This window comes from Micromonospora parva, assembly GCF_000718515.1.
Lineage (GTDB): Bacteria > Actinomycetota > Actinomycetes > Mycobacteriales > Micromonosporaceae > Micromonospora > Micromonospora parva.
Map to the genome: position 1 here is coordinate 1 of NZ_JNZS01000005.1, position 57,032 is coordinate 57,032.

General features: G+C 72.1%; 51 protein-coding genes and 1 pseudogene (1 of these 52 running past the window's edge). 32 read left to right on the top strand and 20 right to left on the bottom strand.

Annotated elements, in window-relative coordinates:
- Window positions 1-129 precede the first annotated feature (129 nt).
- Together IF22_RS0106980 and IF22_RS0106985 are read right to left on the bottom strand one after the other, a co-directional pair.
- On the bottom strand, window positions 130-918 hold the full coding sequence (locus tag IF22_RS0106980) for a hypothetical protein (RefSeq protein WP_030329684.1): 789 nt from the start codon (window positions 916-918) through the stop codon (window positions 130-132).
- 185 nt (window positions 919-1,103) lie between these two features.
- Window positions 1,104-1,871 (bottom strand): SDR family oxidoreductase, encoded by a 768-nt coding sequence (locus tag IF22_RS0106985; protein WP_030329685.1) that lies wholly within the window; start codon window positions 1,869-1,871, stop codon window positions 1,104-1,106.
- Between the two features lie 206 nt (window positions 1,872-2,077).
- Between IF22_RS0106985 and mshA the strand changes: the two genes are divergently transcribed.
- On the top strand, window positions 2,078-3,442 hold the full coding sequence (mshA, locus tag IF22_RS0106990; protein ID WP_030329686.1) for a D-inositol-3-phosphate glycosyltransferase: 1,365 nt from the start codon (window positions 2,078-2,080) through the stop codon (window positions 3,440-3,442).
- 57 nt (window positions 3,443-3,499) lie between these two features.
- Window positions 3,500-4,015, top strand: a complete 516-nt coding sequence (locus IF22_RS0106995; RefSeq protein ID WP_030329687.1) for a type III secretion system chaperone family protein — start codon at window positions 3,500-3,502, stop codon at window positions 4,013-4,015.
- 280 nt (window positions 4,016-4,295) lie between these two features.
- Here the strand turns inward: IF22_RS0106995 and IF22_RS36405 are convergent, their stop codons facing one another.
- Window positions 4,296-5,174 carry a hypothetical protein gene (locus IF22_RS36405; protein ID WP_245233556.1) on the bottom strand — a complete coding sequence of 293 codons (879 nt, stop codon included), beginning with the start codon at window positions 5,172-5,174 and terminating at the stop codon, window positions 4,296-4,298.
- On the opposite strand from IF22_RS36405, the pseudogene IF22_RS36410 reads away from it, so the two are divergent.
- A pseudogene (locus tag IF22_RS36410) lies at window positions 5,086-5,481 on the top strand (hypothetical protein); the annotation flags it as partial. The gene IF22_RS36405 and the pseudogene IF22_RS36410 overlap by 89 nt on opposite strands.
- 364 nt (window positions 5,482-5,845) lie before the next feature.
- Here the strand turns inward: IF22_RS36410 and IF22_RS0107005 are convergent.
- Together IF22_RS0107005 and IF22_RS0107010 are read right to left on the bottom strand one after the other, a co-directional pair.
- The gene (locus tag IF22_RS0107005; RefSeq protein WP_030329689.1) at window positions 5,846-7,141 is read right to left on the bottom strand and encodes an MFS transporter; all 1,296 of its coding nucleotides are present in this window, start codon (window positions 7,139-7,141) and stop codon (window positions 5,846-5,848) included.
- A 74-nt stretch (window positions 7,142-7,215) separates the two neighbouring features.
- On the bottom strand, window positions 7,216-8,490 hold the full coding sequence (locus tag IF22_RS0107010) for an MDR family MFS transporter (RefSeq protein WP_030329690.1): 1,275 nt from the start codon (window positions 8,488-8,490) through the stop codon (window positions 7,216-7,218).
- 152 nt (window positions 8,491-8,642) lie between these two features.
- On the opposite strand from IF22_RS0107010, the gene IF22_RS0107015 reads away from it, so the two are divergent.
- Window positions 8,643-9,410: a phosphoglyceromutase gene (locus IF22_RS0107015; RefSeq protein ID WP_030329691.1), complete on the top strand. Its 768-nt coding sequence runs from the start codon at window positions 8,643-8,645 to the stop codon at window positions 9,408-9,410.
- A 63-nt stretch (window positions 9,411-9,473) separates the two neighbouring features.
- Here IF22_RS0107015 and phoU read toward each other — a convergent pair whose 3' ends face one another.
- Window positions 9,474-10,127 (bottom strand): phosphate signaling complex protein PhoU, encoded by a 654-nt coding sequence (gene phoU / locus IF22_RS0107020; protein WP_030329692.1) that lies wholly within the window; start codon window positions 10,125-10,127, stop codon window positions 9,474-9,476.
- 204 nt (window positions 10,128-10,331) lie between these two features.
- On the opposite strand from phoU, the gene IF22_RS0107025 reads away from it, so the two are divergent.
- Window positions 10,332-11,615, top strand: coding sequence for a sensor histidine kinase (locus IF22_RS0107025; protein ID WP_030329694.1), 1,284 nt, complete (start codon window positions 10,332-10,334; stop codon window positions 11,613-11,615).
- Window positions 11,616-11,639: 24 nt separating this feature from the next.
- Complete coding sequence (locus IF22_RS0107030) at window positions 11,640-12,323, top strand: response regulator transcription factor (protein ID WP_030329696.1); 684 nt, start codon at window positions 11,640-11,642, stop codon at window positions 12,321-12,323.
- Between the two features lie 433 nt (window positions 12,324-12,756).
- On the opposite strand, the gene IF22_RS0107035 is transcribed toward IF22_RS0107030, so the two are convergent.
- On the bottom strand, window positions 12,757-13,554 hold the full coding sequence (locus tag IF22_RS0107035) for a DUF3109 family protein (RefSeq protein WP_030329698.1): 798 nt from the start codon (window positions 13,552-13,554) through the stop codon (window positions 12,757-12,759).
- An 80-nt stretch (window positions 13,555-13,634) separates the two neighbouring features.
- Here IF22_RS0107035 and IF22_RS0107040 point away from each other — a divergent pair, with 80 nt between their 5' ends.
- Window positions 13,635-14,579, top strand: a complete 945-nt coding sequence (locus IF22_RS0107040; protein ID WP_030329700.1) for a Ppx/GppA phosphatase family protein — start codon at window positions 13,635-13,637, stop codon at window positions 14,577-14,579.
- Between the two features lie 75 nt (window positions 14,580-14,654).
- On the top strand, window positions 14,655-15,461 hold the full coding sequence (locus IF22_RS0107045; RefSeq protein ID WP_081883736.1) for a sugar phosphate isomerase/epimerase family protein: 807 nt from the start codon (window positions 14,655-14,657) through the stop codon (window positions 15,459-15,461).
- A 33-nt stretch (window positions 15,462-15,494) separates the two neighbouring features.
- Here the strand turns inward: IF22_RS0107045 and IF22_RS0107050 are convergent, their stop codons facing one another.
- The 3 genes from IF22_RS0107050 to IF22_RS0107060 are packed head-to-tail and all read right to left on the bottom strand — an operon-like array spanning window position 15,495 to window position 17,541.
- Window positions 15,495-16,082, bottom strand: a complete 588-nt coding sequence (locus tag IF22_RS0107050) for a CGNR zinc finger domain-containing protein (protein WP_030329704.1) — start codon at window positions 16,080-16,082, stop codon at window positions 15,495-15,497.
- A gap of 18 nt (window positions 16,083-16,100) precedes the next feature.
- Window positions 16,101-17,267 (bottom strand): glutathionylspermidine synthase family protein, encoded by a 1,167-nt coding sequence (locus tag IF22_RS0107055; RefSeq protein WP_030329705.1) that lies wholly within the window; start codon window positions 17,265-17,267, stop codon window positions 16,101-16,103.
- A 1-nt stretch (window position 17,268) separates the two neighbouring features.
- The gene (locus IF22_RS0107060) at window positions 17,269-17,541 is read right to left on the bottom strand and encodes a hypothetical protein (RefSeq protein WP_245233557.1); all 273 of its coding nucleotides are present in this window, start codon (window positions 17,539-17,541) and stop codon (window positions 17,269-17,271) included.
- A gap of 105 nt (window positions 17,542-17,646) precedes the next feature.
- Between IF22_RS0107060 and IF22_RS0107065 the strand changes: the two genes are divergently transcribed.
- The 11 genes from IF22_RS0107065 (at window position 17,647) to IF22_RS0107115 (ending at window position 28,030) form a co-directional block, all read left to right on the top strand.
- The gene (locus IF22_RS0107065) at window positions 17,647-18,567 is read left to right on the top strand and encodes a proline dehydrogenase family protein (protein ID WP_030329709.1); all 921 of its coding nucleotides are present in this window, start codon (window positions 17,647-17,649) and stop codon (window positions 18,565-18,567) included.
- A 105-nt stretch (window positions 18,568-18,672) separates the two neighbouring features.
- Entirely contained in the window at window positions 18,673-19,473 is an 801-nt protein-coding gene (locus tag IF22_RS0107070; RefSeq protein WP_030329711.1) for an alpha/beta fold hydrolase, read from the top strand.
- On the top strand, window positions 19,466-20,041 hold the full coding sequence (locus IF22_RS0107075; RefSeq protein ID WP_030329713.1) for a TetR/AcrR family transcriptional regulator: 576 nt from the start codon (window positions 19,466-19,468) through the stop codon (window positions 20,039-20,041). Before IF22_RS0107070 ends, IF22_RS0107075 begins: the two co-directional genes overlap by 8 nt.
- A 55-nt stretch (window positions 20,042-20,096) precedes the next feature.
- A complete protein-coding gene (locus IF22_RS0107080) occupies window positions 20,097-21,386 on the top strand; it encodes a hypothetical protein (RefSeq protein ID WP_030329715.1) in 1,290 nt (429 codons plus the stop codon).
- Between the two features lie 44 nt (window positions 21,387-21,430).
- Complete coding sequence (locus tag IF22_RS0107085; RefSeq protein WP_209444509.1) at window positions 21,431-22,813, top strand: efflux RND transporter periplasmic adaptor subunit; 1,383 nt, start codon at window positions 21,431-21,433, stop codon at window positions 22,811-22,813.
- A complete protein-coding gene (locus tag IF22_RS0107090; protein ID WP_051708241.1) occupies window positions 22,810-23,805 on the top strand; it encodes an ABC transporter ATP-binding protein in 996 nt (331 codons plus the stop codon). The genes IF22_RS0107085 and IF22_RS0107090 overlap by 4 nt, the downstream gene beginning before the upstream one ends.
- Window positions 23,802-24,986, top strand: a complete 1,185-nt coding sequence (locus tag IF22_RS0107095; RefSeq protein ID WP_030329721.1) for an ABC transporter permease — start codon at window positions 23,802-23,804, stop codon at window positions 24,984-24,986. Before IF22_RS0107090 ends, IF22_RS0107095 begins: the two co-directional genes overlap by 4 nt.
- 212 nt (window positions 24,987-25,198) lie before the next feature.
- On the top strand, window positions 25,199-25,408 hold the full coding sequence (locus IF22_RS0107100; RefSeq protein ID WP_007465625.1) for a helix-turn-helix domain-containing protein: 210 nt from the start codon (window positions 25,199-25,201) through the stop codon (window positions 25,406-25,408).
- A 272-nt stretch (window positions 25,409-25,680) separates the two neighbouring features.
- On the top strand, window positions 25,681-25,782 hold the full coding sequence (locus tag IF22_RS34235; protein ID WP_007465623.1) for a 30S ribosomal protein bS22: 102 nt from the start codon (window positions 25,681-25,683) through the stop codon (window positions 25,780-25,782).
- A 119-nt stretch (window positions 25,783-25,901) separates the two neighbouring features.
- Window positions 25,902-26,978 (top strand): NAD-dependent epimerase/dehydratase family protein, encoded by a 1,077-nt coding sequence (locus IF22_RS0107110; RefSeq protein WP_030329729.1) that lies wholly within the window; start codon window positions 25,902-25,904, stop codon window positions 26,976-26,978.
- The gene (locus IF22_RS0107115) at window positions 26,975-28,030 is read left to right on the top strand and encodes a lysophospholipid acyltransferase family protein (protein ID WP_245233558.1); all 1,056 of its coding nucleotides are present in this window, start codon (window positions 26,975-26,977) and stop codon (window positions 28,028-28,030) included. The genes IF22_RS0107110 and IF22_RS0107115 overlap by 4 nt, the downstream gene beginning before the upstream one ends.
- Window positions 28,031-28,040: 10 nt before the next feature.
- On the opposite strand, the gene IF22_RS0107120 is transcribed toward IF22_RS0107115, so the two are convergent.
- The 3 genes from IF22_RS0107120 to IF22_RS0107130 form a co-directional block, all read right to left on the bottom strand.
- Window positions 28,041-28,910, bottom strand: a complete 870-nt coding sequence (locus IF22_RS0107120; protein WP_030329732.1) for an HAD family hydrolase — start codon at window positions 28,908-28,910, stop codon at window positions 28,041-28,043.
- 126 nt (window positions 28,911-29,036) lie between these two features.
- Window positions 29,037-29,927: a DUF5667 domain-containing protein gene (locus IF22_RS0107125; RefSeq protein ID WP_030329734.1), complete on the bottom strand. Its 891-nt coding sequence runs from the start codon at window positions 29,925-29,927 to the stop codon at window positions 29,037-29,039.
- 289 nt (window positions 29,928-30,216) lie between these two features.
- The gene (locus tag IF22_RS0107130; protein ID WP_030329736.1) at window positions 30,217-31,173 is read right to left on the bottom strand and encodes an ECF subfamily RNA polymerase sigma factor, BldN family; all 957 of its coding nucleotides are present in this window, start codon (window positions 31,171-31,173) and stop codon (window positions 30,217-30,219) included.
- Window positions 31,174-31,671: 498 nt separating this feature from the next.
- Here IF22_RS0107130 and IF22_RS0107135 point away from each other — a divergent pair, with 498 nt between their 5' ends.
- The 3 genes from IF22_RS0107135 to IF22_RS0107145 are packed head-to-tail and all read left to right on the top strand — an operon-like array spanning window position 31,672 to window position 34,293.
- Window positions 31,672-33,366, top strand: a complete 1,695-nt coding sequence (locus tag IF22_RS0107135) for an AMP-binding protein (protein ID WP_051708242.1) — start codon at window positions 31,672-31,674, stop codon at window positions 33,364-33,366.
- A complete protein-coding gene (locus tag IF22_RS0107140) occupies window positions 33,356-33,610 on the top strand; it encodes a glutaredoxin family protein (RefSeq protein ID WP_030329740.1) in 255 nt (84 codons plus the stop codon). The genes IF22_RS0107135 and IF22_RS0107140 overlap by 11 nt, the downstream gene beginning before the upstream one ends.
- 20 nt (window positions 33,611-33,630) lie before the next feature.
- Window positions 33,631-34,293, top strand: a complete 663-nt coding sequence (locus IF22_RS0107145) for an HAD family hydrolase (protein WP_030329742.1) — start codon at window positions 33,631-33,633, stop codon at window positions 34,291-34,293.
- On the opposite strand, the gene IF22_RS0107150 is transcribed toward IF22_RS0107145, so the two are convergent.
- Window positions 34,274-34,927 carry a response regulator transcription factor gene (locus tag IF22_RS0107150; RefSeq protein WP_030329744.1) on the bottom strand — a complete coding sequence of 218 codons (654 nt, stop codon included), beginning with the start codon at window positions 34,925-34,927 and terminating at the stop codon, window positions 34,274-34,276. The two genes, IF22_RS0107145 and IF22_RS0107150, sit on opposite strands and share 20 nt — an antisense overlap.
- A gap of 58 nt (window positions 34,928-34,985) precedes the next feature.
- Window positions 34,986-36,290, bottom strand: coding sequence for a sensor histidine kinase (locus tag IF22_RS0107155; protein WP_030329746.1), 1,305 nt, complete (start codon window positions 36,288-36,290; stop codon window positions 34,986-34,988).
- Between the two features lie 371 nt (window positions 36,291-36,661).
- On the opposite strand from IF22_RS0107155, the gene IF22_RS0107160 reads away from it, so the two are divergent.
- From IF22_RS0107160 to IF22_RS32910, 6 genes are all read left to right on the top strand, one after another.
- Window positions 36,662-37,432: a redox-sensing transcriptional repressor Rex gene (locus IF22_RS0107160; protein WP_030329747.1), complete on the top strand. Its 771-nt coding sequence runs from the start codon at window positions 36,662-36,664 to the stop codon at window positions 37,430-37,432.
- Window positions 37,429-38,826, top strand: a complete 1,398-nt coding sequence (locus IF22_RS0107165; RefSeq protein ID WP_030329748.1) for a glutamyl-tRNA reductase — start codon at window positions 37,429-37,431, stop codon at window positions 38,824-38,826. Before IF22_RS0107160 ends, IF22_RS0107165 begins: the two co-directional genes overlap by 4 nt.
- Entirely contained in the window at window positions 38,823-39,791 is a 969-nt protein-coding gene (gene hemC, locus IF22_RS0107170; protein ID WP_030329749.1) for a hydroxymethylbilane synthase, read from the top strand. The genes IF22_RS0107165 and hemC overlap by 4 nt, the downstream gene beginning before the upstream one ends.
- Window positions 39,788-41,368, top strand: a complete 1,581-nt coding sequence (locus IF22_RS0107175; RefSeq protein WP_030329750.1) for a bifunctional uroporphyrinogen-III C-methyltransferase/uroporphyrinogen-III synthase — start codon at window positions 39,788-39,790, stop codon at window positions 41,366-41,368. The genes hemC and IF22_RS0107175 overlap by 4 nt, the downstream gene beginning before the upstream one ends.
- 20 nt (window positions 41,369-41,388) lie before the next feature.
- On the top strand, window positions 41,389-42,372 hold the full coding sequence (gene hemB / locus IF22_RS0107180; RefSeq protein WP_030329752.1) for a porphobilinogen synthase: 984 nt from the start codon (window positions 41,389-41,391) through the stop codon (window positions 42,370-42,372).
- A gap of 538 nt (window positions 42,373-42,910) precedes the next feature.
- The gene (locus tag IF22_RS32910; RefSeq protein ID WP_081883737.1) at window positions 42,911-43,426 is read left to right on the top strand and encodes a helix-turn-helix transcriptional regulator; all 516 of its coding nucleotides are present in this window, start codon (window positions 42,911-42,913) and stop codon (window positions 43,424-43,426) included.
- A gap of 64 nt (window positions 43,427-43,490) precedes the next feature.
- On the opposite strand, the gene IF22_RS0107190 is transcribed toward IF22_RS32910, so the two are convergent.
- From IF22_RS0107190 to IF22_RS0107200, 3 genes are all read right to left on the bottom strand, one after another.
- Complete coding sequence (locus IF22_RS0107190; RefSeq protein WP_030329755.1) at window positions 43,491-46,769, bottom strand: lamin tail domain-containing protein; 3,279 nt, start codon at window positions 46,767-46,769, stop codon at window positions 43,491-43,493.
- A gap of 91 nt (window positions 46,770-46,860) precedes the next feature.
- Window positions 46,861-47,877, bottom strand: coding sequence for a GNAT family N-acetyltransferase (locus tag IF22_RS0107195; protein ID WP_030329756.1), 1,017 nt, complete (start codon window positions 47,875-47,877; stop codon window positions 46,861-46,863).
- 72 nt (window positions 47,878-47,949) lie between these two features.
- A complete protein-coding gene (locus IF22_RS0107200) occupies window positions 47,950-49,464 on the bottom strand; it encodes a lytic transglycosylase domain-containing protein (protein ID WP_156057374.1) in 1,515 nt (504 codons plus the stop codon).
- Window positions 49,465-49,501: 37 nt separating this feature from the next.
- Between IF22_RS0107200 and IF22_RS0107205 the strand changes: the two genes are divergently transcribed.
- Window positions 49,502-49,717 (top strand): FmdB family zinc ribbon protein, encoded by a 216-nt coding sequence (locus IF22_RS0107205; protein ID WP_030329758.1) that lies wholly within the window; start codon window positions 49,502-49,504, stop codon window positions 49,715-49,717.
- Between the two features lie 152 nt (window positions 49,718-49,869).
- Window positions 49,870-52,710: an ATP-binding protein gene (locus tag IF22_RS32915; RefSeq protein WP_036410998.1), complete on the top strand. Its 2,841-nt coding sequence runs from the start codon at window positions 49,870-49,872 to the stop codon at window positions 52,708-52,710.
- 114 nt (window positions 52,711-52,824) lie between these two features.
- Here the strand turns inward: IF22_RS32915 and IF22_RS0107220 are convergent, their stop codons facing one another.
- The gene (locus IF22_RS0107220) at window positions 52,825-53,358 is read right to left on the bottom strand and encodes a phospholipase (RefSeq protein ID WP_030329759.1); all 534 of its coding nucleotides are present in this window, start codon (window positions 53,356-53,358) and stop codon (window positions 52,825-52,827) included.
- A gap of 179 nt (window positions 53,359-53,537) precedes the next feature.
- Window positions 53,538-55,199 carry a glycoside hydrolase family 10-like protein gene (locus tag IF22_RS0107225; protein WP_030329760.1) on the bottom strand — a complete coding sequence of 554 codons (1,662 nt, stop codon included), beginning with the start codon at window positions 55,197-55,199 and terminating at the stop codon, window positions 53,538-53,540.
- Between the two features lie 202 nt (window positions 55,200-55,401).
- On the opposite strand from IF22_RS0107225, the gene IF22_RS0107230 reads away from it, so the two are divergent.
- Window positions 55,402-56,904, top strand: a complete 1,503-nt coding sequence (locus tag IF22_RS0107230; protein WP_036410999.1) for an amino acid permease — start codon at window positions 55,402-55,404, stop codon at window positions 56,902-56,904.
- A gap of 119 nt (window positions 56,905-57,023) precedes the next feature.
- Window positions 57,024-57,032: the 5' end (the start) of a LacI family DNA-binding transcriptional regulator gene (locus tag IF22_RS0107235; protein WP_030329762.1), read on the top strand. Its footprint extends 1,017 nt past the window's final position; the window shows 9 of its 1,026 coding nt (coding positions 1-9); it begins with the start codon at window positions 57,024-57,026; its stop codon lies off the right edge, out of view.

Below are 57,032 nucleotides of genomic sequence, written 5' to 3' on the forward strand. Positions count from 1 at the left end.
CCGCCCCCACCCCACCCCACCCCACCCCCCGATCTTGCAGTTTCTGCGGCGACATTAAGGATGCCGAAGGGCAAATCGCCAACCAAAAGTGCAAGATCGGCGGGTGGCGGGGTGGGGCGGGGGTGAGGGCTAGGGGAGGGGCCAGGGGAGGGTCAGCTCGCCCTGACGCCAGCGGGTGCTGTTGTCGAGGACGGGCCAGCCCGTTTCCCGCAGGCGGGTCACCGCTCGCAGCCAGCGTTGGCGGGGGCCGAAGGTGGCGTACGGAGCGGCGGCCTGCCAGGCGTCGTCCAGGGCACGGATCAGCGCGTGCACCGGCTCACCGGGCACGTTGCGGTGGATCAACGCCTTGGGCAGCCGCTCGGCCAGCTCGGCGGGGCTGCCCAGCGTGGTGAGCTTCGCGGCCAGGGTCAGCGACCGTGGGCCGTCGGCGTCGATCAGCAGCCAGCTGGCGAGCCGCCCCAACTCGTCACACGTGCCCTCGACGAGCACTCCACCGGGGGCGAGCGCGGCGGTCATCGTCCGCCAGGCTTCGGCCACCTCGCTCTCGTCGTACTGTCGCAGCACGTTGAACGCGCGGACCAGCACCGGCCGGAGCCCGGCCAGCTCGAAACCGCCCCGGGCGAACGTCAGCCCGGGTGGATCGGCGGCCGGTGCCGCGGCTGCCACCCGGGCCGCGTCGATCTCCAACCCGACCAGCCGGACGTCCGGGCGCACCCCGGCCGCCAGCCGAGCGCGCAGCTCCACGGCGGTCACCGGGGTGGCGCCGTAACCGAGGTCGACCACCAGCGGGTCGTCCGCCGCCAGCAGCCGGTCGGCGCAGGTGGCGACGATCCAGTTGTCCACCCGGCGGAGCCGGTTCGGGTTCGTCGTGCCGCGCGTGACCACCCCGACCGGTCGCCGCCGCGCTGTAGGGCTCATGTCGACCTCAGGGCCAATCTCCGTTCGCGGCTGCGGGGCTCGCAAACCCGGCTCACTCCTCGCGCTTCACTGCGTGGTCTCCGTTCGCGGCTGCGGGCTCGCAAACCCGGCTCACTCCTCGCGCTTCACTGCGTGGTCTCCGTTCGCGGCTGCGGGGCTCGCAAACCCGGCTCACTCCTCGCGCTTCACTGGCCCACTCGGTGCACCTTGTGCTGGGCGGCCTGCGCCCGTGGCCGGACCACCAGCCGGTCGACGTTGACGTGCTCGGGGCGGGTGGCGCACCAGGCGATGCAGTCGGCGACGTCCTCGGCGACCAGTGGCCCCGGCACCCCGGCGTAGACGGCGGCTGCCCGTTCCGCGTCGCCCTCGAAGCGGACCAGCCCGAACTCGTCGGTCTTCACCATGCCCGGGTCGATCTCGATGACCCGCAGCGGCCGGCCACACAGCTCCAGGCGGAGCGTGCCGGCGATCGCGGTCTGCGCGTGCTTCGCGGCGGTGTAGCCGCCCCCGCCCTCGTACACGGTCAGGCCGGCGGTGGACGAGACCACCACGATGGTGCCGGAACCGGAGGCTTCCAGCGCCGGCAGCAGCGCCTGGGTGACCCGCAGGGTGCCGAGCACGTTCACGTCGTACATCCACTGCCAGTCGGCGACCGAGCCGGACTCCACCGGGTCCAGCCCGCGCGCCCCGCCAGCGTTGTTGACCAGGAGGGTGACCGGCCCGGGTGCCTGCGCGGCGGCCTCGGCCAGCCGGGCCACCGACTCGTCCGAGGTGATGTCGCAGGTCACCGCGGTGGCCTGCCCGCCGGCGGCGGTGATCTCGGCGACCAGGTCGGTGAGCCGTTCGGCGCGGCGGGCGGCGGCGAGCACGTGGAATCCCTCGGCGGCGAGCCGGCGGGCGGTGGCCGCGCCGATCCCGCTGGACGCTCCCGTGACGATGGCGACTGAGGTCATCCCGACATTGTCACAGTGGGCGTGCCACCGGCCCCGACCGGGCGTGCGGCAGGCATCGGCGGGCGTCCGGGTGATGAGGTCCGTCACCCCGGGGGGCCGCGCCCGGGAATTTCCGGAGGCCGATGGGGAAGATGGCACCGGGCGTACAGGTTGACCGAGAAGCGCCGGTCGTGCGAGACGGCATCAACCGTGACGAAGGAGCGGATGTGGCGGAAATGCACACCGGTGTCGGACGTCAGCGAGGTGCCCAGCCGTGGCCCCGGCCTCGCCGCATCGCCACCCTGTCGGTACACACCTCGCCCCTGCACCAACCCGGCACGGGTGACGCCGGCGGCATGAACGTCTACATCCTCGAAGTCGCCCGGCGTCTCGCCGAGGCCAACGTGGAGGTGGAGATCTTCACCCGGGCCACCTCCGGTGACCTTCCCCCGGTGGTCGAGATGGCACCCGGGGTGCAGGTCCGGCACATCACCTCCGGCCCCCTGGAAGGGCTCACCAAGGAGGAGTTGCCCGGTCAGCTCTGCGCCTTCACCGCCGGTGTGCTGCGCGCGGAGGCATCCCGCCCGCCCGGCCACTACGACCTGATCCACTCGCACTACTGGCTCTCCGGCCAGGTCGGCTGGCTGGCCAAGGAGCGTTGGGGTGTGCCGCTGGTGCACACCGCGCACACCCTCGCCAAGGTCAAGAACGCCCAGCTCGCGGCCGGTGACCGCCCAGAGCCCAAGGCCCGGGTCATCGGCGAGGAGCAGGTGGTCGCCGAGGCCGACCGGCTGGTCGCCAACACCCGGGTCGAGGCCAGCGACCTGCTCGACCGCTACGACGCCGACCCGACCCGGGTTGCCGTCGTGCAACCGGGCGTCGACCTGCACAGGTTCCGGCCCGCGTCGGGCGATCGGTCCGCGGCCGCCCGCAAGGCCCGTCGTCGGCTGGGGCTCCCGGTCGACGGGTACGTGGTCGCCTTCGTCGGCCGGATCCAGCCGCTCAAGGCCCCCGACGTGTTGATCCGCGCGGTGGCTGCCCTGCGGGAGCGCGATCCGGCAGTGGCCGACCAGGTGACAGTGGTGATCTGTGGTGGGCCCAGCGGCAGTGGGCTGGACCGGCCGACCGCCCTGATCGAGTTGGCAGCCAAGCTGGGGGTCACCGACGGGGTGCGGTTCCTGCCACCGCTCACCGGCGACGACCTTCCCGCCCTGTACCGGGCGGCGGATCTGGTCGCGGTCCCGTCGCACAACGAATCGTTCGGGCTGGTCGCCCTGGAGGCGCAGGCCTGCGGTACGCCGGTGCTGGCCGCCGCCGTCGGCGGGCTGGTCACCGCCGTACGGGACCAGGTCAGCGGGGTGCTGATCGACGGGCACGACCCCGTCGACTGGGCGCGTGCGCTGGGCAGCCTGCTGCCGAACCGGGCCCTCCGATCGGTGCTGGCCCGAGGTGCCGAGCAGCACGCCCGGCATTTCTCCTGGGACCGTACGGTCGCGGGTCTGCTCGGGGTCTACGGCGAGGCGATCGCCGCGCACCGTGCCCGGCTCGCCGCCGACCTGGCATGCGACCCGGCGCTCTCCTGCTCCTGGTGACCGGGGGCGTCGGTCGCCACCCGGTGCGCGGGCCGGGTCGGTCGTAGAGTGGGTCCGGTGAGCCCGAAGAGCGATCTTGCGACCCTGATCGAGTCGGTCTGTGCCGAGCGTGACCTGGCCTGGGAGTCGACCGGCCCCAACTCGTACGCGGTGACGCTGCCGGGCACCCACAAGCTCAAGACGGTCTGCAACCTGATCGTCGGCGAGCACGCGCTGCGGATCGAGGCGTTCGTGATGCGTCAGCCGGACGAGCGCCGCGAGGAGTTGTGGGCCTGGCTGTTGCAGCGCAACGCCCGGATGTACGGCGTCTCCTTTTCCACCGACGCGGTCGGCGACGTGTACCTGACCGGTCGGGTCAACCCGGCCGGCGTGGACGCCGACGAGTTGGATCGGCTGCTCGGCGCTGTCCTCACGTACGCCGACGAGTCGTTCGACACGATGCTGGAGATCGGCTTCGGCAGTTCGATCCGGCGCGAGTACGAGTGGCGGGTCAAGCGGGGCGAGTCGACAGCCAACCTGGCCGCCTTCGCGCACCTCTTCGAGCCCTCCGGCGCCGGCCCCGACCCAACCTGACCCGGGCGCCCGCGTGCCCCGGCGCGCCCGGCGCGCCCCACGCCCGGCGCGCCCCACGCCGCCGGCGCTGCGCCCGGCGGGCTCCCCTGCAAGATCGTGCTGGAACCAGGAAGTAGTGGTGTCGTTGACGCCGCGATGCCACTCGATCCTGGATCGAGCACGATCATGGCGAACTGTCGGTGGTTCGGAGTGCTCCTGACGGGTATGCCGCACCGCGCGGTGCGGCAAGGGACCCCCGCGCGCCGATGACGGAGTGCCAAGGAGCGGAGCGTCCCATGGCTCAGCGGAACAGCTCAGGTCGCGGCGCGACTGCGACCAGGACAAAGCGACAGGCCGGCAACCAGACGCCGGGTACGCCAGGAGTCTCCGAGTCGGAGATCTCCCGGATGCGGGTGGACGACATCCGCGGGCAGCTGCGCAAACGCGGGGTCTCCGGGATCTCCGCACTGCGCAAGCCCGACCTGGTGAAACAGCTGGTGCGCTCGATGCGCGCCGGCGCGGGTCGGAGCAGCACCGGCCCGTCGGGCCGGGCCACCGGCACCCGGGCGTCTGCCGGTCGCGCCGCCACCACCAAGAAGTCGGCGGCCAGGCCGGCATCGAGCCGGGCGAAGGCCGCGCCGGCGAACAAGAGCGCGCCCGCGAAGCGGGCCGCCGCAACGAAGGCGACCGCCGCGCGGAAGTCGACGGCGGCCGCGAAGAGGGCACCGGCGAAGAAGGCGACCGCGAGGAAGACGACGACGGCGGCGACGTCGACGGCCGCGCGTAAGACCGCGAGCAGGACGACCGCCGCCCGTAAGACCGCGGCGGCCCGCAAGACCGCGGCAGCGCGGAAGACCACGGCGGCCCGTAAGACAGCGACGGCGCGTACGGCGCCCGCGCGGAAGGCGCCGGCGAAAAAGGCACCGGCGCGGCCGGCGGCGAAGCGTGCGGCGCCGGCCAAGAGCGCGGCGGCGAAGCGTGCGGCGCCGGCCAAGAGCGCGACCAAGCGCACGGCAGCGGCCAAGAGCACGGCGGCCAAGCGCACGGCGCCGGCCAGGAGCACGGCGGCCAAGCGCACGTTCACGCAGTCGACCGGTGGCGGCACGGCGGCCGGCGGGATTCGGACCGGACGGGGTACGGGTCGGTCGGTCCGCAGTTCGCAGGTGATCTCGTCGACCATGGACCGGCCGGAGCGGCCGGGGCGGAGTCTGATCACGGCGAACCACGAGGTGATCAAGCGCTGGGCCCGGGATCGCGGGGCGAAGCCGGCGACCATCGCCGGCACGGAGCGGGATGGTCGGGCGGGGGTGTTGACCTTCAACATTCCCGGATACCGGGAAAGCAGCCGGATCCGCGAGATCACCTGGGATGAGTGGTTCTACACCTTTGACCTGCGGCGGCTGAACCTGATTTATCAGGAACAGTTGCGAGACGGCCGGCAGAGCAACTTCTTCCGGACCGAGTCACCCGATCGGGAAGACGGTTGAGGTGTTTGCGGGAATGGCCGGCGGGTAACCGGCTGTTGCCAACGGACGAGGCCGGAGCAGCGGATACTCGCCAGTTGTGACCGGCGAGACAGCCGTTCTGGGTTGAATCCAGAATCCGGGCGAACTAGCTTTATTGCACCGCGCCACGTTTGGAAACGTTCGGGGGAGCGGCGGATCGATCAGATCCGCGCACCAGACGAGGCGCGAGGGGACGGGTGGAATAACCGTTGGGGGACGGTTCCCACCTGTTTGGACCGGCGGCGTGAGCGGGCGATGCTTACGGGGGTGAGTGTTGCCCGCCGCCGCCGGCCCCGCCGGCGGGCGCCCACCACGACCTCAGGGACGTGGTGGGCGCTTTGCGTCGTTATCCGGTCGGTACGCGGTCTGCGGCGTTCTTCGGTTCCGGGTCGGTGACCCGGCGCAGGGCGGCCACGTGCCGTTCCCGGGGTGGTCCGGCGAGCAGGTGCCCGAGCGCTGCCAGCAGGCCCAGTCCACCCACGATCAGCCAGTGCCGGTCGCCGAGGTGCTGAAGGCTCACCCCGCCGAGGGTGGGCGCGACGAACGCCGCGGCCGGGAAGGTCAGGTAGAAGACCGACTGGTAGCGCGCCCGTAGCTGTGGTGGTGCCAGGTCGGCGTTGATCTGCGCGTTGGGCGGGGCGGCGAGCATCGAACCGACCGTCCAGATCACCGCGGCACCGAGGTAAATGGCCAGTTCGTCGGCGATGGCGAGCGCCCCGAAGCCGAGCGCGAGCAGCGCGGTGGAGGCGGCCAGCACGACGTCCTTGCGGTGCCGGTCGATCAGTCGGGGCACGAACAGCTGCCCGACCACGATCAGCGCGCCGCCGAGCGCCACCACCAGCCCGTACGCCGATGGCCCCAGGCCGTCCGCGCGCATCGCCAGCGGCATGATCGTCGACGTCTGCATGGTGAGTACGGCCAGCACGAAGGTGAGCCCGACGAAGACCAGGAAGGTGCGGTCGGTGAGCGCGGTGTGCAGTCCCGGTCGACGGACCCGGACGGACCTCGGTGCCGCGCGGGTGGCGGGCGGAAGGCCGGCCACCGGCTGGGCCAGTCGCAGGGTTTCCGGCACCTTCCAGGCGATCACGGCGGCGGCGGTGAGGGTGGCACCCGCGTCGACCAGGAACAGCGCCGTGAAGCTCGCCTCGGCCAGGATGCCGGCGAGCAGCGAGGCGACCGCCATGCCCAGGTTGAACGCCCAGAACTGGAGGTTGAACGCGCGCGAGCGGCGCTCGGCGGGCACCACGTCGACGATCGCGGCGACGAACGCGGGGCTGGGCATCGAGTGGACCACGCCGATCAGCGCGGAGAGCACAGCGATCAGCAGCAGTGGCCGGGTGAAGGCGAGCGCCACCATCAGACCGACAGTGGCCAGGTGCGCGGCGAGCAGGGTTGCCCGGCGTCCCCAGCGGTCGGCGAGCACCCCGCCGAACAGGACGCCGGCCGCCCCACCGGCCCCGTACGCGCCGACCACGGTGCCGGCCAGACCTTCGCTCGCGCCGCGTACGTCGGTGAGGTAGAGCGAGAGGAACAGCATGGCGAACGCGCCGGCCCGGTTGATCAGCAGGCCGGCCCAGAGGTACCAGAAGGTGGCGGGGAGCCCGCCTGCGGTGTCGTCCCACCAGCGCCGCAGGGCGTGCACCAGACCTCCCGACAGTTCAGACTGTTAACTGTTTCCACTGCACAGTAGGAAGTCCGGCCCCGACGCGCCAGCCGTTAAGCCTCGGCGGGCTGCGGCGCCCGGGTCGCGGTGGCTGGCGCCAGTGCCTCGCCGGAACGGCGCAGCGCGGTTGCCCGCCGCTCCCGGGCCGGGCCCGACACCAGGTGGGCGACAGCGGTCAGGAGGCCGAGCGCGGCGCAGCCGTACCAGAGCGTGTCGTTGCCGGCATGCTCGCGGACCAGGCCACCGAGGATCGGCGCGCTGGCCCCGGCGATCTGCCACGAGAGGGAGAACACGCCCTGGTAGCGCCCGCGTAGCTCGGCCGGGGAGAGTTCGGCGATCAGCGTGGAGTTGGAGGGCGAGTTCAGCATCTCGCCGACCGTCCAGATCAGCACTGTCAGCCCGTAGAACCAGGGGGTGCCGGCGAAGGCGGTCAGCCCGAACCCCACACCCATCACCACCGAGGCCAGCGCGAGCACGTGCGAGCGGCTCCGACCCCGGATCAGTCGGGGTACGAAGAGTTGGCCGACCACGATGAGGATGCCGTTGAGCGCGATCACCGAGCCGTAGGTGGCCGGGCTCAGACCGTCGTCGCCCATCGCGATCGGCAGCATCGAGATGTGCTGGAGGAACACCAGCGCGGCGAACAGGTTGAGCGCCACGAAGCCGAGGTAGACCCGGTCGGTGAGAATCGTGCGCAGGGCACCGCGCGGGGCGGCCCTCGTGGCGGTGGCGGGGCCGACCTGGCGGGTCTCCGGCACCTTGCTGAAGATGATCAGCGCGGTGATCAGCATGGTGGCCGCGTCGACCACGAACAGCAACAGGTAGTTGGCCTGCGCGGCGAGACCGGCGAGGACGGCGGCGCAGGCGAAGCCCAGGTTGATCGCCCAGTAGTTGAGCGAGAAGGCGCGCAGTCGGTCCTTCGCCGGCACCACGTCGATCATCATCGCCCCGAACGCGGGCCGGGCCGCCTCGGCGAACATGCCGAGCAGCAGCGCGCCCAGCGCCACCGCCCAGAGGTCCCGGGCCAGTCCGAGCGCGAGCATCATGGCCGCCGCGCCCACGTGCGCGGTGAGCAGCGTCGGTCGGCGGCCCCACCGGTCCGCGAGGGTGCCGCCGGCGGTGGTGCCGAACGCCCCACCGACGCCCCAGAGGCCGATCACCAGCCCGGCCTGGGAGGCCGAGAAGCCACGTTCCTGGGTCAGGTAGATCGCGAGGAAGACGAGGACGAACGAGCCGAGCCGGTTGATCAGGGTGCCCGACCACAGGTACCAGAAGGTGGTCGGTAGGCCGCCGGTGGTGTCCCGGAACCAACTCCGCATCGTCCGCATATGGCGCCCCGCTTGCAAGTAATGACCGATGTGACTGTTGCGCCTTACAACCCTAGTGGCGGGCGGATCTGCTGGTCACCCGCTTTTTCACGTGGTGGTCGTCACGACGGCTGCCCGCGTGTCCCCGCAGCGGTTGAGGCAGGATGATCCGCATGACTGCGAGCGAAGGGCCCACCATCGGGACGCTGGTCCTGCTGCGACACGGTGAGAGCGACTGGAATGCCAAGAACCTCTTCACCGGTTGGGTGGACGTCGACCTGACCGAGAAGGGCGAGGGTGAGGCGCGGCGCGGCGGCGAGCTGCTGCGCGAGCACAGCCTCCTGCCCGACGTCGTGCACACCAGCGTGATGCGTCGTGCGATCCGCACCGCCGAGCTGGCGCTCAACGCCGCCGACCGGCACTGGATCGCGGTGCGCCGGTCGTGGCGGCTCAATGAGCGGCACTACGGCGCCCTGCAGGGCAAGAACAAGAAGCAGACCCTCGACGAGTACGGCGAGGAGCAGTTCATGCTCTGGCGCCGGTCGTACGACACGCCGCCGCCGCCGATCGACGACAACGACGAGTGGTCGCAGGTGGGTGACCCTCGCTACGCGCTGCTGCCGACCGAGCTGATGCCGCGCACCGAGTGCCTCAAGGACGTCGTCGAGCGGATGCTGCCGTACTGGTACGACTCGATCGTGCCGGACATCCTGGCCGGCCGGACGGTGCTGGTGGCAGCGCACGGCAACTCGCTGCGTGCCCTCGTCAAGCACCTCGACCAGATCTCTGACGAGGCGATCGCGAAGCTGAACATCCCGACGGGCATCCCGCTGCGCTACGACCTCGACCCGCAGCTGCGCCCGCTGACCCTGGGCGGCACCTACCTCGACCCGACCGCCGCCAAGGCGGCGGCCGCGGCGGTGGCCAACCAGGGGCGCTGAGCTACCAGAAGGGGCCCCTCGTTCACCGCGCAGAGCGATGGCGAGGGGCCCCTTTCCGGTGCGTCAGTTGCCGCTGGGCGTGCTCTCCCCGGTGATCAGGTAGATCACGTGCTCGCCGGCGTTGACAGCGTGGTCGGCGAAGCGCTCGTAGAAGCGGCCCAGCAGGGTGGCGTCGATGGCCGTCTCCACCCCGTACGGCCAGTCGTCACCGAGCAGCACCGCGAACAGGTTCTTGTGCAGCTCGTCCATGGCGTCGTCGTCGCGGTCCAACTCACCGGCGAGGTCGGCGTCGGGCTTCGCCAGCACCGAACCGATCTTCACGGCCATCCGGTCGGCGATCTCGGACATCTCGGTGAAGACCGTCCGCAGCTCGGCCGGGACGGCCGGGGAGGGGTGCCGGCGCAGCGCGGTCTTCGCCACGTGCTCGGCCAGGTCGCCCATCCGCTCCAGATCGGCGGCCACGTGCAGCGCGGTGATCATCGCCCGGAGGTCGGAGGCGACCGGTGCCTGTCGGGCGAGCAGGTCGCAGACCCGCTCCTCGACGTGCCGGTAGAGGTCGTCGATCTCGGCGTCCCGCTCGATGACCGTCTCGGCGGCCTGCCGGTCGGCGGTGAGCAGGGCCCGGGTGGCCTGGCGCATGGCGGCGCGGACGCCCTCCGCCATGTCCACCAGCAGTTGGCTGACGATCTGGAGGTCGGCCCGGAACTCGTCGCGCATCATCACGTCCTGTGGTCGGTCGCCGCCGACGGGTGCCGGCGCAGGGGTTTGAGCAGGTGTGACGCCAACGGTAGGGCGCGCGGACGGACCCCGGATGAACCACGGTGAACGACGCCAGACGTGGGGGTGAACAGTTGTGTAAGTGAGGGTGTTTCGTCCCGTTCTGTGTGGTAGCCAGGTTAACAATGACCCTACGATCGCCGGGTGGAGTGGGCAGTGGCGGTCGTGGTGGTCGTGGCGTTGGTGGCCGGGATGGTCGCCGGTCTGCTGCTGCCCCGGTTCCTGCCGAGGCGGGACGACCGCTCCGCGTCGACGGGGAGCGTCAGCTTCCGCTGGAACAGGGGGAGGCCCGCGATAGCCGACGAGCAGCAGGCCGGGCTCGGCCGCCGGACGATCGACTCGCTCCGGGCCGGTGTCGTGGTACTGGACAACGACGACGTCCCCGTGTTGATCAACCCGGCCGCCCGCGCGATGGGGTTGCTGCGGACCGGCAGCACCCCCGGCTCGATCGCCGCGCACCCACTGATCCGTACCCTCGCCGGCCAGGTGCGACGCACCGGCGTACGGCGCGAGATCGAGCTGGACCTGCCCCGGGGTCGCGACAGCGCGGGGGAGAACCCGCTCGGCGTGCACCTGCGGGCGATGGGCCTCGGCAACGGCTTCATCGCGGTCGAGGCGGTCGACGTGACCGAGTCGCACCGGCTGACCCGGGTGCGACGCGACTTCGTGGCCAACGTGAGCCACGAGCTGAAGACCCCGATCGGGGCCCTGCAACTGCTCGCCGAGGCGTTGCTGGACGCCACCGAGCCGGCCGACGCCGCGGCCTCCGACCTTCCCGAGGACCTGGTGGCCGCCCGCCGGTTCGCCGAGCGGATCCAGCACGAGTCGACCCGCCTCGGCCGGCTGGTGCAGGAGTTGCTGGAACTGACCCGGTTGCAGGGCGCTGAGCCGCAGCCGCCACCGGAGCCGGTCGCGCTGGACTGGGTGATCGCCGAGGTGGTCGACCGGACCCGCACCACAGCCTCCGCCCGAGGGGTCACGGTGGCCGTGGACGGTGAGCGTGGTCTCACCGCGTACGGCAGCGACTCCCAACTCGCCACGGCGGTGGCGAACCTGGTGGAGAACGCCATCAACTACTCGGGTGAGGACACCACGGTCCGAGTCACCCTGCGCGGCGACGACGAGCACGTCGAGGTCGCCGTCGCCGACCAGGGCATCGGTATCGCCCCCACCGACGTCGACCGGATCTTCGAACGGTTCTACCGGGCCGACCAGGCCCGCTCGCGTGCCACCGGCGGCACCGGGCTCGGCCTGGCGATCGTGAAACACATTGCGAGCAACCATGGCGGACGGGTCGAGGTGTCGAGCACTCTTGGTGGTGGATCGACGTTCACCCTCCGGCTGCCCGCCAGTCCACCGGATGACCTCCTGGCGACACTGCCGCCGGTTGGGATCGAGTCCGGTCCGACTGGGCTACGGCAGGTCTGACAGCAAATGGAAAGGAAATCCCCGTTGAGCCGCGTTCTCGTGGTCGAGGACGAGGAGTCGTTCTCCGACGCCTTGTCGTACATGCTCCGTAAGGAGGGCTTTGAGGTTTCGGTCGCCGCGACCGGCACCGACGCTCTCACCGAGTTCGACCGGACCGGCGCCGACATCGTGCTGCTCGACCTGATGTTGCCCGAGATGTCGGGCACCGAGGTCTGCCGGCAGTTGCGGCAACGCTCTGCCGTGCCGATCATCATGGTCACCGCCCGGGACAGCGAGATCGACAAGGTGGTCGGGCTGGAGATCGGTGCCGACGACTACGTGACGAAGCCGTACTCGCCTCGGGAACTGGTCGCCCGGATCCGGGCGGTGCTGCGCCGGCAGAGCCCGGAGGTGGCGGAGGCGGGTGCGCCGACGCTGGCCGCCGGCCCGGTGCGGATGGACATCGAACGGCACGTGGTGACCGTCGACGGCGGTGCGGTGCAGCTGCCGCTGAAGGAGTTCGAACTGCTGGAGCTGCTGCTGCGCAACGCCGGCCGGGTGCTCACCCGAGGCCAGCTCATCGACCGGGTCTGGGGTGCCGACTACGTCGGTGACACCAAGACGCTCGACGTGCACGTCAAGCGGCTGCGCTCGAAGATCGAGCCGGAGCCGTCCGCGCCGCGATTCATCGTGACCGTCCGGGGCCTGGGCTACAAGTTCGAGCCGTGATCGGCGTACCCGAAGGGGGCCCGCGCTCGACGCGGGCCCCCTTCGGCCTGTTTGCGCCTGCTCAGCGAGCCAGTTTCGGGGGCCCAGCCACCTGTGCCCGGGGATGCGAGTCCGGTGGTGGGGTCCTTTGGAGCTGATGTCACAAACGAGTCATCCGCCGACGCCGGCCGGGCCGACGCCGGCCGGGCCGACGCCGGCCGGGCCGACGCCGGCCGGGCCGATGTCGTAAACGAGTCAGCTCCAAAGGCTTCGCATCCCATATCACTGGCTCCCCCGCTACGGGCGCTGTGGCATCGCTCTTCAGGCGGGCGGGCGAGCAGTGTGGCGAGGCGTCCGATGATCTCGTTCGCGACGCCGCCGAAGCCCGTGGCGTCGCTGTGCCGGGCCGTCGTCAGGCGGAGGCGTCGCAGCCAGGTGAACCGTACCGAGACCGCTAGATCTCGTCGGCGGGGTGCGGGGCGATCATGCCCTGCCTCGTCCTGGTCGCGCACAGCTCGGCCAGCCGCTCGTACGCGGCAGCGCCGATCAGAGCGGTCAGCTCCGGCCCGTACGACAGGTACATGGGCTCGGCGCCGACGTGCGCGTCCGTCGAGGACGTGCACCACCAGTCCAGGTCGTGCCCGCCGGCTCCCCAGCCCCGCCGGTCGAACTCGGACAGCGTGGAGACCAGCACCTTGCTGTTGTCCGGTCGCTTCACCCAGTCCTGGTCACGGCGGATCGGCAGCTGCCAACAGACGTCCGGCTTGTACTCCAAGGGGTGCACCCCGTCGCGCAGCGCCTGCGCGTGCAGCGCGCAACCGCCCCCGCCGGCGAAGTCGGCGTCGTTGAGGAAGACGCACGGACCGTCGGCGCCCTGGGTGGCGGTGCGGCGGGCCGGGTTCTTGCCGTCGATGGTGTCCTCGTCGGTCCAGTTCTTGAACCCGCGCCGGAAGTGCTGCCAGGTCGACGGGGTGAGCCGCCGGACGGCGTTGCGGACCCGCTTCTCGTCGTCCGAGTCGGTGAAGAACGCGCCGTGTGAGCAGCAACCGTCCGCGGCTCGGCCGGCGATGATGCCGTGGCAGCCCTTGCCGAAGATGCAGGTCCAGCGGGAGAGCAACCAGGTCAGGTCGGCCCGGATCAGGTGCGTCTCGTCGGCGGGGTCGGTGAACTCGATCCACTCCCGAGGGAAGTCCAGGGGCACCTCACGGCTACGCGGGTCACCCGGGTCGTCCACCAGCACACGGAGCTCCATCGTCACTCGGCCCAGCGTACGCGCGGTGCCGTCCGCAGGTCGGTGAGCCGCGCAAACGTGTTGCACCTAGGGTCTTCACCATGCGACTGGGTGTCCTTGACGTCGGATCCAACACTGTGCACCTCCTGGTGGTGGACGCGCACCACGGGGCGCACCCGTGGCCGGCGCACTCCGAGAAGGTGGTGCTCCGGCTGGCCGAGCAGATCGGCCCCGACGGCGCACTGACCGAGGCGGGTGCGGACGGCCTGGTCAAGGCGGTGGGCATGGCGAAGGCGGCGGCCACCGGGCTGGCGACCGACGACCTGATCGCGTTCGCCACGTCAGCGGTGCGCGACGCCACCAACGCGGCCGACGTGCTGGCCCGGGTCCGCGACGAGACCGGCGTACGCCTGGCGGTGCTCTCCGGCGCGGACGAGGCGCGGATGACCTTCCTGGCCGTACGGCGGTGGTTCGGTTGGTCCGCGGGCCGGCTGCTGGTGCTGGACATCGGTGGTGGCTCGTTGGAGATCGCCGCCGGCATCGACGAGGACCCGGACGTCGCGGTCTCTCTTCCGCTCGGTGCGGGCCGGCTGACCCGCGAGCGGCTGCGGGTCGATCCGGCCAGTGCGGCCCCGCCGTCGGCGGAGGCCGTCGACAAGCTCCGGGAGTACGTGGACGGCCGGCTCGACAAGGTCGTCGACCAGATGACGGAGGTGGGCTGGGGTCGGGCGGTGGCCACCTCGAAGACGTTCCGGACCCTGGCCCGACTGGCCGGGGCGGCCCCGTCCGGTGCCGGGCTGTGGGCGCGGCGCAGTCTGACCCGGGCCGGCCTTCGACAGGTCATCGGCTTCATCCGGCACATCCCACCGGCGCAGTTGATGGAGCTGGAGGGGGTCAGCGCGGGTCGGGCCCACCAGTTGCTGGCCGGTGCCGTGGTCGCCGAGGCGGTGATGCGCCGTCTGGATCTGGATTCGCTGGACATCTGCCCGTGGGCGCTGCGGGAGGGTGTCATCCTCCGTCGACTCGATCAACTTGAGCCGATCTGACCCCACGACCGTTTTGGGGCTGTTTGCCGGCGCTCGTCACGATGCCCCCGGCGTCGCCGGGCTACGCTGGCTGATGTGACTTCCCGCGTTCCCGTGCTCCTGTCCAGCTCGTCGGTCTTTCCCGAGCCGACCGCGGCGGCGTTCCAACTGGCCGCGGCGCTCGGCTACGACGGCGTCGAGGTGATGGTCTGGACCGACGTGGTCAGCCAGGACGCGGGCGCGCTGCGCGGCCTCTCCACGCACTACGACGTCCCGGTGCTCTCGGTGCACGCGCCCTGCCTGCTGGTCACCCAGCGGGTGTGGAGCCCGGACCCGTGGGAGCGTCTGCGCAAGGCCGCCGAGCTGGCCGAGACGCTTGGCGCGCCGACCGTCGTGGTGCACCCACCGTTCAGCTGGCAGCGGGACTACGCGCGCAACTTCGCCGAGGGCCTGGCGACCGTCGCGGACCGGTTCACCGGGCTGCGCTTCGCGGTGGAGAACATGTACCCGGTGCGGATGGCGGGTCGACAGTTCGTCCCGTACGTGCCCGGCTGGGATCCGACCGACGCCGGCTACCCGTCGTACACGCTGGATCTGTCGCACTGCGCGGCCTCGCACAGCGACCCCCTGGAGATGGCCGACCGGATGGGTGCCGGGCTGGCGCACGTGCACCTCGGTGACGGCACCGGCGAGGGTCGCGACGAGCACCTGGTGCCCGGGCGCGGCACCCAGCCGTGCGGGGAGCTGCTCTCCTCGCTGGCCGGCCGGGGTTTCACCGGGTCGGTGGCGGTGGAGGTCGCCACCCGCGGCGCGAAGAGCCGCGCGGTGCGCGAGGCGGACCTGCGCGCCGCGCTGGAGTTCGCCCGCCAGCACCTGACTGCCCAGTCACCTGTCGACGTCTGACCCGTCCGCCCCCACGAGAGGGCGGTGGCGGTGTCAGCTGACCGGTGAGAGGGAGTCGACGCCGGCGGTCGGCTGGGCTGCGACAGTCACCTGCTCGCCGACCGCGGCCCGCTTGCGGGCCCGGTGCGCCGCCACGTGCGAGCGGGTGGCGCACCGCTCCGAGCAGAACCGCCGGCAGCAGTTGGACGACGTGTCCAGGTAGACGTTGCCGCACCGCTCGTCGGCGCAGACCCCGAACCGGGCGCTGCCGTATTCGCAGAGCCAGACCGACAGCCCCCAGACCGCGCCGGCCAGGTATTCGGCGCTGACCGAGGCGCCCCGGCTGGTCACGTGCATGTGCCAGTCGCTGGAGTCGTGCCCGGAGATGCGCGGCTGCACCGGGAACGCCTCCAGCAGCGCGTTCAGCTCGGTGACCGCCTGGGCGTCCCGCCCCGAGGTGCCGTACTCGAAGACGTCGCGCAACCGCTTCTGGGCCCGGCGGAAGATCGCGACGTCCCGGTCCGCGACCTCGTCGCGCATCCAGGCGTTCTCGTCGGGGAAGAGGGCCCGCAGGTCGTCGAGGTCGTCCAGGCGGGCGTTGACCAGGTCAACGCCGGTCCGGGCGTACGCGTCGAAGTTCACGCCCCAACGGTAGACGACTCAGCGGGTGCGTGGCGCGTCGATGTAGTGCGGCAGGAACCGCGCGTAGCCGTCGGTGATCAGACTGGCGCTCTCCCGCACCCCCACTCCGGCCGACTCGCCGTCGACGATCCAGCTGCCCAGCACCATCCGGTTGCCGGCGAACTGGGGCAACGCCCGGAACTCCTGGTAGCACCAGCCCTCGTCGCCGTAGATGCCCGGGTTGGTGATCTCCTCGCCGGCGGTGACGATGCGCACCGAACCGCCCTCGCGGCCGAGCAGGGGCTTGGCGACGTACTCCGGCATGCCGCGCGGCGAGTCGAGATACGCCGGGAGCAGGTACTCGTGGCCGGGGTACAGCTCCCAGAGGACCGCGAGCAGCGCCTTGTTGGAGAGCAGCAGTTTCCATGCCGGCTCGATCCAGGTGGTCGGGGTGCCCGGGGCCAGGGCCGCCGGCCCGTACGGCTCGGCCAGCATCCACTCCCACGGGTAGAGCTTGAAGCAGGTGGTCACCGGGCGGTCGTCGGCGTCGACGAAACGTCGGCCGTCCCAGCCGATCTCCTGGATGGGCTGCAACTCGACGTTCAGGCCGGCCTGCCGGGCGGTCTCGGCGAGGTAGCCGGCGGTCATGTGGTCCTCTCCGGACTCCTCCTCGTTCGACCAGAGCACGTGCACCAGCGGGTCGTGCAGCCCCGCCCCGATCTTGGCCCAGGCGCCGACCAGCCGTTCGTGCAGGCTGTTCCACTGGTCCAGATCCGGCTGGGTGTCCTCCAGCCAGTACCACTGGATGATGCTCGCCTCGACCAGCGCGGTGGGGGTGTCGGCGTTGTACTCCAACATCTTCGGGGGCCAGGTGCCGTCGTACGCGAGGTCGAAGCGCCCGTAGAGGGTCGGTGGCGCCTCCCGCAGCGACCGGGCCACCGCCTCGGCCGCCCACTGCGGGATGCCGAACTCGGCGTACCGGCGCTGCGCCACCACGTGCTCGGCGGCGGCCACCGACATCCGGTGCAGTTCCTCGGTGGCCTCCTCCAGCCGCAGCACCTCGTCCAGGTCGAAGGCGTACGCGGCGGTCTCGTCCCAGTACGACATGATCCCGCCGTCGGGCAGTTCGGTGTCGACGTAGACCAGCCCCTGGGAGCGGATGGTGGCGTCCCAGTCGGTGCGCGGGGTGACCGTCTCGCGGCGCACGTCAGCCGCCGCAGGCGGCGAGGTGGGTGCCGAACCCGCCGCGCTCGGGCAGGGCCGTCGTGGCCGGTTCCGGGGCGGTGCGGCCGGCGGCCGGGTCGCTGACCCGCATCGCCAGCGCGACGGTTTCGCCGCCGCCGACCGGCCCGAGGGCGCAGTCGTCGTCATCGTCGTCGTCCGAGGTCATGTTGCAGCCGGAGAGGGCGAGCGCGAGAGCGGTGAGCGCGCCGAGTTGCACGGAGGCCGATCGGAGCCGGCGGCGGGGGCGTTGGTCCACGGCATCGTTGTAGCCGATCGACGCCACCGCCGCCGCCCCGCCCCGGGTCGAAGTGCCCCCGCCGCCCCTCGGCGGGGGCCCTGGCAGGGGCGTTACGCTCGGCTCATGCTCCGTTCCGTCATCCTCGCCGCCTCCCGGTCATCCCAGGTCGAGCGGCTCGTCGCGACCGCCCCGTACACCCGGGACGTCGTACGCCGGTTCGTCGCCGGCGCCGCCACCGACGACGCGTTGCGCGCGACCCGCGGGCTCGTCGACGACGGCCTCGCGGTCACCCTCGACCACCTCGGTGAGGACACCGTCACCCCCGAGCAGGCCACCGCCACCCGCGACGAGTACCTGAAGTTGCTGAAGATGCTCGCCGGTGCGGGGCTCACCCCGGCCGCCGAGGTCAGCGTGAAGCTCTCCGCCCTCGGCCAGATGTTCGACGAGCAGTTGGCGTACGACAACGCGCGGGCGATCTGCGCGGCTGCCGACGCGGCGGGCACCACCGTCACCCTGGACATGGAGGACCACACCACCACCGACTCGACGTTGGAGGTGCTGAGCCGGCTGCGCAAGGATTTCCCGTCGACCGGCGCGGTGCTCCAGGCGTACCTGCGCCGGACCGAGTCGGACTGCCGGGAGCTCTCCTCGGCCGGGTCGCGGGTGCGGCTGTGCAAGGGCGCCTACAAGGAGCCGGAGTCGGTGGCGTACCAGTCGGCCCGCGAGGTGGACAAGTCGTACGTGCGCTGCATGAACATCCTGATGTCCGGCGACGGGTACCCGATGCTGGCCACCCACGACCCGCGCATGATCGCCATCGGTGAGGACCGGGCCCGCTGGTTCGACAGGGGGCCGGAGCGCTTCGAGTTCCAGATGCTCTACGGCATCCGCCCCGAGGAGCAGGCCCGGCTGGCCGGCGAGGGCTACACGGTGCGCACCTACGTCCCGTACGGCGACGAGTGGTACGGCTACCTGATGCGTCGGCTCGCCGAGCGCCCCGCCAACCTGGTCTTCTTCGGCCGCGCCCTGATCTCCAAGAAGTAACTTCTCCGATTCGGCCGACGGGCCGGCGGCGACCGCTCGGGTCACCGCCGGCCCGTTCGGCTATCCGGCTTGCCAAACTCGGCTAAGTGACTTAGCTTTAAGGCTATGACAGCTAGCCAGGTGTGGCGGGACGGTGGACACATCGCGTACGAGGTGCAGGGCGAGGGGCCGCTTGTCGTCCTCGCGCACGGCATGGGAGAGAACAGGGCGAGCTTCCGGCACCTCGTGCCCCTGCTGGTGGCCGCCGGTCACCGGGTCGCCTCGGTCGACGTCCGGGGCCACGGGCAGTCCAGTGCCGGCTGGCCCACGTACGCCCCGGCGGAGGTCGGCGCGGACCTGCTCGCCGTGGTCCGCGACCTCGACGCCGGCCCGGCCGTGCTGGTCGGCAGCTCGTCCGCCGCGGCGGCGGTGGTCTTCGCCGCCACCGACGCGCCCGAGCTGGTCACCGGCATCGTGCAGATCGGCGCGTTCGTTGGCCAACCGAAGCTCAACCCGTTGCTGCGGATGGCGATGTGGTCCGTGCTGCACAGCCCCCGACTGTTCGGGATGTTCCACAACACCCTGTTCCCGGTGCGCCGACCCGCCGACGACGCGGCCTACCGCCGCTCGATGGTGGCCAACCTCCGCGAGCCGGGCCGGATGGCCGCGACCCGCGGCGTGATCGCACCGGCCGAGCCACACTGGACCAGCCGCGCCCCGCAGGTGCGGCAACCGGTGCTGGTGCTGATGGGGTCCAAGGACCCGGACTTCCCCGACCCGGGAGCCGAGGCACGAGCCGCCCGGCGGCTGTTCGGCACCGCCGAAGCCCGGATGATCGGGGAGTCCGGCCACTACCCGCACGCCGACCAGCCGCAGCGCACCGCCGAGGAGCTGCTCGGTTTCCTGGCGGTGTGCGCCGGTGCCTAGGGTCGGCCTCAACCAGCAGACAGTGGTGCGGGAGGCCGCCCGGCTGGCCGACGAGGTCGGCTTCTCACAGCTCACCCTCGCCGCGCTCGCCAACCGGCTCGGTGTCGCGCTGCCCAGCCTCTACAAGCACGTGCGGGGGGCGGACGCGCTGGCCCAGAAGCTTGCCGCACTGGCCACCGCCGAGCTGGCCACCGAGATGACCACCGCCGCCGTCGGCCGCTCCGGTGGCGACGCGCTCCGGGCCATGGCGAACGCCTACCGTGGCTACGCCCACCGACACCCCGGTCGCTACCCGGCCACCCAACGGGTGCCCGACCCGGCCGACCCGGAGCACGTCGAGGCCGGCGAACGCGCCGTCGGTGCCGTCGTCGCGGTCCTTCGGGGCTACGGGCTCACCGGTGACGACGCGGTGGACGCCACCCGCGCGCTGCGCAGCGCCCTGCACGGCTTCGTGACCCTGGAGGCCGCCGGTGGGTTCGGTCTGCCCCGCGACGTCGACCGCTCGTACCAGCAGTTGATCGCGAGCATGGACATCTCCTTCCGCTCCTGGCCGGGCACCGGCGCGTGAGCCGGCGGCCGGGGCGGCCTCGCCGCGTCCAGGTATTGGTCGTACCCTTCGGCGGGTGACTGACGAGGTGCAGCGGCCAGCACCACGGCGGCTCTGGCCGCTGTGGACGGTGCTCGTGGTGGTGTTCCTGCTGCTGGGCTGCGGCCTGCCGGCGGCGCTCGTCGTCGGAGTGATCCGGGAGACAGGCGCGCGCCCCACCGTCAGCCGGGTCGGTGCCTCGGCTGCCGACGATCCGGCCACCGCCGTGGCCCGCGGGTTGTCCGACCGGATCACCGCCCAGCTGCACCGTCAGTCCGCGGCGCTCCTCGGTGGCGACCGCGCCGGTTTTCTCGCCGTCGCCGACCCCGTCGCCCACAACGACCTGCGCCGACGCTTCGCCGCACTCCGCGAGCTGAAGGTGACCGGGTGGCGGGCCGAGCCCAGTGGTCTGCCCGTGCCGATCATCGGCAAGCCCGGCGAGTGGCGGCTGCTGGTGCGCTTCCAGTACTGCTTCGTCACGCCGAACTGTCGGCCCAGCCCGGTGCTGATCGGCACCCGGTGGCGGGAGAACGGTGACCAGCCCCTGATGGTCGCCATGGAGGAATCCAAGTCGGTGGAGACCGGCACCCGACCGTGGGAGATCAGCGACCTGGCGGTCGCCGTCGGCGCGCGGACCATCGTCGCCACCACCCCGGCGCTGCGCGGCAAACTACCCGGCCTGCTCGCCCAGGCCGAGGCGGCGGCCAAGGTCGCCGACGGGTACGCGGTGACCGGGTCACCGCCGGACCGCTACCGGATCTTCTACGCCGGGCGCACCGAGTGGCAGCGCTGGTACGGCGGGGAACGCCCAGAATGGACCGGCGGTTACGCGGTGACAGTGGGCGGCGGCCACCACGAGGTGGTGCTCAACGCCGAAGGGCTCACCAACAGCGGCACCGACGACCTCCTGCGGCACGAGCTGACCCACGCGGCGTCGTTGCCGGAGCGTGGCTACCCCGGCAAGCTCACCTGGTGGTTGGTGGAGGGGCTGGCCGAGTTCGCCGGTGCCGGCGGCCAGGCGGTCGACAGGTACGAAGGGGTCGCCGACGTCCGCAAGATGGTCCGGGGCGGCTGGGACGGCAAGTTGGAGGGCGTCAACCCCGCTGACGATGCCCCGGCCGAACGGGTCGCCGGCAGCTACGGCATCGGCTACCTGGCCGTCCGGCACCTCGTCGACAGGTACGGGCCGCTGCGGCTGCTCACCTTCTTCAAGACCGTGGTGCACGACGGCAGAACCCTCGACGTGGCGTCCGAGAAAGCGTTCGGCGAGCAGTGGTCGACACTGCACGACGAGTGCGTCGCCTACGTCCGCGCCACCGCCGGCTGACGCAGCTCAGAGGTGGTGCGAGGGCACGCCGTACCATCGATGGGGTGCGCCGCCCTCAGTCGTCACGGCCCGCCGGCACCACGCGGCCCCGCCTGCTCGTCGCCCTGACCGCCGTCGTCGTTCTCACCGCCACCACTGCCGCCTCCTGCGGCGACGAAGGCCCCGACCTCGCGTTGGCGTCGGCCGCCCGTAACCCGGTCACCGAGGTGATCGACGCCCCGGCCACCGTGACGGCCCGTGCCGCCGCCACCGTCACCGCTCCCGCCGACGGCACCCTGTCCAGCCTGCGCGTCCAGCCTGGGCAGCGGGTCAAGCGCGGTCAGGTGCTGGCCGTTGTCGACTCGCCGAGCGCGCAGCAGCGCCTGCGGCAGGCGAAGGAGGCCCTGTCCGCCGCGAAGCGCGCCGGCCGGGGCGTCGGAGCGGGAAACCTGACCAGCAGCCGGCGCGGCACCGACAAGGCCGCCAACGAGGCGTTCGATGCCGCCCGCAAGGCCGCCGACAAGATCTCCGACCCGCAGCTGCGGGATGCGCTGTTGACCCAGGTGACGTCCGCGCAGAAGCAGTACACCGCCGCCGCGCGCAGCGCCGACCAGGCGGTCCGGGCGGTCCAGCGGGGGATCAACGGGTTGAGCTCCGCCGTCGGCGCGCTCTCCGCGGCGCAACGGCTCCAGGCCCAGCAGGCGTACGACCTGGCGAAGGCGACTGTCGACGCGTTGACGCTGCGCGCCCCGATCGCGGGTGTGGTGCAGCCGGGCGGCACCCGGGCCGGCGGTGGTGCGAACGCCGGTCTGGCCGGGCTGTTGGAGCAGGCCGGGGGCGCTGGCCTCGACCCGTCCGTGCTGACTCCCAACCAGGGTGGGCCGCCGGCCGGGGTGGACGACGCGGTCGCGGTTGGCGGGCTGGTCACCGCCGGAGCGCCGGTGCTGACAGTGGTGGACACCGGGCAGTTGGGTCTGCTCGCCGAGGTGGACGAGACCGACGTGCTGCTGGTCAAGGCCGGCGTGCCGGCAACTGTCGAGTTGGACGCCGTCACCGGCGCCAGCTACGACGCCACAGTCCGGTCGGTCGACGTGCTGCCCACCAACTCCGCGCAGGGCGGGGTCACCTATCGGGTACGCCTGGCGTTGGGTGCCGGAAAGCTGGCCGAGGACGAGCCGGCCCCGACGCCCCGCCCCGGCATGAACGCGATCGTTCGCCTGCGGGTACGCGAGGCTGTCGACGCGGTGACCGTCCCCGCCTCGGCGGTGTTCTCCGCCGACGGCCGGGACGCGGTCTGGGTGGTCCGCGACGGCAAGGCCGGCCGGGCGTCGGTGACGGTGGGCGTCCAGGGGTCCGACCTGGTGCAGATCCTCGACGGGGTGCAACCCGGCGACCGGATCGTGGTGCGCGGTGCTGACCAGGTCCGCGACGGCCAGGAAGTCCGGTGACCGAACCCGCCGCTTCAGGTCCGCACGGCGGGGAGCGTGCCCCGGCCATCGAGGCGGTGGACGTCTCCCGGACGTACCAGCTCGACGGGGTGTCGGTGGCGGCGCTGCGTGGGGTGTCGTTGACCGTGCGGCCGGGGGACTACGTGGCCCTGGTCGGGCCGTCCGGCTCGGGCAAGTCCACCCTCATGCACCTGCTCGGTGGGCTGGACCGGCCCACCGGTGGCCGCCTGGTGATCGGCGGGCGGGACGTCAACGCCCTCGCCCCGCCGGAGATGGCGACCCTGCGCAACGAGACGATCGGCTTCGTCTTCCAGGCGTTCCACCTGTTGCCGCGTACCTCGGCGGTGGAGAACGTGGCCCTGCCCCTGGTCTACCGGGGGGTGTCGGCCCGGCAGCGGCGGGAACGGGCGGCGGCGATGCTCGGCCGGGTCGGTCTCGGGCACCGGCTGGACCACCGGCCCAACCAGATGTCCGGCGGTGAGCAGCAGCGGGTGGCCATCGCCCGCGCGTTGGTCACCGAGCCGACGGTGCTGCTGGCCGACGAACCCACCGGCAACCTGGACAGCGTCACCGGTGCCGCCGTGCTGGAGCTGTTGGAGCAGTTGAACGAGGAGTCCGGGGTGGCGCTGGTGATGGTCACCCACGACCAGGAGGTGGCGGCCCGCGCCCACCGTCGGATCACCATGCGCGACGGGGTGGTCGTGGCGGACAGCGCACGCCCGCCGGGCGCGGACACCGACCCGCACTCCGCCCATGATCGACCGCCGTCCGTTGATCACGGTCGACCTGCGACACTGGTCCCCGCTCCCAGCGCGGAGCCCCGGTCCGCGTCCGGAAGCGGCCCGGGGCACCCGTCCGGTGGCTCCGGTGGCGCCGCCGGAGCCACCGGGCGCCTTCCGCGCGAGGCCGAGCGGCCCCAGGCCGACCCGCGCGAGGCACGCGACGCGGCTGTCGGTGAGCGCGCAGCCGAGCGTCCCGGGGGTACGACGTGAGGGTCGCCGAGGCGTGGCGGGTGGCGCTGGACGCCCTGCGGGCCAACCGGCTGCGCAGCGCGCTGACCATGCTCGGGGTCATCATCGGGGTGGCCTCGGTGGTGCTGCTGGTGGCCATCGGCACCGGCACGAAACAGAAGGTCGAGCAACAGGTCGAGGGCCTCGGCTCCAATCTGCTGCTGGTCGTACCCGGTCGGATCGAGGTGGGCAACGCGCCGGTCGTGTCGCCGCTGACCCTCAAGGACGTGGACGCCGTCAACCGGGTCGTCGGTGACCCCGACCGGGTGGCGGTCACCGTCGCGTCCGGGGCGACAGCGCGGGCCGGCGGCCGTTCCGACTTCACCACCGTGCAGGGCGTCCTGGAGACCACCCCGGCGGTGTTCACCAGGTCGCTGGCCCGGGGACGCTACCTCACCGGCGCCGACGTGGACACCAGTCGACGGGTGGCGGTGCTCGGCGACTCGGTCGCCCGCGCGCTCTTCCCCGACCGGGACCCGCTCGGCCAGCAGGTGGCACTCGCCGGGGTGCGGTTCCGGGTGATCGGGGTGTTCGCGCCGCTCGGGCAGAGCCTCGGCGTCGACCGGGACGACGAGGTGCACGTGCCGGTGACCGCCGCGCAGCGACTCTGGGGCACCCAGCGGATCGACGGCATCGCGGTGAAGGCACCGGACCGGGAGCGCATCGACGAGCTGGGCGAACGGATCGTCGCCGAGCTGAACCGCCGCCACCCGGACACCGAGTTCAGCGCCGTTACCCAGCAGCAGATCCTCGGCGTGCTCGGCGACATCCTCGGTGTCCTCACCGGTGTGCTGGCCGCCATCGCCGGCATCTCACTGCTCGTCGGCGGCGTCGGCGTCTCCAACATCATGCTGGTCAGCGTCCGGGAGCGGACCCGGGAGATCGGGCTGCGCAAGGCCGTCGGCGCGCGTCCCCGCGACATCGGCGTGCAGTTCCTGCTGGAAGCGGTGCTGCTCACCACGATCGGCGGGGTCACCGGAATGGCGCTGGGCGTGGGAACCGCTCTGCTGGTCGACGCGCTGTCGCCGATCCCGGCCGCGATCACCTGGTGGTCGCTGGCGCTCGCCTTCGGCGTGTCGGCGGTGGTGGGCATCGTCTTCGGGGTGGTTCCCGCGCAGCGCGCCGGCCGCCTCGACCCGGTCGTCGCGCTGCGCACCGAATGAGCACCGCCGGAACAACCGGACGGTGCACGCGCACGGGCGGATACCGGGAGCACGGATCGGGTGAACCGGCCACCGAAACATGATCAGTTGCAGGAAGGGATCGCGCCGGTCACAACCGCCCCGCTACCGTACTGGTAACACGCGCGTCGCCGGCCCGGCCCGGAGCATCCGTCGGGTTGGCACGCGCCGGGCATGGGATGGGTCGGTGAGCCATGGCCGGGTCACAGTCCGACGGACGGCTGTCGGAGGTCAAGTTCCTGACCGTCGCGGAGGTGGCGACGGTCATGCGGGTGTCGAAGATGACTGTCTATCGCCTGGTGCACAGCGGTGAGCTCACCGCCGTCCGGGTCGGCCGGTCGTTCCGGGTGCCCGAGCACGCGGTGCACGAATATCTCCGGGGTGCGTTTCAGGAAACCGCCTGAGCCACCACCACACCGCCCGCCACCGCCGGCTGACCGGCATCGGTGAGCGTACGGAGTGAGATCGCGAGCCGCGCAGTCGTGGACCTGAGGCGGCCGCGACGGGGGCGCGTTGGTCCGGCTGACGCCCTCCGGCTACCCTGGAGCCCGACCGAGACCCCACAGGTGCGCCCCGCCGCCCAGACTGGTCCGGTCCGTTGTCCGCAAGCGGTCGCCGTCGCCACCTGCGTGGTGTCATCCGGTCCGCCCCGCACGTTGTATCGAAAGGCTGTCGTATGGGCTCGGTGGTCAAGAAGCGCCGTAAGCGCATGGCTAAGAAGAAGCACCGCAAGCTGCTGCGCAAGACCCGCGTCCAGCGTCGCCGTCTCGGCAAGTGATCGCCGCCGGGCTCAGCGCCCGGCGTGCGTCGCTTGCCAAACTGTCGACCTCCGGAGGCTCAGGTGATCAGGCCGTGGTCGTCCCGGCTCGGTCCATCCTGCCGGCGTAGGTGCGTCAGATGACCCCCGGTGGCACCTCAGGTGCTCCGGGGGTCGTCGTCGTCACCGGAGTGGGCCGTTACCTGGGTGCCCACGTGGCGGCCCGACTGGCCGCCGACCCCCGCATCGAACGGGTCATCGGGGTGGACGCACCGGACGCCGGCACCGAGTTCCCCGACCTGCTGGACCGGGTCGAACGGATCCGCGTCGACAGCGGAGCGCTCGGTGGCCTCCTCGCCGACCTGGACGTCGACGCGGTGGTGCACCTCGCGCTGGTCACCTCACCCGACCCGCAGCACGGCGGCCGGTCCGCGATGAAGGACCAGAACGTCATCGGCAGCATGCAGATGCTCGCCGCCTGCCAGCGGGCACCCCGGCTGCGCAAGCTCGTGGTCCGCTCGTCGACCGCCGCGTACGGGGTGTCGTTCCGGGATCCTGCGGTCTTCACCGAGGAGACCGAGCCCCGCGAGGTGCCGCGCGGCGGTTTCGGCCGCGACATCCTCGACCTGGAGGGGTACGTCCGTGGCTTCCGGCGCCGCCGGCCCGACGTCACCGCCACGGTGCTGCGCTTCGCCCCGTTCATCGGCTCGACCGCCGACACCACGCTGACCCGTTACTTCTCGCAGCCGTTCGTGCCGACGGTCTTCGGCCGCGACCCCCGCCTGCAGTTCCTGCACTTCGACGACGCGTTGGAGGTGCTGCACCGGTCGATCGTGGAGGACCATCCGGGCACGTACAACGTCGCTGGTCCGGGGGTGCTGTCGCTGTCCCAGGCGATCCGGCGGGCCGGCCGGGTCGCCGTGCCGGTGCTGGAGCCGGGCCTGTCGGGGGCCGCCGCACTGGCCCGCACCATGGGCTTCGGCCGCTACGGCCTGGACCAGGTCGACCTCTTCGTGCACGGCCGGGTGGTCGACACCAGCCGGCTGGAGCAGGAGTACGGCTTCACACCCCGGTCGACAGCCGCCGCGTTCGAGGACTTCATCCGCGCCCATCACGGCGGGGTGGTGGTCACCCGGGATCAGCTGGCCGCCGCCGAGAAACTCGTCCTGGACGGCATCCGGCAGGTCCGATCAGCCATGCGGGAGCGGTCATCATGAGTGCACCGGAGGAGGGGCGCGACCCGCAGTCGGTCGGGCGTTTCGACGTACCCCAGCAGGTGCCCGGGCCGGATGCGGAGCCGGCGCGGCGCAACGGACACCGGCCGGCCGCGCAGGCCGCGCCGACCCCGGCAGCGCCCCCGACTCCGGCCGACCGGGTCGACGCCGGGCCGCCCGCGGCCACCGGGCCGGCGGTGGCGGACCGGCCGGGGGACCACTGGGACCGCAAGGTCGCGAACGGGTTGGCGTTTCTGCGCCGGCGGCTCGCCGGTGACTACGAGGTCGACGAGTTCGGGTTCGACTCGGAGTTGACCGACGCGGTCTTCCACCCGTTGCTGCGGGTGCTCTACCGGGACTGGTTCCGCACCGAGGTCAGCGGGGTGGAGCATGTGCCAGTGGACGGGCCCGCCCTGGTGGTCGGCAACCATTCCGGGACGGTGGCGCTGGACGCCCTGATTCTCTCCGCAGCGCTGCACGACAAGCATCCCGCCCACCGTTACCTGCGGTTGCTCGGCGCCGACCTGGTCTTCCGGATGCCTGTCGTCTCCGAGTTGGCCCGCAAGACCGGCGGCACGGTGGCCTGCAACCCGGATGCGGAGCGGCTGCTCGGCGGCGGCGATCTGGTCGGGGTGTTCCCGGAGGGTTTCAAGGGCATCGGGAAGCTCTACGCCGACCGGTACAAGCTGCAACGCTTCGGGCGGGGCGGGTTCGTCTCGGCGGCGCTGCGCACCGGCACCCCGATCGTGCCCGTCGCCATCGTCGGCGGCGAGGAGATCTACCCGATGCTCGCCGACATCAAGCCGCTGGCGCGGCTGCTCAAGCTGCCGTACTTCCCGGTCACGCCGACGTTCCCGCTGCTCGGCCCGCTGGGCATGGTGCCGCTGCCCAGCAAGTGGCTGATCGAGTTCTGCCCGCCGATCCCCACCGCCCACCTGACCGACTCGGCGGATGACCCGCTGGTGGTCTTCAACCTCGCCGACCAGGTGCGGGAGACCATCCAGCAGACCCTGCACACGTTGCTGGAGCGACGGCCCGACCCGTTCGGCCCGTAGCCGGCGGTCCTCAGCCGGCGCGCCGGCGGCGCTGGAGGGCCAGGCCGGCGGTGACCGCGCCGGCGACCAGCCCGGCCGCGGCAGTCGACGGTACGGCGATCTTGACCGCTCGCCGGCCGGTGCGGAAGTCCCGTACCTCCCAGCCGTGCTGGCGGGCCTGCCGCAGCAGAACGCCGTCCGGGTTGACGGCGACCGCCCGCCCCACCACGGAGAGCAGCGGCAGGTCGTTCGCCGAGTCGCTGTAGGCCGCGCAGCGGGTCAGGTCGAGCCCTTCCACAGCGGCGAGCTGGGTGACCGCCTCGGCCTTGGCCGGTCCGTGCATCAGGTCACCCACCAACCGCCCGGTGTACGCCCCGTCCACCACCTCGGCCACCGTACCGATGGCACCGGTCAGGCCGAGTCGGGCGGCGATCACCCGGCCGATCTCGACGGGGGCGGCGCTGACCAGCCAGACCCGCTGACCGGCGTCCAGGTGACGCTGCGCGAGCTGGTGTGTGCCGGCCCAGATCCGGGGGGCCATCAGCTCGTCGAAGATCTCCTCGGCGAGGTGTTCGACCTCGTTGACCCGCCAGCCCTCGACGAAGGCCAGCGCCGCCTCCTTGGCCAGTGACATGTCACCGGCGTGTTCCCGGGCGAGCAGCCGAAAACGGAGCTGCTGCCAGGCGAACCGGGCCAGGTCGGCGGTGGTCACGTAGTTCCGGGAGGCGAGCCCACGGGCGAACCAGTAGATCGAGGCGCCCTGCATCATCGTGTTGTCCACGTCGAAGAACGCCGCGCCGGTCGGGTCTGGTGCGCTGACCGGGGCCAGGTCGGTGTCCGCCCAGCCGGCGGTGTGCCCCTCGGCGTCGGTGCTGACCGTCACCTTACGGCTGCGCGCCACGCGATTCCCTTCCTTCCCGGTGCGACTGATGCTCCCTGGCGAGGGTATCCGCCGCAGACGGTCGACCGGCCGGGCACACAGCGAACTGTGGCGCGGCCGGTCGGACGTGCGGTATAGGGGCGCGGGTCAGCGATCGCCGGGGCAGGCGCTCGGGGCCGGGCCGAGGGCGTCGCTGGCGGCCGGTGCCGGCAGGCCGCAGGCGATTGCCGCGCGCAGGTCGTCCGAGCGTTCCCGGATGCTGTCCAGCAGCAGCAGTGACCGGTGGGTCCGGTCCCGGTCGACGCGGGTGCTCCCGTCGAGCAGGCCGCGTACCGCCCGGCGCTGGCTCGACACGAAGGTGTTGAGGGTGTCCAGGCTGCCGGGCTCGGCTCGTTGCACAGCGGCCGAGGTCAGCAGGCGAACGCCCTGCCGGGTGTCGGCGTCCATGTCGTCGAGGACCGCGCTGTAGCCGATCCGGTCGCCGCGCAGCTTGGCGGCTTCGCCGAGTCTGGTCCGGGCGAAGTCCAGGAAGAGTTGCCCTCGGCTGATGTCCGAGCTGGCCAGGGCGAGCTGTGCCCGTTCGGTGGAGCGCTTCATGCCGTACAGCGCGTCACCGGGCACCGCGTTCTCGCTGGCGGCGGAGATCCCGGAGACGGCGATCGCCCCGGCGGCGATGCCGACCAGGATCGCGCCCCGGGCTCGGGCCCGCCGGGCGGTGACCGCCGGCAGCAGCCGTCCTCGGGTGGTGGCGAGCCGCCCCCGGGTGGTCGTGGCTGCCGGTTCGCCGGCCGTCGCCGGTGTGCTGCCCAGCCCTTCCCGCTCAGCCGTCGCGAGCAGCATCGCCCGCAGGCCGGTGCGGAAGTCCTGGTCCACCTCGACAGCCGGGGGGTCGACGCTGAGCCGCTGACCCACTGCGACGAGCGGCGCGAGGTGGCCGTCCACCCGGGATCGCACGTGGTGTCGCCGAGCGCCGTTGGCCTCGTCGAGAAGCTGCGCGAAGCGCTCCGCGCGCCGGCGGGAGAAGAGGGTGTTGTCCACCGCAGGCACCTCCTCTCGCTGGTCACGGCCGGTCGGCCGCCGTCGTTGCCAGCGACCGGGCGGCAGTGTGACACCACGGAGGTGAGGTGCCGCCGGCATGCCGGTCGGACCTCGGTGACCCGGACCTGCCGGGACATCCACCGGTCGCACCCGGAGAAACGCGGCGGGCCGGGCACGGGTTACGGGCCTGGCGGAGCGGAAATTACAGAAAGTGATGGTCATCACCAGGCGGGACCGACCCTGAGCTGCGCGGACGTTGATCGACGCCCGTCGGCCCCGCCGTAACAACCTACGGCTGGAAGCCGTCGGGCAGCAGTCGGGCCAGGGCGCGGACGGCGCGGTACTGGAGGGCCTTGATGGCTCCCTCGTTCTTGCCCATCGCGCGGGCCGTCTCGGCGACCGAGAAGCCCTGGAGGAAGCGGAGCACTATGCACTCCTGCTGCTCCGGGTTGAGCTGCTTGACGGCGGTGAGCAGCGCGACGTTGGTGATGTGCTCCACCACCGCCGCCTCCGGGCTGCCCTCCGGGCCCCGGTCCTCCCGGTCGGCGTCGAGCACGTCGCCGGTGGTGACCTCCAGTCGGTACCGGCCCGACTTGAAGTGGTCAGCGACCAGGTTGCGGGCGATCGTCACCAGCCAGGCGCCGAGGTCGCGGCCCTGCCAGGTGAAGCTGCCGATCCGCTTGAGCGCGCGCAGGAAGGTGTCCGAGGTGAGGTCCTCGGCGAGTTGCCGGTTGCCAACCCGGAAGTAGACGAACCGGAAGACGGTGTCCACGTACCGGTCGTAGATCAGACCGAACGCCTCGGACTCGCCGGCCTGGGCCCGCTCGATCAGCGTCCACACCTCGGTGGCCGGGTCGGACGGGTCCGGTCGGCTCGGGAAACCGGTCGGGGTGGTGGCGGTGGTGGCCGGCACCGCCGGGATCACCGCTGTCTCACCCGCCGCCGGGTCGGTGGTGACCGCCGGTGTGTCGCTTACCCGACGACCCTGCACGGGCATGGCGGGCCGGGACGGTACGGCCACCCGGCCACCGGCCGGCTTCGCGTTCCCGCCGGGCACCGCGGGTCGCGGTGGTGGCTCGTTGTGATGTGGCCGGCTGCGGATCCGATGCGCCGTGCCGTCACCCCGCAGGCCGCCGCCGGGCTGCTCGTCCAGTGGGGCGCGGGCTGCTGGGCGCTCGTTGACGTGGGAGCGGGCCGGCTGACCGGTCAGGCCGACCGGGCGTTCCGCGTAACCGAAGGTGGTCACCGTGTTGCCCCCGTCCCGTCGGTTGCCGGCCGGGCCGGTCTGGGTCTCGTCGGGGCGGACCGACCGGGTGACCGGTCGGGCAGGACGGTCGCGGGAACTGCCGACGGGCGGCAGTTCCGCTGGAGGTGCTGGTCCAATGCGCTCACAGGCACGGGGGCCTCCTCGGGCTGAGGGGTGTCGACTCACGGCAAATGGGGTGACCCGACCCGAGTGATGATAGGGCCAACGTCACCCGCGCGTGGCAAGTCCGTTACACAAGGCGGAAGTATTTCCCGCTCCGTCGCACCGATGGCGGACCGGTTGTCCGTCGTGTGCGATTGACTTTCCGTCGGCACGGTGTTCCAGGGTGGATGCCCAGGTGGGAGGCGTCCGCCCGTTCGGTTGGCCCGACACGCCGGCCGGTCGGGTGGGGGCGACCGAACTGCCTCTGATCGGCGTCGCACGTCCCATCGACAGGACCTGATCGGACCGCCGATGGCACACCGGACAGTCCCGTGCATGGGACTGTCGCGATGCCGCCCCCGCGGGTCCGCCCCGACCGCCGGGCGTGGCCCGTCGCCGTGCGCTGTGCCAGACTCGACCACCGTGCCGGACCTCTCGGAAAGCCCCGCGCCGAACCTCGCCGACCGGGTCCGCCGGGCGGCCCTCGACCGGGCCGACCGGCCCGCGCTGCACTGGCACGAGCACACAGTGAGCTGGTCCGAACTGGACACCGCTGTGGACGCCGCAGCCCGCGGCCTGTCCGCCGCCGCACCGCCCACCGACCCCGGCGCCACCCCGCCACGCGTCGCCATCGCACTGCCCAACACGCCGGACTTCGTGATCGCCTGGCTGGGCGCCCTGCGGGCCGGGCTGGTGACAGTGCCGGTCAACCCCGGCCTCACCGCCCCGGAACTCCGACACGTGCTGGCTGACTCCGGCGCGTCGGTGCTCGTCGCCACCGACCACGTACGAGGTCTGGTCGCCGACATCGCCGCCGAACTGCCCGCGCTCACCTCCGTGCACGGCACGCCACCGACCGTCGACGCACCCGGGCCGGCACCCCGCCCCCGACGAGGCGGCGCGGACCTGGCGGTACTGCTCTACACCTCCGGCACCGAGGGGCGACCCAAGGGAGCGATGCTGTCGCACCAGGCGCTGCTCGCCAACCACGAACAGGTCGCGCAGATCGAACCGCCGGTGGTCGGGCCGACGGACACCGTTCTCCTCGCGTTGCCGCTGTTTCACGCGTACGGGCTCAACTCGGGGCTCGGTGCTGTCGTGCACCACGGCGCCACCGGCGTGCTGCTCGACGAGCCGGGGCCGACGGCGGGGCTGGACGAGATCGCGCGGCACCGGGTCAGCGTGCTGGTCGGCGTACCGTCGATGTTCCTGACCTGGGCCGGCATGGCCGCGGCCCGGGCGGCGACCGCGTCGGTGCGGGTGGCGGTCTGTGGCGCGGCACCGCTCGAACCCGCTGTCGCGGCGCGCTTCACCGCTGTCACCGGGCATCAGGTGCACATCGGGTACGGCCTCACCGAGACCGCGCCGGTGCTCACCTCCACCCTGGTCGGCGGCGTGGCCAAGCCCGGTTCGATCGGCCGCCCGCTGCCCGGTGTGCGGCTCCGCCTGGTCGACGCCGACGGGGTGGAGCTGTGGCGCGACGGGCTGGCAGTCCCCGACGACGACCCGGATGAGCTGGACCTCTCCGACGTCGCGCCGGGCACCGACCCGGGGCAGATCGTGGTGTCCGGCCCCAACCTCTTCGCCGGGTACTGGCCCGATGGTCGGGGCGGCCCGGCCGCCGACGGGTGGTGGGGCACCGGTGACATCGCGTACGCCGACGAGGACGGAGACCTCTTCCTGGTCGACCGGCTCGGCGACCTGATCCTCGTCAACGGGTTCAACGTCTATCCGCACGAGGTCGAGCTGGTGCTCGCCGGGCATCCCGGGGTGGCCGAGTCGGCGGTACTGGGTGTGCCGCACCCGCGAACCGGCGAGACTGTCCGGGCGTACGTGGTGCCGGCGCAGGGACGACCGGTGACCAGCGAGGAGTTGCTCGCCCACTGCGCGCGGAACCTGGCCCGGTTCAAGTGCCCGACCGCCGTCGAGTTCGTCGACGCCCTGCCACACTCGGCGATCGGCAAGGTACGCAAGACCCAGCTCCGGTCGGCGACGCCGACCGACCGCACGGAGGTAACCGATGGCAACTGACGCCCGACTCGCGCTGATCACCCGACCCGGCTGCCACCTGTGCGACGACGCCAAGGCGGCGCTCGACCGAGTCGTGGCGGTCACCGGCGACAAGTGGGTCGAGTGGGACGTCACCGGCGACGAGGGGCTGGAACGGGAGTACGGGGACCGGCTGCCGGTGGTGATGCTCGACGGCAAGGAGCACGGCTACTGGCGGGTCGAGGAGGACCGGCTGCTGCGGGACCTGACCACGCCGCAGCTCTGAGGGGTGCCTATGGTGCTCTGATGACCCCTGCGCCCCCGCACCTCGTCTGGGACTGGAACGGCACCCTGCTCAACGACCTGAGTCTGGTGGTGTCCGCCACCAACGTCGTGTTCACGAGCCTGGGCGGGCCGACGGTCACCCCGGACGAGCACCGGGTGCGGTTCCGCAGGCCGATCGCCGAGTACTACGCCGAGGTGCTCGGGCAGGCCGTTGACGACGACGAGTTCGGCCGCCTCGACAAGATCTTCCACGAGGCGTACCGCACCGGGCTGACCACCTGTGAGCTGGCCGCCGACGCGCGTGCCGCGATGGCCGCGTGGCCGGGCAGCCAGAGTCTGCTGTCCATGTGGTTCCACGAGGAGCTGGTCCCGACCGTGCACACGTACGGGTTGACCGGCCACTTCACCCGCGTCGACGGGCTGCGGGCCACGGTCGGCGGTGGCAGCAAGACCGAACCGCTCCAGCGGCACCTGGCCGAGCTGGGCGTGGACGGCGCCTCGGTGGTGCTGATCGGCGACTCCATCGACGACGCGGACGCCGCGGTGGCGGTCGGCGGCCGGGCCGTGCTCTACACCGGCGGGTTCACCGACCCGGCCCGGCTGCGCGCCTCCGGCCACCCGGTGGCCGACACCCTCACCGACGCTGTCGCCCTGGCCCGGGAGGTCAGTTCCGCAGGTAGGTGAGGACGGCCAGCACCCGCCGGTGCTGTTCGGTGTCCGGCGGCAGGGTCAGCTTGGTGAAGATGTTGCGCACGTGCTTCTCCACCGCGCCGTCGCTGACCACGAGGGCACGCGCGATGGCGGTGTTCGAGCGCCCCTCGGCCATCAGGGCGAGCACCTCGCGCTCACGGGGGGTCAACTCGCGCAGCGGGTCGTCGCGGCGACGCCGGGCGAAGAGCTGACCGACCACCTCCGGGTCGAGCACCGTGCCGCCGCCCGCCACCCGGCGCAGCGCGTCCAGGAACTCGTCGATCGCCGCCACCCGGTCCTTGAGCAGGTAGCCGATCCCGCCGCCGGCGCCGCCGGTGGTGGCGAGCAGATCATCGGCGTACGAGACCTCGACGTACTGGGAGAGCACCAGGATCGGGGTACGCGGCACCAGCCGGCGCGCCTCCACCGCGGCCCGCAGCCCCTCGTCGGTGTGCGACGGCGGCATCCGGACGTCGACGATCGACACGTCGGGCCGGTGCTCGACCACCGCCTCGACCAGGGCGTCACCGTCCCCGACGGCGGCCACCACCTGGTGCCCGCTCTCGGTCAGCAGCCGGACCAGCCCCTCCCGGAGCAGGACGGCGTCGTCGGCGATCACGATGCGCATGGCTGTGTTGTCTACCACGTCCGGCCCGTCGGGGCGGCTCGGCGCGGTGCCCGGGCGCTCACAGGGGCAGCTCGGCGCGGATCTCGGTGGGGCCGCCGGTCGGGCTGACCACCACCAGTTCGCCACCGGCGGCCCGGACCCGGTCGGCGATGCCGGCCAGCCCGTGGCCCTTCGCCAGGTGCGCGCCGCCCTGTCCGTCGTCGCCCACCCGTACCTGCAGGTGGGTGCCCTGCCGGACCACCGCCACCGTGGCCTCCGTGGCCCGGCTGTGCTTGGCGACGTTGGTGAGTGCCTCGGACACCACGAAGTACGCGGTGTTCTCCACCGCCGGGTCGAGCCGCCCGGCGGGGGTGCCGAGCTGCGGGTCCACCTGGAGCTCGATCGGGATCAGCCCGCGCCCGGCGAGCGCCGCCAGGGCGCTGGGCAGACCCCGGTCGACCAGGATCGGCGGCGCGATGCCCCGGGACAGCGCCCGCAGCTCGGCCAGCGTGTCCCGGGTCTGGGTGACCGCCTCGTCGATGGTGCGCCCGGCCGCCTCCGGATCCGAGGCGAGCTGCATCCGGGCTCGGCTGAGGTCCATCGCCAGCCGGACCAGGCGCTGCTGGGGTCCGTCGTGGATGTCCCGTTCCAGCCGGCGTAGCGCGGAGGCCTCGGCGGACACCGCGGCCCGTTTCTGCTCCTCCAGCACGGTGATCCGGTCGCGCATCTCGGCCACCCCGGTCAGCATGGCCTTGGCGAAGCTGGCCTGCAGCAGTGCGCAGCCCCGCACCACGATCGGCAGGGTGATCAGGAAGAACACCCCGAGCGCGGTGTACAGGCCGATCCGGGCGGTGGTCGAGTCGCCCAGGCCGAGCAACTGCGCCAGGTCCTGGTCACCCTCGCCGTCGGCCCGGGGCAGCGCCCAGTCGTACGCCCAGTAGAGCGAGCCGGTGATGGCCGCGGCCCACCAGGACACCGTCACCACGAAGGTGCCCACCGCCGCGATCAGCCGCAGGATGCCGTGTGCCAGGTCGAGCCAGGACTGGGCGTCCCGCATCGGCACGAAGATCCGCCGCCAGGCGTTCGCGCCGGCCTCGGGCAGCCGGTAGTGCGGCCGGATCCGGGGTTGGTGGAGCACCGCGGGCAGCCGCAGCCGCTCGACGTCGGCCAGCCCACGGGCGGCGTACAGGGTGCCGCTGAGGATCGGTAGGCCGATCACCGTGACCACCAGGCCGATGCCGACCGCGAGGCCGACGACGAGGAGGACGAAGCTGGCCACCGCCAGGGGCAGGCCCAGCACCACGTACCCGGAGTCGACGAAGAGTTGGCGGGGGATGCTCGGTGCCAGCGTCGGTCGGTCGCTGGTGGCGGCAACGGCGGTCATGCCCAAAGGCTAGGCAGCCGGGCGCGGTGTCCCCATCCCGAAACCCCGCCTCTCCTCCGTAGTGCTGCCCCTACCACCGCCGGGACGACCCGGGCCAGGGGCCGGCGCGGGATTGGTCAGAGAAGTCGGGATTGAGCAATAATCGCCCGGGCGGTGAGTGGACCAGGCCGTTCAATCGATCTTGTGGGATGGAGGTGCTGGTGCTGTCGCGCCACGCAGCGGCAAGATCGCGATTTGTGCACGTCTTCACAAGCGCCTACGCTGTGACTCCGACGCGCCCTGCTAGCACAGCCGGCAATCTCGGTCGCCAGCGGGAGTCCACAAACGGCCGACCAGCGGAGTTGGCCGAGGATCGCACCGCACGGAGTCTCATGAGTCAGCACCGTCACCCAGGCGCGCCCGGCCGCGCCGGTGCCGTACCGGCGCTCCCGGACCTGCCCGAGGCGACCGTCGCTCGGCTCCCGGAGTACCTGCGCGCGCTGCACAACCTGGCCGACACCGGGCACGAGACGGTCTCCAGCGAAGGCCTCTCCGCCGCCGCCGGGGTCAACTCCGCCAAGCTCCGCAAGGACCTCTCGCACCTCGGCTCGTACGGCACCCGGGGCGTCGGCTACGACGTCGCGCTGCTGATCGAGCAGATCGAGTATGTGCTCGGGCTCACCCAACGCCGGGCTGTCGCCCTGGTCGGCGTGGGTAATCTCGGTCACGCTCTGGCCGGCTACGACGGCTTCGCCAGCCGGGGCTTCCGGATCGCCGCACTGCTCGACGCCGATCCCTCCCGGGTCGGTGAGGAGATCAACGGCCTGGTGGTCCGGCATGTCGACGACCTGCCGACGGTCGCCGCCGAGGAATCCCTGGCGATCGGCGTGATCGCCACTCCGGCAGCCGCCGCCCAGCAGGTCGCCGACCAACTGGTCGCCGTCGGCGTGACGAGCATCCTCAACTTCGCGCCGTGCGTACTCTCGGTTCCGGAGGGGGTCGACGTGCGCAAGGTCGACCTCGCCATCGAGCTGCAGATTCTGTCCTTCCACGAGCACCGCAAGGCGTCGCTGACCGCGCTGCCCGCCACCGGCGGGTCCGCTCTCACCGCCCTGCCCGGCGGGTTCGCGGCCACCGACACCCAGGAGGCGATCGGCACGTGAAACTGCTTGTCGTCGGCGCGTCCTACCGGACCGCCCCGGTCGCCACGCTGGAGCAGCTGGCCGTGCCCCCCGCCGACCTCACCCGCACCCTGGACCGCCTGGTCGCCCAGCCGTACGTGGCCGAGGCGGTGATCGTCTCCACCTGCAACCGGGTGGAGGTGTACGCCGCCGTGTCCGGTTTCCACGGCGGGCTCGGCGACATCTGCGCCGTGCTGGCCGAGCAGGCCGGCAGCTCGCCGACGGCGCTGGCCAGCCACCTGTACGTGCACTACGACACCGCTGCCGTGGACCACGTCTTCCGGGTCGCCACCGGTCTGGACTCGATGGTGGTGGGCGAGGCGCAGATCCTCGGCCAGCTGCGTGACGCGTACCACTGGGCCACCGGCGCCGACTCGGCCGGCCGGCTGCTGCACGAGCTCATGCAGCAGGCGCTGCGGGTCGGCAAGCGGGCGCACGCCGAGACCGGCATCGACCGGGCCGGCCAGAGCGTCGTCACCGCCGCGCTGGAGCTGGCGGCCGGGCACTTCGACGGTGACCTCGTCGGCCGTCCGGCCCTGGTGGTGGGCGCTGGCGCGATGGGTTCGCTCGGGGTGGCCACGCTGTCCCGGCTGGGCGCCGGGCCGCTCATCGTCAGCAACCGGGGTGCCGACCGGGCCGTCCGCCTCGCCGAGTCGTACGGGGCGAGCGCCGCGCCGATGACCGAGCTGGCCGACACCCTCTCCACAGTGGACATCGTAGTGGCCGCCACCGCGTCCACTGAACCGGTCCTCACCCGGGCGGTGGTCACCACGGCGCTGGCCGAACGCGACCCGGCCCGGGGCCCGCTGGTCCTGCTCGACCTGGCCGTTCCGCGCGACGTCGAGGAGGGCGTCGCCGAGCTGCCCGGCGTCGAGGTGATCGACATCGACCGGATGGCGGGGCTGCTCGCCGACGGTCCGGCGGCCGCCGACGCCGCAGCCGTCGAACGCATCGTGCTCGGCGAGGTGGAGGGCTTCCTCACCTGGTTGCGCGGCGCCGACGTGGCGCCCACCGTGGCCGCGCTGCGGGGCCGGGCCGACGACGTGGTCAGCGCCGAGCTGCGCCGGCTGGCGCAGCGCCGCCCCGACCTCGGCGACGACCTGCGGGCCGAGGTGGCCCGCACCGTGCACCGGGTCGTGCAACGACTGCTGCACCAGCCCACCGTCAAGGTCCGCCAGCTGGCCGCGGAGCCCGGCGGCGACCAGTACGCCGCACTGCTGCGCGAGCTGTTCGACCTCGAGGTGCCGCAGACCTCACCGGTCGACACCGTCCCCGACGTGCTGACCCCCGACCTCGGCCTGGCGCTCCCCGGCACCGGCCCGGTGTCCGCTGCCGACACCGCCGAACCGACCCCACCAACCGGAGGTGCGCGATGACCGCCCCCCTGCGCCTCGGCACCCGGGGCAGCACCCTGGCGATGGCCCAGTCCGGCCAGGTCGCCGAGGCGGTGACCGCCGCCACCGGCCGCCCGGTCGAGCTGGTCGAGGTGGTCACCGCGGGCGACCGCTCCACCGCGCCGGTGCACCGGCTGGGCGTCGGGGTGTTCGTCTCCGCCCTGCGCGACGCGCTCACCGCCGGGACGATCGACTTCGCGGTGCACTCGTACAAGGACCTGCCCACGGCCGGCGCCGGCGGGCTGCACATCGCGGCGGTGCCGGCCCGGCAGGACCCGCGCGACGCGTTGGTGGCCCGCGACGGCCGCACCCTCGCCGAGTTGCCGCCCGGTGCCACGGTGGGCACCGGCGCGCTGCGCCGGATCGCCCAGTTGCACGCCCTCGGCCTGCAACTGGAGGTCACCCCGATCCGCGGCAACATCGACACCCGCCTGGGGCGGGTGCTCGGTCCGGACGCCGACCTCGACGCGATCGTCCTGGCCCGGGCCGGTCTGGCCCGCATCGGCCGGACCGACGTGATCACCGAGACGTTGGACCCGATGCTGATGCTGCCCGCCCCCGCTCAGGGGGCGCTGGCCGTGGAGTGCCGGGTCGACGACCAGGACCTGGTCGGGCTGCTCGCGCTGCTCGACCACGCACCGTCGCGTGCCGCGGTCACCGCGGAACGCGCGTTTCTGGCAACCCTGGAGGCCGGGTGCAGCGCACCCGTCGCCGCCTATGCCGAACTCGCCGAAGGCGAGACCGGCGATGAGATCTACCTGCGCGGGGCGGTGATCAGCCCGGACGGCACTCGTGACCTCCGGCTGTCCCGCACCGGAACGCCCGCCGACGCGGCGGAGATCGGTAAGGCACTCGCCGCCGAACTCCTCGACCTCGGCGCCGACTCGATCCTCGGCCACGAAGGACACACCGGCCCGGGGACCCAGCAATTTGGGAGCACAGAATGACCCGCACCCGTAAGCCCGTCGGCCGTATCGCGTTCGTCGGGGCTGGCCCCGGTGACCCGGGCCTGCTGACCCGTCGGGCCCACGACGCCCTGGTCGACGCCGACCAGGTGATCTACGACCGGGGAGTCCCCGAGTCGTTGCTCGCCGTCGTGCGTGCCGAGGCCTCCGACGATGCCGAGTTCACCCCGGCCGAGGGCGCGCCGGGGGATGTGGCGAAGGTGCTGATCTCCGCGGCCCGCTCCGGGCTGAACGCGGTGCACCTGGTCGCCGGCGACCCGTTCGGGCACGACTCGGTGGTCAAGGAGGTGCAGGCGGTGGCCCGCACCGCCGCCCACTTCGAGGTGGTGCCCGGCGTCGGCCAGGCCGAGGGTGTGGCCACCTACGCCGGGGTCCCGCTGCCGGGTGTGCGTACCGCCGCCGACGTCGAGGACGTCAGCGCGCTGGACTTCGAGGCGCTGGCCACGGCGGTCGGTCGGGGCTCGCTCGCGCTCGCCGTGGACGCCGGTGACCTCGCCGCCGTCCGGGACGGGCTGCTCGCCGCCGGGGTCGACGGCACCACCGGTGTCGGGGTGACCGGCGACGGCACCGGCGAGACCCAGTACACGACCACGTCGACGGTGGACAGCTTCGTGGCCGCCGCGCTCGGCTTCACCGGCCGGGTGGTGCTCACCGTCGGTGTCGGGGTGGGGCAGCGCGACAAGCTGAGCTGGTGGGAGAACCGCCCGCTGTACGGCTGGAAGGTGCTCGTACCCCGCACCAAGGAGCAGGCCGGCGCGATGAGCGCCCGGCTGCGCGCGTACGGGGCGATCCCGTGCGAGGTGCCGACCATCGCGGTCGAGCCCCCGCGTACCCCGGCCCAGATGGAGCGGGCGGTCAAGGGCCTGGTCGACGGCCGGTACGCCTGGGTGATCTTCACGTCGGTGAACGCGGTCCGCGCGGTGTGGGAGAAGTTCGCCGAGCACGGCCTCGACGCCCGGCACTTCGGCGGCGTCAAGATCGCCTGCATCGGTGAGGCGACGGCGGACGCGGTCCGCGCGTTCGGCATCCAGCCGGAGCTGATCCCCGCCGGCGAGCAGTCCTCCGAGGGTCTGCTGGCCGAGTTCTCGCCGCACGACGAGATCCTCGACCCGGTGGGCCGGGTGCTGTTGCCGCGCGCTGACATCGCCACCGAGACGCTCGCCGCCGGGCTCACCGAGCGCGGCTGGGAGGTCGACGACGTGACCGCGTACCGGACGGTGCGGGCCGCGCCGCCGCCCGCCGAGATCCGCGACGCGATCAAGTCGGGTGGCTTCGACGCGGTGCTCTTCACCTCGTCGTCCACCGTGCGCAACCTGGTCGGTATCGCCGGGAAGCCGCACGCCCGGACCGTTGTTGCCGTCATTGGGCCCAAGACGGCGGAGACCGCGACGGAGTTCGGCCTGCGGGTCGACGTCCAGCCGCCGCACGCCTCGGTGCCCGACCTGGTGGAGGCGCTCGCCGCCTACGCCGTCGAGCTGCGCGAGAAGCTGGCCGCCATGCCGGCCAAGCAGCGCCGTGGCTCGAAGGTTCAGGGCCCGACCGCCCTGCGCTTCCGGTAGTCGTTCGAGGAGGCCCTTCCATGTCGTACCCCGAGATCCGGCCCCGCCGGCTGCGCCGCACCCCGGCGGTCCGCCGCCTGGTGTCCGAGACCCGGGTCGACCCGGCCGAGCTGGTCGTGCCGATGTTCGTCAAGGAAGGGCTCACCGAGCCCCGGGCCATCTCGTCGCTGCCGGGGGTGCTCCAGCACTCCCGGGACTCGCTGCGCAAGGCGGCGGTCGAGGCCGTCCAGGCCGGTGTCGGCGGGATCATGCTCTTCGGCGTACCGGAACAGCGGGACCCGACCGGCTCCGGCGGCATCGACCCGGACGGCATCCTCAACGTGGCCATCCGGGACGTGGTGGCCGAGGTGGGTGACGCCACCGTCGTGATGAGCGACCTGTGCCTCGACGAGTTCACCTCGCACGGGCACTGCGGGCTGCTCACCCCCGACGGCGCTGTCGACAACGACTCCACCCTCGCCGCGTACGCCGAGATGGCGGTGGCCCAGGCCGCCGCGGGGGTCGGCATGGTCGGGCCGTCCGGGATGATGGACGGCCAGGTCGGCGTGGTACGCCGGGCCCTCGACGCCGCCGGGTACCAGGACGTTTCCGTGCTGGCGTACGCCGTGAAGTACGCCTCCGCCTTCTACGGCCCGTTCCGTGAGGCGGTGGAGTCGGCGCTGGAGGGCGACCGGCGCACCTACCAGCAGGACCCGGCCAACCTGCGGGAGTCGCTGCGCGAGGTCGCGCTCGACGTCGCCGAGGGCGCCGACCTGGTGATGGTCAAGCCGGCGCTGCCCTACCTCGACGTGGTGTCGGCGGTGCGGGCCGCGGTGGACGTCCCGGTCGCCGCCTACCAGGTCTCCGGCGAGTACGCGATGGTCGAGGCGGCCGCCGCCAACGGCTGGATCGACCGGGAGCGGGTGATGCTGGAGACGCTCACCTCGATCAAGCGGGCTGGCGCGCAGGTCATCCTCACCTACTGGGCGGTCGAAGCCGCCCAGCTTCTGCGCGAGCGTTACTGACGCTCGTCCTACCCCTGACTGACTCTGCCCCTGGCCTGGCCACGCGGCCTCCTCGGGCGCGCCGGGCCGTAAGGGCTCGCCCAGCCGGCCGCGCGGAGTCCCGGGCCTCTCGGCCATGACGGCCAGGCTTCTTCGGCCCTCGTACGCGTTGGCCATTCGTCGCGTCGACCTACTCAGCGTGACCAGCCCAGCCGACCCGCCTTCCCTCTATTCCCCCTTTGCTCTGCACCCATGACGGCGACACCCACGGTCCGTTAGCGGTGCATATCGAACTGCAGAGCAAAGGACACGGTCTGCGGTTGGGGGTCTGGTGGCCAGGGTTGAGTTTTGCCTGGTCTGGCCGGTTTCGGTCGCTGCCTGCCGGGTCGACTGGACCAGGCGGCGCGAAATCCATGACACAAAGTAATGATGGCGCTGCCAGAGGTCGCCAACACGGACAGTGGTCGGCGGTACAAGGTGTTATCCACAGGCCGGCTCGTTGTCCACAGGCGCGGCCGGCGGGATTGCGGCAGGCTCCGCCAGGCGGGACGGTGACGGCATGAGCGATTCGTCAGCCGCAGCCGAGCCGGTCCTCCTCAGCGAGCCTTCCGACGTGCCCTGGCCGGCCGGCGGTATCGTCCGCGCGGTCCGCCGTCGCGCTGACCTCAGCCAGCGTGAGCTGGCCCGCTGGGCGGGCGTGCACCACGCCACCATCGGCCGGATCGAGGCCGGCCGGATGGTGCCGAGCATCGTCCTGCTCCGGCGCATCATCGCGGTGGTGGGCTGCCGGTTGGCAGTGGTGGACGAGTTCGGCCGGGTGCTGAAACCGATGCGCGACTGGCAGGACACCCGCAACGGCGCGGAGCGCCGCTACCCATCGCACCTGGACACCATCCTCGACCCCGAGTTGGGGGAGTGGTGGGCGGACATCTACGGGCTGGCCCGCCCGCCGGAGACGTTCTACCGCAATCGGGAGGTCCGGGACGCGATGCGTCGGCGCAGCCAGTGGGAGGTGCGGGTGGCCCAGAACCGGCACCTGTCCCCGCCGCCCTGGCCGCCGCGCGGAGTGCTCTGACCTCGGCACGAGAGAGGCCCGCCGACCCGGTACGGGTCGACGGGCCTCGCCGGAACGCGCGACGTCAGTCGTCGTTGATGATCGTGCCGACCGCGAGCGGATCAGCCAGCCGGAGACCGGGTACGCCGGCAACCAGCAACGTCACCTTCTCGTCCGACTCCCGTTTGCGGTCACCGCGCACTGTCACCGGGAAGGTGACCGACGTCTGCCCGGCGGCGAGCGCCTTGCAGCCCGCGTACGGGTCGAAGTCCGAGCCGGCCTGCGCGGTGACGCCGACGGTCGCGGCACAGAGCAGCACCGGCTGCGACAACGGTCGCGACACGGTGGCGGTGAAGGTGAGCTGCCTCGTGCCCTGGTCGCCCTCGACCACCGTCGCGTCGGCCACCGTCAACGACGCACGGGACCGGAACCGGGCCACCTGCGGGTCGTGGTCACTGGAACCCCGTGACCCGTCGCCGGTGAACTCCGCCGGCCAGTCGGCGTTGATGTGCGCCGCCCGCACCTGCACCAGGTCGCCGTAGAACGCGTCGTTCACGAACAGGTGGTCCAGTGTCTGCGCCTGTCCCTCGAAACTGTACGAGTAGGCCGACGCCGGCACGTCCGCGACGAGATTGTCCCACAGATTGTGCAGGCCCGCCTCGTACAGCGGGGCGAGCTGGTCCGACGGCGTGGGCTGGTCACCCGTCGCGATCGGATCGTCCGGGCGGGGGAAGACGTTCAGGTCCCCGCCGTAGACCACCCGGGCGGACCCGTCGGCCGCCTCGATCGCGGTGACGATCGCCGCACCGTAGCGCGCCTGCTCCCGCCGCTGCCCGACCCGGCTGTCCGGCCCGGACGAGTAGTGGTTGCTGAGCGCGTACAGGGTGAACCGCTCGGCGGAACCCGGCGCGGCGGCAACCCTGAACTTGCCCAACTGCGGGGCACGGGTGAAGACGTTGGTCCCGTCCCGGCCGGTCGAGGTGTCCACATCCGACGGCAGCACCGCGTTGAGGGCCTTCGGGTTCTGCACGTCGGCGTTGGCCGGCAGGCCCGGAGCCCGGTACTGAACGGTCGGTGCCGAGCCCAGCAGCGGGTCGTTCGCCGCCGCGGCGGCCAACGACAGCCGGTCCGTGCGGTACAGGAACGCGGCGGTGATACCCCGGGCGTCCGCGCCGGTGCGGTCATAGGCGGCGGCGTACGCGGGCCCACCGGCCGCCGCCACCGTGAGCGCCAACTCCTGGATGCTGTCCGGGGCGCCGTCGGCGTTGTTGGTGTCGCCGCAGCTCAACGCGGCCCCGAAGACCGTGCAGATGTCCTGGTCCTCGGCCTCCTGCACCAGGATCAGGTCCGGCGCGTGCAGATCCTTGACGATCTGGTCGGCGAGCGCCGCCAACTGCTCGCGGTACTCCGCCTCGCTGCCCGGGACGTAGTCGAACGGCGGGGTGACACCCGGACAGCCGGCGTTACCGGTGAAGTCGCAGCCGTCGAACGGGTCGTCCCGGTAGTCGTACAGGTTCTCCACGTTGTAGGTGGCCACTGCCACCTCCTGGGACCGGTCGGCCGGCTTGGGCGGGTTGTTCTTCGACGGGTCGGCCCCGGCGGCGAACTCCGCCCGCTCGACCTGGACGCCGTACTTCTCGAACGAGTAGTAGACCCCGCCCACCGCGTCCGCCCGCAGCGTGTCGAAGGTGTGCGCCGGCGGGAGCAGCGCGGCGCTGTCCCCGGCGGTGGCCTTCACACCCATGCTGCCGAGCAGCGTCCGCTGGCCGTTACCGTCGTCGAAGCGGCGGGCCGGGTCGTTGTCCAGCGGGTGCGAGTCGCGGAAGACCCGCCGGGAGTACGGGTCGGCGCGGTCCAACAGCGGGTCGTCACGGTCGACCACCCACAGCTCCGCGTCGGCGGTGGAGGAGAAGACGTCCCGGCCGCTCACCGCGCCGCTGCCCGCGCGGATCCGCATCCGGGAGCCCTCGTGCCGCTCCCAGAAGCGCTGCGCGTCGGTCAGCACGGCCGGCGGGACCGCGTCGGTCACCGCGACAGCGGTGTCCACGGCCAGGCCACCGCCGATCCGGCGGACCAGCGACGCACCGGAGAGCTGGGTGAAGTTGTAGTACTCCGACACCCGGGCCCGCAGCACGACCTCGTCGCCGACCGTCGGCACGTAACCGCCGATCAGCGAGGTGAACGCGCCCATGAACACGAAGATCCCGTCGGAACTGGTCGGGTCGCCGTCGGTGTCACCAATGCGGCTCTGCAGGAAGAACCCGTGCTGATCCGCCCCGGCCGAGGTGCGGGCCACTGTCAACTGGGTGATCACGCCGCGGACGTCGTACATCGTGCTGCTCGTGCCGTTGCCGCTCGACGGCGCGAGCGGTGACCGGTCGGCGGGCCCGGACTCGGCGTCGGTGGTCGGACCCTGCACCTCGCCGACGGTCAGCTCCCGGGTCACCTGCACGGCCAGCGCGCAGCTGGCGGTGCCACCGCCCGCGTCGGTCGCGGTGAGGGTGACGGTGTACGCCCCGGCGGCGAGATCGGCGCTCACCCCGACAGTGGCGCGGGCGGTGCCGCCCACCCCGTCGGCCGGGGTGAACGCGGTACGGGTGATCGAACCGGTGGTCGGCGTCGGGCTGACCGCCGTCACCGCCAGGTCGACGATCGTGTCGTCCGGGTCGGTGCCGGTCACCTCCCGGCTCGCCGCCGTGCCGGCGGCGGTGACAAGGGCGCCGCCGCAGGTCAGCGTGGCCGGTACGTCGACCGGGCCGCCGCCGTCCACGGTGTGCGCGCCCAGCCCGTCGAACGTGTCGACGGGGAAGCCGGCCCACTGGGTGGCAGGGTCGAACGCGTCCGACGGGTCGGTGTCACCGGCGGTCACGTTCGGCATCCGGCGCAGGGTGTTGTCAGCGGTGCTGGTGACGCCGGCACCCCACTCGGTGCCCGGGTCGACGCCGACCTGCCCGATCGAGTCGAGCACCGTGCTGCCCCGGCGCAGCACGATCGCGTCGTCGCCGTTGAAGAGGCTCGCCCCGGTGGTCTGATCGGCCTGGGCGAGGACGGCGGCCCCGGCCGAGGCGCTGGCGAACACGAACGCGTCGCCGGCCGCCACGCTGCCGGTCAGGGCGATGGTGGTCGCCGTGGTGGAGCCGTTGAAGTAGAGCTGCAACTGGTAGCCGCCGGCGGTCAGGTCGATGGCGGAACCGGTGCCGTTGAACAGCTCGATCGCCTTGTTGTTCGACGAACCCTCGACGTACTCCGAGATGAACAGGTCGGTGGGCGCGGCGCTGGCCGCGGTGGGTGCGACGCCGAGCGCCGTGACAGTCACGGCGACGGTGGCGGTCGCGAGCGCGGCGATTGAGCGGCGCGGGCGCATAGGGCCTCCACGATGGGTGGACGGGGTCAACGCACGTTAAGGTGCGCGACTGTCCACCGTCCATCCCCTAATGGACAGTTTCGTGAATTCCTCAGCGTGGCGGATCGAGGCGGTGCACCAGCTCAGCGACGTCGACGCTGTATTCGCACCAGTCCCGGTCCGGCCGGTAGCCCAGCTCCGCGTTGACCTTGAGCATCGCCTCGTTGGCCTGGGCGTTCCAGGTCTGCACCTCGATCAGCTCCGGCTCGGCGGAACGCAGCTCCAACAGCATCCTGGCCTTGATCGCCCGATCGATGCCGTAGCCCCGGTGATCCTGCGCGACGATCGTGTCGTACTGGTCGGCGCGGGTCGGGTGCTGCGCCGGCACCACCACCTCGGTCAGGCCGGCCACCTCGCCGCTCTGCTCGTGCCGGGCGAGCACGATGTACGGCTTCATGCCCCGTCGGTGCAGCGTGTCGAGGCTGTCGCGCAGCCGCTCCGGGTCGTACGAGCTGGGGCGCAACTCGCCGTCGTCGACGTCGCGCACCTCGGCCTTGGCCCGCGCGTACGCCTCGAGCAGGTCGTCCGGCGGCCCGCCCGGGAAGAACTCCACCTGGTAGCCCGCGCTGATGCCGGTGGCCATCTCGGCCAGCTCGGCCCAGTCCACCGCGGTCAGGTCGAGCACGCTGCGGGTCTCCACGTACTCCCGGTTGAAGCCGAGCGACTCGTAGAACCCGACGGCTGGCGTGTCGCCGACCACCTCGACCCCGATCGACTGGAAGCCCTCCTGGTAGACCCGGCGGGCGGCACGCAACACCAGGTCACGGCCGAGGCCGGTGCGCCGCACGGACGGGTGCACCAGCACCTCGAGAACACCGATGTCACCCAGAAGGAGGACGTGCACCTGGCCGAGCACCTCGCCCGTGTCGCCCGCAGCGGTCGGCTCGGCCTGGGCGATCCAGGAGATCCGCCGCTCGCCGGGCATCACCTCGGCGAGGTATTCCCGCAGCGAAGTCTCCCGCCAGGGCGGGTCCTGCGGCAGATCGGCCGCCAGGACCGCGTTCAGCGTGGCCAACAGCGACGCGATCTCGGCGGACGACGCGGTCCTGGGGTCCCACTCGCGCACCATCACCCGTCTAGCTTGCCGCTAACAGAGGCCTGGGGGAAGTGTCCAGTTCTCCAACGTATCGAGACGATCACTTCATGACCGACTGGCCCGTCCGTACCGGTTCGCGGTGTCGTAGACGTCCTGGGCGTAGCGCCGTACATCGTTGTAGGAGAGGATCGCGTTCCACCAGTCGCCCGGGATGCTGAGGTTCCGACCGCCCTTGCAGAGGTAATTTCCCGCTGCCAGGGCGGCGTCGTCCAGATCGTGCGGGTCCTTGCGGCCGTCGTTGTCGGCGTCCGCGCCGATCTCCTGCCAGGTGGTCGGGATGAACTGCATCGGTCCGATGGCGCGGTCCAGGGTCCGGTCCTCGTCGAGCGCGCCGTCGTCGGTGTCGATGATCCGCATCCGACCCTCCTTCCCGTCCAACGGCAGCCCGATGATGGGGGGCAGCGCCTTGCCGTCCTGCCCCAATCGCGCGCCGTTGGCCGAGCCGTGCCCCGATTCGACCTGACCGATCGCGGCCAGCGTGGTCCAGCTCAGTGCACAACTGCGGTTGGTCTGGGCGAGGACCAGCTCGGCGTAGCCGTACGCCTGCATGGCGACCGGGGGGACGCCGACCTTGGCGCCGACCTGCTGCGCCCAGCCGGCCAGGGCGTCCGACGGGCGGCCGCCGGTCACCGTGCCGGGCGGCAGCCCGGTGCCGGGCAACCCGCCGCTGGGCAGTGGGATGGTGGGCAACGGGCCGGTGGGCAGTGGCCCGGTGGGCAACGGGCCGGTGGGCTGGCCGGACGGTGCCGCCGTGGGTGCGACAGCGCCCGGCGCGGCCGAGGCGTCCACAGCCACCGGACGCGGTGCGCGGATCGTGGCCGGTACGAGCAGCGCTCCCGCCGCGGCGGTCGCCGCCACCAGCGCCAGCAGGAAGACGCCGGGCAGGGTCAGCCGACCACTGGGCCGGCCGGCCCAGGCCCGGGTGGCCCGCGCGGCGGCTGCTGCCGCCTGGCGCGGCGGCACACGTACCGCGTGCGCGAACTGCACCCGTCGCCGACGGGCCGGGCCGGACGCCGGCACCGCCGGCAGCTCATCCACAGTGGTCTTCGCCAGATCCATCGCACCGGCGGTGGCTCCGGTCTTCGCGTCGTCGGCCTTGGGCGTCTCGGCCTTCGCGGTCTCGATCTTCGCGTCGTCCGGCTTGACCGTCTCGGTCTTCGCGTTGTCGGCCTTGGGCGTCTCGGCCTTCGCGGCCTCGGCCTTTGCTTCCTCGGCCTTTGCTTCCTCGGCCTTGACCGTTTCGATCTTTGCGTCGTCTGCCTTGACTGTCCCGGTCTTTGCGCCAGCAGGTTGGGGCGTCGCCGCCTTGGCCGCCTCGGTCCTGGGGGCCTCGGTGTTGGCCTCGGGCGCCGTCGGCGAGGCGGGCACAGTGGCCGGTGGCGTGGCCGCCGCGCCCTTCGAACGTCCGCTCAGCCAGGGACGGCGCGGGCGGGGCACCGCGCGCACCGGATCGGGCGCGGCCCCCGAACCTTCGAGTGGCCCCTCCAGCGGCGCGGCCGGTCGTAACGGTTGCACACGCGTGTCGTCCTCGCCGTCCACCACCTGTTGAGTATCACCCATACTCCGCCAACCGCCAGATCCACGTACGCTGGGTGGCATGCCCCGGTACGAGTTCCGCTGCCGCGCCTGCGGCGACACCTTCGAGGTCAACCGTCCGATGGTGGCTGCCGGTGAGCCGGCCAACTGCCCACAGGGACACGCCGACACGGTCAAGCTTCTTTCCGCGGTCGCGGTCACCGGCCGGGGCGGTGCCGCCGGTGGTGCCCAGACCCCCGCCGCCGGTGGCTGCTGCGGCGGTGCCTGCGGCTGCTGATCGGGCCAATTCGCCGCCGCCTGATGGTCCGGCCTTGCCGGGATCGGGTCCGAGTGGCACGTTGAGGCGGCATCTGCCCGGCCGTTCTCACGATGCGTGATCGCTCGAACTCAGGCAGCATGAACCCGACGTCACGGGCGGAGGTTCCTCGCATGTCGCCACGGATCCAGCTCCCGAGCGGTTGGGTGACCTTCGTGTTCACCGATATCGAGGGCTCGACCCGGCTGGCCCAGCTGCTGGGTCCGGACTATCGCCCGGTGCTCGCCGCGCATCGACGGTTGCTGCGCCGCACGCTGGCCAGCACTGGTGGCGCGGAGCTGCTGACCGAGGGCGACTCGTTCTTCCTGGCCTTCGAGGACGCCACCGCGGCGATGACCGCGTGCCTGACCGCCCAGCGCGCGCTGGCCAGCCACGACTGGCCCACCGCCGAAGCCGCGCCGCGGGTGCGGATGGGCCTGCACACCGGCTACGCCGAGCCGCGCGACGGCGAGTACGCCAGCCCCGAGGTGCACCGGGCCGCCCGGGTGGCCGCCGCCGCGCACGGCGGACAGGTGCTCTGCACGGCGTCCACCGCACGTCGGGCCGAGCCGATGCCGCCGGGTGCGACACTGCTCGACCTCGGTCTGCACCGGCTACGCGGCTTCGACGACCGGGAACGACTGTTCCAACTGGTGGCCCCGGGCCTGGAGCGGCAGTTCCCCCGGCCCCGCACCGCCGACGCGGTGGCGCACAACCTGCCCACCCAGGTGACGTCGTTCGTCGGCCGGCAGGCCGAACGCATCGAGCTGGGCCTGCTGGTGCGGCAGCACCGCCTGGTCACCGTGCTGGGCGCGGGTGGCGCGGGCAAGACCCGACTCGCGGTGGAGCTGGCCAGCGGAGTTGTCGAGGCGTACCCGGACGGGGTCTGGTTCGTCGACATCGCCTCGGTGACCGACCCGGGGCTGGTGGCGTTCGCCATCGCCGCGGTGCTGGGCCTGCGTCCCGAGCCCGGCCGGCCGATGCTGGACACCCTCGTCGAGTACGCGGCCAACCGCCGGATGCTTGTCGTACTGGACACCTGCGACACCCAACCGGCCGCCTGCGCGGAGGTGATCGCGCGGTTGCTGTCCGGCGGGAGCGGGGTGCGGGTGCTGGCGACGAGTCGCGAGTCGTTCAGCCTGCCCGGCGAGGTGGTGTGGCGCATTCCGCCGCTCTCGGTCGACCCGCGCGCCGACGGTGCGGAGAGCGACGCGGTGGCGCTGCTGCTGGACCGCACGGCGGCGGCGCGTGGCGGTCGGCAGCCGGACCCGGCCGAGTCCGCCGACCTGCGTCGGGTCGTGCAGCGGCTGGACGGGCTGCCGCTCGCCATCGAGTTGGCCGCCGCCCGGCTGCGGGTGCTCTCCGTCGGCCAGCTCGCCGAGCGGCTGGACGATGTCCTCGGCACCCTGGACGCCGGCCGGGTGGACCCGGACCCGCCGCCGGTGGAGCGGGGCTGGTCCGGCAACCAGCAGGACACCGTGGACCTGGTCGCGGCGGCGGCCGGTGCGTCACCGCCGAGCCCGGCGAGCCGGGCGGTGCAGCGTTCGGCCACCGAACGGCATCTGACCATGCAGGCCACCGTCACCTGGTCGTACCGGACGCTGGGGCCCCGGGCCGCCCGCCTGCTGCGGTGGCTGGCGGTCTTCGCCGGCCCGGTGGATCTGGAGACGGTGGAATGGCTACTGGGTGACGACCCGCTGGACCCGCTCTCGGTGCTGGTGGACAAGTCGATGGTGTTGGCCGAGCCGAGGGCCGCCGGCAGCACCTACCGGATGCTCGACCCCATCCGGGCGTACGCGGCGCGGCGGCTGGCCGAGGCGGGTGAGGAACAGGCCGCTCGGGACCGGCACGTGGCCTGGTCGGCCCACGCGTTGGACCGGGCCCACCTGGGCCAGGACGGCCGGCCGGTGACGCTGTCGTTGTATTCCCTCGACCCGCTGGCGGGGGAGCTGCGCGCCGCGCTGCGCTGGTGCGCCACCGGCGGCAGCGCCCGCGCCGGTCTCGGTCTGGCGGGCGGGCTGGACCAGTGGTGGCTGGAGCGGGGCCTGGCCCGGGAGGGGCGGCTGTGGCTGTTCCGGCTGTACGGGCGGATCGCGGAGACGGGAGAGCGGATCCCGGAGGCGGAGCTGGCGGCGGCGTACCACATGCACTCGTTGCACGCGAGCGCCGATGGCGAGTTCGCCGAGGAGCTGCGCTACTCCCAGCGGGCGGAGGCGGCGGCCCGGCAGGCCGGTGACGCCGGTCTGCTGGCCCGGGTGCTCGCCGGCCGGGCCGCGCCGCTGGTGGACATGGGGCAGTTCGTCGAGGCCGAGCGGGTGTGCCGGGAGGTCATCGACTGGGCGCACGGGCAGGACGTGGTCGGCGAGGCGCTGTTCGCGGTGTTCAGCCTGGCTGAGCTGCTCTGGCGGCGGGGTGCCCTGGAGGAGGCGGCGGAGCTGTTGGGCGCGGTGCGTCCGGTGGAGGCGGCCCGCCCCGTGGAGCGCGGCCGGCGTTCGGTGGACATGCTGCTCGGGATGGTCGCGTTGGCCCGTGGCGATGTGATCGCCGCCCACGAGCACCTGCTGGTGGCGTTGCGTTCGCGGATGGGCCACGGCTACCACGGCCGGGCGTGTGACACCTTGAACGCGGTCGCGGTGCGGTGTGCGATCGGCGGGGAGCGGTTGACCGCCGCCCGACTGTTCGGTGCCGCGCAGGCGACCCGGGCGAGCATGCGGGCCACCCCGGGGATCTTCGGCGGTTACTGGGCGCAACAGCAGGGGGAGTTGCGCGCGGTGCTGGGCGACGCGGCCTTCGACGACGCGTACGGCGAGGGTGCCGAACTGGGGTTGGACGAGGCCGCCGCGCTCGCACTGGACGTGGAACACCCGGACCTCGCGGCGGATTCGACCCGCTTCAGTACGGGCCTGTCCCAGCCGACCCCACGCCGTCCCGCCGACCCCGACCGCCACCCGGCCACCCGCACCGAAGGCGCCTAACCCCCACCCTGGCCCACCCCCTGTCCGTGTTGATCAAGAGGTTTGCGTCAGAAAACGCGCCTCCGGTGACCGAAACCTCTTGATCAACACAGTTCAGGGGGTGGGGTTCAGCGGTTACTGGCGGGCTTTGGCTTCGGCGTCGGCCTTCATTCGGGCGGCGCGGTCGATGTCGGCCTGCTGGACGGCTGCCACCGAACCGAAGATGCTGACCGCCTGGTAGTAGGTCCAGGCCAGGCTGTAGCAGGCCGGCCGGACGACCGAGTTGTACGTGGCGCAGACCCGCTTCAGGTCCTCGTAGAAGGCGCTGTCGAGGCGGGACTTGTTGGCGGGGAACTGGCCGACCGCCTTGTAGTTGCGGTAGCCGAAGTCGTGCCGGTAGCAGCCCAGGTTGAAGGTGAACCCGAGCGGGTTGTCGGGGCTGGACGAGCAGTAGTCGGTGGACCAGTTGAAGTTGTACTCGGCCCAGGGGGCCCGGTTGACCCGGGCGCTGTTCCACGAGTTGTAGCTGGACGCGCTGGTCTGGGTCCAGCTCGACAGCACGGAGAGCTTCTGGGTGGGGGTGACGGCGGCGGCGGGGGAGGCGATGGTGAGGGTGGCGAGCAGCGCTAACGCGCCCGAGGCGAGCAGGGTGGCGAGACGTCGGGGCACGGGTTACCTCCGCGGGGGGTGAGCGGTGGGACCGAAGTTACCGGCGGGTTACCGGATGTCGATGAGTGTCGATCAGCTGATCAACTACGCGGTATGTGCCTCGCCAACTATTGGTGACATGCGTTGAAACAGACGAATGCCCCGGACGCGCGTGGCGTCCGGGGCATTCAGGAACTGAGTCAGCGCAGCACGAAGGCCGGCGGGCTCGCGGGGCTCTCGTTGGCGGACCGGTCCAGGGCGGTCAGCTGGTAGGTGTAGCGCCGGCCGGGCTCGGCCGAGGTGTCCACCCAGGACTGGCTGGCACCGGCCGTGGCGCGGACGGTGCCGACCAGGTTCGCCGCGTCGGCAGTGGCGCACCGGACGGGCAGCGTGGTGCCGTCGAACCGGTAGATCGCGTACGAGGTGGCGGTGCCGAGCGGGCCGACGCCGTCGGCGGGCTGCCGCCAGGTGAGCCGGACCCCGTCGGCCTGCCGGGTCGTCTTGGTGACCACCGGGAAGAGCAGCGGGCGGGCCGGCAGGTGGGGCATGGCCGGCACCAGCGCCGGGCGGGAGTAGTGCTCAGCCGCGTAGATGTCGGTGGCGTCGAGCCGGTTGGCCCGTACCTGCACGGCGGAGAAGTGCACGTTGCCCTGCACCTCCGGGTACGACCGGTTGAGCGTCAGGTGGTCGGACAGTTCGCGTGGGTTCTGCCAGAACGACCCGTACGCCGGGTCGCCGCTCTTGTAGTCGGCCTGGCCGATGTAGAGCTGCACCCGGGTGCCACGCACCGTCTCGGCCCACCACGGCACCAGGCGCGCGTAGTCCGCCGCCGGGTACTGGCCGATGTACCAGTAGAGCTGCGGCACCACGTAGTCGATCCACTCCTGTTTGATCCACTTACGGGTGTCGGCGGAGATGATGTCGTACGACTGGCTGCCGGTGGTGTCCGAGCCGAGCGGGTCGGCGGTCTTGTTGCGCCAGATGCCGAACGGGCTGACCCCGAACTTCACCCACGGCTTCGCCGCCTTGATCTTGCCGTTCATCTCCTGGATCAACAGGTTGATGTTGTCCCGCCGCCAGTCGGCCCGGTCGGTGAAGCCCCGGTTGTGGGCCGCGAAGGTCGCGTCGTCCGGCACCTGGTAGGTGCCGCTCGGGTAGGGGTAGAAGTAGTCGTCGAAGTGGACGCCGTCGATGTCGTACCGCTTGACCGCGTCCATCATGGCGGTCTGGACGAACTCGCGGACCTCGGGGATTCCCGGGTTGTAGTAGAGCCGGCTGCCGGCCACTCCGGCCGGTGGGTAGGCGAACGTCCACTCGGGGTGCTGTTGGGCCGGGTGGCCGGGGGCGAGTTGGGCCAGGTCGGCGCCGGCGCCGCCGGGGGTCGGCATGGAGACGCGGTACGGGTTGAACCAGGCGTGGAACTCCAGGTTCCGTTTGTGCGACTCGTCGACCAGGAAGGCCAGCGGGTCCCAGCCGGGGTCCTGGCCGCGTACCCCGGTCAGGTATTCCGACCACGGCTCGTACGGCGAGGGCCAGAGCGCGTCGGCGGTGGGCCGGACCTGCACCACGACGGCGTTGTGGTTCAGGCGCCCGGCCAGGTCGAGCAGTTCGCGGTACTCGGCCTGCTGGGCGGCGATCCGGTCCGGCGCGGTCTGGGACGCCTTGCTGGGCCAGTCGATGTTGACCACCGACGAGATCCACATGGCCCGGAACTGTCGCTTGGGGGTGGCCGGGTCGGTGGCGCAGGCAGCGGTGGTGGTGGTGTCGGCCGCGCTGGGCGCGGCGCTCGCGGGGGTGACGCTGACAAATGTGCCGAGCAGGGCTGCGACCAGCCCGGCGGCTCCGAGTTGGGTGGCTTTCATGCGGTGTGTCCCTTCGGTGGGGCTCCCGGATGTTTCGCGCGGCGCGCGGCAACATTCGCCGTCGGTGTCCGCGTTCCTGGTAGGAAATTTTCACAGTCTGGCCATCGCCGCAAGAGTTCGGGGTTGACCAATCGCGCCGCTGGGTAGCAACGGCGGTCACCGGCCGCCACGGAGGTGGTCGCACGGTGGGAGGGGTGACCGGGTGTCCGTGCTGCGCACAAAACCAATCAAGGACGTGATAGCCCAGGGTGAGGCGGACGGCAGCGACGGCCAACTGGGGCTGAAGCGGCGCCTCGGCGCGATCGACCTCACCGGCTTCGGCATCGGCATCGTGATCGGCACCGGCATCTTCACGCTCACCGGGATCGAAGCCCGGGACAGCGCCGGGCCGGGCGTGGTGATCTCCTTCGCCATCGCCGGCGTGGTGGCCCTGCTCGCCGCCCTCTGCTACGCCGAACTGGCCTCCAGCGTGCCGACCGCCGGCAGCGCCTACACCTACGCGTACGCCACGATGGGCGAGATCGTCGCCTGGATCATCGGCTGGGACCTGCTGCTGGAGTTCGCGCTCGGCGCCGCGGTGGTGGCCCGGGGCTGGTCCGGCTACCTCGCCGAACTGCTCGACCTGCCGACCCGGTGGTTCGGCGAGGAGGGCAGCACCGTCAACGTTGGCGCCATCGCCATCGTGCTGATCCTCGGCATCGTGGCGATCGTCGGCATCCGCGAATCCGCCCGGATCACCAACCTGCTGGTGCTGGTCAAGGTGGCCATCTGTGTCTTCGTGGTGGTCGCCGGGCTGTTCTTCGTCAAGGCCGCCAACCTCACCCCGTTCATCCCGTCGGCCGAGCCCGCCGGAAGCGGCGACGACGGCATCAAGCAACCGGTCACCCAGGCGCTGTTCGGGCTGGAGCCGTCGGTCTTTGGTTTCGTCGGGGTGCTCAGCGCCGCCGCCGTGGTCTTCTTCGCGTACACCGGGTTCGAGGCCGTGGCCAACCTCGGCGAGGAGACGCGCAAGCCCAAGCGGGATCTCACCCTGGGCCTGCTCGGCACGCTGCTGATCTCCACGGTGCTCTACGTCGGCGTGTCGCTCGTGGTGGTCGGGATGGTGCCGTACACCGAGATCGACAGGGGCGCCCCGATCGCGTCCGCCTTCGAGTCGGTCGGCGCGGGCTGGGCGGCAGTACTGGTCTCCATCGCCGCCGTCGCGGGCCTGACCAGCGTCATCCTGGTCGACCTGGTAGCCATGGGCCGGATCGGCTTCGCCATCGCCCGGGACGGGCTGATCCCACCCTCGATCGCGAAGGTGCACCCGCGTTGGGGCACCCCGTACCGGATCTCGGCGATCATGACGGTGGCGGTCGCGCTGCTGGCCGGCTTCCTGCCGCTGTCCGCGCTGGCCGACCTGGTCAGCATCGGCGCGCTCTGCGCCTTCGTGCTGGTGTCGGTGGCGGTGCCGATCCTGCGCCGCAGGCGGCCGGACCTGGAGCGGCCGTTCCGGGTGCCGTTCTCGCCGGTACTGCCGATCGTCTCGGCGCTGGCCTGCTTCTACCTGATGCTCAACCTGTCGGTGGAGACCTGGCTGCGGTTCCTGGCCTGGATGCTGCTCGGCGCGTTGATCTACTTCGGTTACGGCTACCGCCGCAACCGGTTGGCCCGACACGAGCCCGCAGTCGCCCCGGGTCCCCGTGAGCCGACCGCCGACAGCTGATCCGACGGAACGAGGAAGGGTCCCTTGCCGCTGCGAGGGGCCCTTTCCCTGTCGCTGGTACCCCTGGCGGCGGTGGCGCTGACGGTATGGTGCGCCCGTCACCTCGGGGAGGTTGCGGCGTGCGACAC

Bases quoted from the DNA above. Each gene is read 5' to 3' on its own strand.
- IF22_RS0107035 (WP_030329698.1), bottom strand. From the start codon at position 13,554: ATGGAGCTCCGTGTGCTGGTGGACGACCCGGGTGACCCGCGTAGCCGT.
- IF22_RS32910 (WP_081883737.1), top strand. From the start codon at position 42,911: ATGAGCGATTCGTCAGCCGCAGCCGAGCCGGTCCTCCTCAGCGAGCCT.
- phoU (WP_030329692.1), bottom strand. From the start codon at position 10,127: ATGCGCGACGAGTTCCGGGCCGACCTCCAGATCGTCAGCCAACTGCTG.
- IF22_RS0107190 (WP_030329755.1), bottom strand. From the start codon at position 46,769: ATGCGCCCGCGCCGCTCAATCGCCGCGCTCGCGACCGCCACCGTCGCC.
- IF22_RS0107145 (WP_030329742.1), top strand. From the start codon at position 33,631: ATGACCCCTGCGCCCCCGCACCTCGTCTGGGACTGGAACGGCACCCTG.
- IF22_RS36405 (WP_245233556.1), bottom strand. From the start codon at position 5,174: ATGGTCGACGAGATCACCTGCGAACTGCGGACCGACCGACCCGTACCC.
- IF22_RS0107040 (WP_030329700.1), top strand. From the start codon at position 13,635: ATGCGACTGGGTGTCCTTGACGTCGGATCCAACACTGTGCACCTCCTG.
- IF22_RS0107195 (WP_030329756.1), bottom strand. From the start codon at position 47,877: ATGGTGCGCGAGTGGGACCCCAGGACCGCGTCGTCCGCCGAGATCGCG.
- IF22_RS0107155 (WP_030329746.1), bottom strand. From the start codon at position 36,290: ATGACCGCCGTTGCCGCCACCAGCGACCGACCGACGCTGGCACCGAGC.
- IF22_RS0107225 (WP_030329760.1), bottom strand. From the start codon at position 55,199: ATGAAAGCCACCCAACTCGGAGCCGCCGGGCTGGTCGCAGCCCTGCTC.
- IF22_RS0107205 (WP_030329758.1), top strand. From the start codon at position 49,502: ATGCCCCGGTACGAGTTCCGCTGCCGCGCCTGCGGCGACACCTTCGAG.
- IF22_RS34235 (WP_007465623.1), top strand. From the start codon at position 25,681: ATGGGCTCGGTGGTCAAGAAGCGCCGTAAGCGCATGGCTAAGAAGAAG.
- IF22_RS0107200 (WP_156057374.1), bottom strand. From the start codon at position 49,464: ATGGGTGATACTCAACAGGTGGTGGACGGCGAGGACGACACGCGTGTG.
- IF22_RS0107115 (WP_245233558.1), top strand. From the start codon at position 26,975: ATGAGTGCACCGGAGGAGGGGCGCGACCCGCAGTCGGTCGGGCGTTTC.
- IF22_RS0107150 (WP_030329744.1), bottom strand. From the start codon at position 34,927: ATGCGCATCGTGATCGCCGACGACGCCGTCCTGCTCCGGGAGGGGCTG.
- IF22_RS0107065 (WP_030329709.1), top strand. From the start codon at position 17,647: ATGCTCCGTTCCGTCATCCTCGCCGCCTCCCGGTCATCCCAGGTCGAG.
- IF22_RS0107160 (WP_030329747.1), top strand. From the start codon at position 36,662: ATGAGTCAGCACCGTCACCCAGGCGCGCCCGGCCGCGCCGGTGCCGTA.
- IF22_RS0107175 (WP_030329750.1), top strand. From the start codon at position 39,788: ATGACCCGCACCCGTAAGCCCGTCGGCCGTATCGCGTTCGTCGGGGCT.
- IF22_RS32915 (WP_036410998.1), top strand. From the start codon at position 49,870: ATGTCGCCACGGATCCAGCTCCCGAGCGGTTGGGTGACCTTCGTGTTC.
- IF22_RS0107135 (WP_051708242.1), top strand. From the start codon at position 31,672: ATGGGACTGTCGCGATGCCGCCCCCGCGGGTCCGCCCCGACCGCCGGG.
- IF22_RS0107100 (WP_007465625.1), top strand. From the start codon at position 25,199: ATGGCCGGGTCACAGTCCGACGGACGGCTGTCGGAGGTCAAGTTCCTG.
- IF22_RS0107015 (WP_030329691.1), top strand. From the start codon at position 8,643: ATGACTGCGAGCGAAGGGCCCACCATCGGGACGCTGGTCCTGCTGCGA.
- IF22_RS0106980 (WP_030329684.1), bottom strand. From the start codon at position 918: ATGAGCCCTACAGCGCGGCGGCGACCGGTCGGGGTGGTCACGCGCGGC.
- IF22_RS0107140 (WP_030329740.1), top strand. From the start codon at position 33,356: ATGGCAACTGACGCCCGACTCGCGCTGATCACCCGACCCGGCTGCCAC.
- hemB (WP_030329752.1), top strand. From the start codon at position 41,389: ATGTCGTACCCCGAGATCCGGCCCCGCCGGCTGCGCCGCACCCCGGCG.
- IF22_RS0107010 (WP_030329690.1), bottom strand. From the start codon at position 8,490: ATGCGGACGATGCGGAGTTGGTTCCGGGACACCACCGGCGGCCTACCG.
- IF22_RS0107070 (WP_030329711.1), top strand. From the start codon at position 18,673: ATGACAGCTAGCCAGGTGTGGCGGGACGGTGGACACATCGCGTACGAG.
- IF22_RS0107110 (WP_030329729.1), top strand. From the start codon at position 25,902: ATGACCCCCGGTGGCACCTCAGGTGCTCCGGGGGTCGTCGTCGTCACC.
- hemC (WP_030329749.1), top strand. From the start codon at position 38,823: ATGACCGCCCCCCTGCGCCTCGGCACCCGGGGCAGCACCCTGGCGATG.
- IF22_RS0106985 (WP_030329685.1), bottom strand. From the start codon at position 1,871: ATGACCTCAGTCGCCATCGTCACGGGAGCGTCCAGCGGGATCGGCGCG.